Origin of the sequence: Pseudomonas sp. NFACC32-1 (genome assembly GCF_900101215.1) — a bacterium.
Taxonomy (GTDB): Bacteria; Pseudomonadota; Gammaproteobacteria; order Pseudomonadales; family Pseudomonadaceae; genus Aquipseudomonas.
Genome location: NZ_FMUL01000001.1, coordinates 345,530 through 403,200, shown reverse-complemented (window position 1 = coordinate 403,200; position 57,671 = coordinate 345,530). Strand labels below are relative to the sequence as shown.

Annotated in this window: 49 protein-coding genes (2 of these 49 running past the window's edge); 29 read left to right on the top strand and 20 right to left on the bottom strand. The window is 62.2% G+C overall.

Annotation, left to right across the window (positions count from 1 at the left end; genetic code table 11):
• Window positions 1–655, bottom strand: partial view of a lipoprotein-releasing ABC transporter permease subunit gene (locus BLP99_RS01730; protein ID WP_072388976.1) — the 5' portion only. 596 nt of this gene lie to the left of the window's left edge; the window shows 655 of its 1,251 coding nt (coding positions 1–655); its start codon is at window positions 653–655; the stop codon falls past the left edge of the window.
• Between the two features lie 94 nt (window positions 656–749).
• Here BLP99_RS01730 and BLP99_RS01725 point away from each other — a divergent pair, with 94 nt between their 5' ends.
• Window positions 750–1,346, top strand: a complete 597-nt coding sequence (locus tag BLP99_RS01725; protein ID WP_072388978.1) for a PilZ domain-containing protein — start codon at window positions 750–752, stop codon at window positions 1,344–1,346.
• Window positions 1,343–2,065, top strand: coding sequence for a glycerophosphodiester phosphodiesterase (locus BLP99_RS01720; RefSeq protein ID WP_072388980.1), 723 nt, complete (start codon window positions 1,343–1,345; stop codon window positions 2,063–2,065). The genes BLP99_RS01725 and BLP99_RS01720 overlap by 4 nt, the downstream gene beginning before the upstream one ends.
• Before the next feature lie 42 nt (window positions 2,066–2,107).
• On the opposite strand, the gene sthA is transcribed toward BLP99_RS01720, so the two are convergent.
• Together sthA and BLP99_RS01710 are read right to left on the bottom strand one after the other, a co-directional pair.
• Window positions 2,108–3,502, bottom strand: coding sequence for a Si-specific NAD(P)(+) transhydrogenase (gene sthA, locus BLP99_RS01715; protein WP_053158653.1), 1,395 nt, complete (start codon window positions 3,500–3,502; stop codon window positions 2,108–2,110).
• A 218-nt stretch (window positions 3,503–3,720) separates the two neighbouring features.
• Window positions 3,721–4,719 carry an FAD:protein FMN transferase gene (locus tag BLP99_RS01710; protein ID WP_256327589.1) on the bottom strand — a complete coding sequence of 333 codons (999 nt, stop codon included), beginning with the start codon at window positions 4,717–4,719 and terminating at the stop codon, window positions 3,721–3,723.
• A gap of 215 nt (window positions 4,720–4,934) precedes the next feature.
• Here BLP99_RS01710 and BLP99_RS01705 point away from each other — a divergent pair, with 215 nt between their 5' ends.
• Window positions 4,935–6,236 (top strand): MFS transporter, encoded by a 1,302-nt coding sequence (locus BLP99_RS01705; protein ID WP_072430359.1) that lies wholly within the window; start codon window positions 4,935–4,937, stop codon window positions 6,234–6,236.
• A 90-nt stretch (window positions 6,237–6,326) separates the two neighbouring features.
• On the opposite strand, the gene BLP99_RS01700 is transcribed toward BLP99_RS01705, so the two are convergent.
• Entirely contained in the window at window positions 6,327–7,790 is a 1,464-nt protein-coding gene (locus BLP99_RS01700) for a glyceraldehyde-3-phosphate dehydrogenase (protein ID WP_072388986.1), read from the bottom strand.
• Window positions 7,791–7,959: 169 nt separating this feature from the next.
• Between BLP99_RS01700 and mfd the strand changes: the two genes are divergently transcribed.
• The 3 genes from mfd to BLP99_RS01685 are packed head-to-tail and all read left to right on the top strand — an operon-like array spanning window position 7,960 to window position 14,691.
• Window positions 7,960–11,409, top strand: a complete 3,450-nt coding sequence (gene mfd, locus BLP99_RS01695; protein WP_092179566.1) for a transcription-repair coupling factor — start codon at window positions 7,960–7,962, stop codon at window positions 11,407–11,409.
• Window positions 11,410–11,419: 10 nt separating this feature from the next.
• On the top strand, window positions 11,420–11,986 hold the full coding sequence (locus BLP99_RS01690) for a CsiV family protein (protein WP_072388990.1): 567 nt from the start codon (window positions 11,420–11,422) through the stop codon (window positions 11,984–11,986).
• Window positions 11,987–11,997: 11 nt separating this feature from the next.
• Entirely contained in the window at window positions 11,998–14,691 is a 2,694-nt protein-coding gene (locus tag BLP99_RS01685) for a DEAD/DEAH box helicase (protein WP_072430357.1), read from the top strand.
• A 62-nt stretch (window positions 14,692–14,753) separates the two neighbouring features.
• Here BLP99_RS01685 and BLP99_RS01680 read toward each other — a convergent pair whose 3' ends face one another.
• From BLP99_RS01680 to BLP99_RS01670, 3 genes are all read right to left on the bottom strand, one after another.
• Window positions 14,754–15,494, bottom strand: a complete 741-nt coding sequence (locus tag BLP99_RS01680) for an S-methyl-5'-thioinosine phosphorylase (RefSeq protein WP_072388994.1) — start codon at window positions 15,492–15,494, stop codon at window positions 14,754–14,756.
• A gap of 10 nt (window positions 15,495–15,504) precedes the next feature.
• Window positions 15,505–16,503, bottom strand: coding sequence for a beta-N-acetylhexosaminidase (gene nagZ, locus BLP99_RS01675; RefSeq protein ID WP_176776489.1), 999 nt, complete (start codon window positions 16,501–16,503; stop codon window positions 15,505–15,507).
• A gap of 187 nt (window positions 16,504–16,690) precedes the next feature.
• Complete coding sequence (locus tag BLP99_RS01670) at window positions 16,691–17,398, bottom strand: TetR/AcrR family transcriptional regulator (protein WP_072388997.1); 708 nt, start codon at window positions 17,396–17,398, stop codon at window positions 16,691–16,693.
• Window positions 17,399–17,638: 240 nt separating this feature from the next.
• On the opposite strand from BLP99_RS01670, the gene lexA reads away from it, so the two are divergent.
• Both lexA and sulA read left to right on the top strand, forming a co-directional pair.
• Window positions 17,639–18,247, top strand: coding sequence for a transcriptional repressor LexA (gene lexA, locus BLP99_RS01665; protein ID WP_072388999.1), 609 nt, complete (start codon window positions 17,639–17,641; stop codon window positions 18,245–18,247).
• A gap of 10 nt (window positions 18,248–18,257) precedes the next feature.
• A complete protein-coding gene (gene sulA, locus BLP99_RS01660; RefSeq protein ID WP_072389001.1) occupies window positions 18,258–18,731 on the top strand; it encodes an SOS-induced cell division inhibitor SulA in 474 nt (157 codons plus the stop codon).
• 72 nt (window positions 18,732–18,803) lie between these two features.
• Here the strand turns inward: sulA and BLP99_RS01655 are convergent, their stop codons facing one another.
• The 7 genes from BLP99_RS01655 to BLP99_RS01625 form a co-directional block, all read right to left on the bottom strand.
• Window positions 18,804–19,037, bottom strand: coding sequence for a hypothetical protein (locus BLP99_RS01655; protein WP_072389598.1), 234 nt, complete (start codon window positions 19,035–19,037; stop codon window positions 18,804–18,806).
• 106 nt (window positions 19,038–19,143) lie between these two features.
• On the bottom strand, window positions 19,144–19,668 hold the full coding sequence (locus BLP99_RS01650; RefSeq protein WP_072389003.1) for a DUF6586 family protein: 525 nt from the start codon (window positions 19,666–19,668) through the stop codon (window positions 19,144–19,146).
• Between the two features lie 190 nt (window positions 19,669–19,858).
• Entirely contained in the window at window positions 19,859–22,471 is a 2,613-nt protein-coding gene (gene topA / locus BLP99_RS01645; protein WP_072389005.1) for a type I DNA topoisomerase, read from the bottom strand.
• A gap of 115 nt (window positions 22,472–22,586) precedes the next feature.
• Window positions 22,587–22,823, bottom strand: a complete 237-nt coding sequence (locus BLP99_RS01640) for a DUF1653 domain-containing protein (RefSeq protein WP_072389007.1) — start codon at window positions 22,821–22,823, stop codon at window positions 22,587–22,589.
• A 98-nt stretch (window positions 22,824–22,921) separates the two neighbouring features.
• Window positions 22,922–24,097, bottom strand: coding sequence for an acetyl-CoA C-acyltransferase FadA (fadA, locus tag BLP99_RS01635; protein WP_053158700.1), 1,176 nt, complete (start codon window positions 24,095–24,097; stop codon window positions 22,922–22,924).
• Between the two features lie 30 nt (window positions 24,098–24,127).
• On the bottom strand, window positions 24,128–26,275 hold the full coding sequence (gene fadB, locus BLP99_RS01630) for a fatty acid oxidation complex subunit alpha FadB (protein WP_072389009.1): 2,148 nt from the start codon (window positions 26,273–26,275) through the stop codon (window positions 24,128–24,130).
• Window positions 26,276–26,801: 526 nt separating this feature from the next.
• On the bottom strand, window positions 26,802–27,239 hold the full coding sequence (locus BLP99_RS01625; protein ID WP_072389011.1) for a hypothetical protein: 438 nt from the start codon (window positions 27,237–27,239) through the stop codon (window positions 26,802–26,804).
• 102 nt (window positions 27,240–27,341) lie between these two features.
• Here BLP99_RS01625 and BLP99_RS01620 point away from each other — a divergent pair, with 102 nt between their 5' ends.
• The gene (locus BLP99_RS01620; protein ID WP_092179564.1) at window positions 27,342–27,782 is read left to right on the top strand and encodes a universal stress protein; all 441 of its coding nucleotides are present in this window, start codon (window positions 27,342–27,344) and stop codon (window positions 27,780–27,782) included.
• 99 nt (window positions 27,783–27,881) lie between these two features.
• Here the strand turns inward: BLP99_RS01620 and BLP99_RS01615 are convergent, their stop codons facing one another.
• Window positions 27,882–29,801, bottom strand: coding sequence for an ATP-binding cassette domain-containing protein (locus BLP99_RS01615; protein ID WP_072389015.1), 1,920 nt, complete (start codon window positions 29,799–29,801; stop codon window positions 27,882–27,884).
• Window positions 29,802–30,025: 224 nt separating this feature from the next.
• Here BLP99_RS01615 and BLP99_RS01610 point away from each other — a divergent pair, with 224 nt between their 5' ends.
• Window positions 30,026–31,954: a transglycosylase SLT domain-containing protein gene (locus BLP99_RS01610; protein ID WP_092179562.1), complete on the top strand. Its 1,929-nt coding sequence runs from the start codon at window positions 30,026–30,028 to the stop codon at window positions 31,952–31,954.
• A 111-nt stretch (window positions 31,955–32,065) separates the two neighbouring features.
• Here BLP99_RS01610 and BLP99_RS01605 read toward each other — a convergent pair whose 3' ends face one another.
• A complete protein-coding gene (locus BLP99_RS01605; RefSeq protein ID WP_092179560.1) occupies window positions 32,066–33,838 on the bottom strand; it encodes an ABC transporter transmembrane domain-containing protein in 1,773 nt (590 codons plus the stop codon).
• A 259-nt stretch (window positions 33,839–34,097) separates the two neighbouring features.
• Between BLP99_RS01605 and BLP99_RS01600 the strand changes: the two genes are divergently transcribed.
• Window positions 34,098–34,277 (top strand): PA1571 family protein, encoded by a 180-nt coding sequence (locus BLP99_RS01600; protein WP_003199629.1) that lies wholly within the window; start codon window positions 34,098–34,100, stop codon window positions 34,275–34,277.
• Window positions 34,278–34,383: 106 nt separating this feature from the next.
• Here the strand turns inward: BLP99_RS01600 and pdxB are convergent, their stop codons facing one another.
• Window positions 34,384–35,526, bottom strand: coding sequence for a 4-phosphoerythronate dehydrogenase PdxB (gene pdxB / locus BLP99_RS01595; RefSeq protein ID WP_072430351.1), 1,143 nt, complete (start codon window positions 35,524–35,526; stop codon window positions 34,384–34,386).
• Between the two features lie 162 nt (window positions 35,527–35,688).
• Between pdxB and BLP99_RS01590 the strand changes: the two genes are divergently transcribed.
• Window positions 35,689–37,092 carry an MATE family efflux transporter gene (locus BLP99_RS01590; protein WP_092179558.1) on the top strand — a complete coding sequence of 468 codons (1,404 nt, stop codon included), beginning with the start codon at window positions 35,689–35,691 and terminating at the stop codon, window positions 37,090–37,092.
• Here the strand turns inward: BLP99_RS01590 and tusA are convergent.
• Both tusA and rlmM read right to left on the bottom strand, forming a co-directional pair.
• On the bottom strand, window positions 37,089–37,340 hold the full coding sequence (tusA, locus tag BLP99_RS01585) for a sulfurtransferase TusA (protein ID WP_072389025.1): 252 nt from the start codon (window positions 37,338–37,340) through the stop codon (window positions 37,089–37,091). The two genes, BLP99_RS01590 and tusA, sit on opposite strands and share 4 nt — an antisense overlap.
• 182 nt (window positions 37,341–37,522) lie before the next feature.
• Window positions 37,523–38,596 carry a 23S rRNA (cytidine(2498)-2'-O)-methyltransferase RlmM gene (gene rlmM / locus BLP99_RS01580; protein WP_072389027.1) on the bottom strand — a complete coding sequence of 358 codons (1,074 nt, stop codon included), beginning with the start codon at window positions 38,594–38,596 and terminating at the stop codon, window positions 37,523–37,525.
• A gap of 171 nt (window positions 38,597–38,767) precedes the next feature.
• On the opposite strand from rlmM, the gene acnA reads away from it, so the two are divergent.
• The 3 genes from acnA (at window position 38,768) to BLP99_RS01565 (ending at window position 44,047) form a co-directional block, all read left to right on the top strand.
• Window positions 38,768–41,509 carry an aconitate hydratase AcnA gene (acnA, locus tag BLP99_RS01575; RefSeq protein WP_072389029.1) on the top strand — a complete coding sequence of 914 codons (2,742 nt, stop codon included), beginning with the start codon at window positions 38,768–38,770 and terminating at the stop codon, window positions 41,507–41,509.
• A gap of 107 nt (window positions 41,510–41,616) precedes the next feature.
• Window positions 41,617–42,405: a CPBP family intramembrane glutamic endopeptidase gene (locus tag BLP99_RS01570; protein WP_092179556.1), complete on the top strand. Its 789-nt coding sequence runs from the start codon at window positions 41,617–41,619 to the stop codon at window positions 42,403–42,405.
• Window positions 42,406–42,481: 76 nt separating this feature from the next.
• The gene (locus BLP99_RS01565; RefSeq protein ID WP_072389033.1) at window positions 42,482–44,047 is read left to right on the top strand and encodes a methyl-accepting chemotaxis protein; all 1,566 of its coding nucleotides are present in this window, start codon (window positions 42,482–42,484) and stop codon (window positions 44,045–44,047) included.
• 143 nt (window positions 44,048–44,190) lie between these two features.
• Here the strand turns inward: BLP99_RS01565 and BLP99_RS01560 are convergent, their stop codons facing one another.
• Complete coding sequence (locus BLP99_RS01560; protein ID WP_072389036.1) at window positions 44,191–44,889, bottom strand: alpha/beta family hydrolase; 699 nt, start codon at window positions 44,887–44,889, stop codon at window positions 44,191–44,193.
• Window positions 44,890–44,984: 95 nt separating this feature from the next.
• On the opposite strand from BLP99_RS01560, the gene ccoN (BLP99_RS01555) reads away from it, so the two are divergent.
• The 14 genes from ccoN (BLP99_RS01555) to ccoS all read left to right on the top strand — a co-directional run.
• A complete protein-coding gene (ccoN, locus tag BLP99_RS01555; RefSeq protein ID WP_072389038.1) occupies window positions 44,985–46,409 on the top strand; it encodes a cytochrome-c oxidase, cbb3-type subunit I in 1,425 nt (474 codons plus the stop codon).
• A 10-nt stretch (window positions 46,410–46,419) separates the two neighbouring features.
• Window positions 46,420–47,028 carry a cytochrome-c oxidase, cbb3-type subunit II gene (gene ccoO / locus BLP99_RS01550; RefSeq protein WP_072389040.1) on the top strand — a complete coding sequence of 203 codons (609 nt, stop codon included), beginning with the start codon at window positions 46,420–46,422 and terminating at the stop codon, window positions 47,026–47,028.
• Window positions 47,029–47,033: 5 nt separating this feature from the next.
• Window positions 47,034–47,237 (top strand): cbb3-type cytochrome oxidase subunit 3, encoded by a 204-nt coding sequence (locus tag BLP99_RS01545; RefSeq protein WP_072389042.1) that lies wholly within the window; start codon window positions 47,034–47,036, stop codon window positions 47,235–47,237.
• On the top strand, window positions 47,234–48,187 hold the full coding sequence (ccoP, locus tag BLP99_RS01540; RefSeq protein WP_072389044.1) for a cytochrome-c oxidase, cbb3-type subunit III: 954 nt from the start codon (window positions 47,234–47,236) through the stop codon (window positions 48,185–48,187). The genes BLP99_RS01545 and ccoP (BLP99_RS01540) overlap by 4 nt, the downstream gene beginning before the upstream one ends.
• 479 nt (window positions 48,188–48,666) lie before the next feature.
• On the top strand, window positions 48,667–50,109 hold the full coding sequence (ccoN, locus tag BLP99_RS01535; protein ID WP_053158760.1) for a cytochrome-c oxidase, cbb3-type subunit I: 1,443 nt from the start codon (window positions 48,667–48,669) through the stop codon (window positions 50,107–50,109).
• A complete protein-coding gene (gene ccoO / locus BLP99_RS01530; protein ID WP_053158763.1) occupies window positions 50,109–50,717 on the top strand; it encodes a cytochrome-c oxidase, cbb3-type subunit II in 609 nt (202 codons plus the stop codon). Before ccoN (BLP99_RS01535) ends, ccoO (BLP99_RS01530) begins: the two co-directional genes overlap by 1 nt.
• Window positions 50,718–50,722: 5 nt before the next feature.
• Window positions 50,723–50,908 carry a CcoQ/FixQ family Cbb3-type cytochrome c oxidase assembly chaperone gene (locus tag BLP99_RS01525; protein WP_003183474.1) on the top strand — a complete coding sequence of 62 codons (186 nt, stop codon included), beginning with the start codon at window positions 50,723–50,725 and terminating at the stop codon, window positions 50,906–50,908.
• Window positions 50,905–51,888, top strand: coding sequence for a cytochrome-c oxidase, cbb3-type subunit III (ccoP, locus tag BLP99_RS01520; RefSeq protein ID WP_053158766.1), 984 nt, complete (start codon window positions 50,905–50,907; stop codon window positions 51,886–51,888). The genes BLP99_RS01525 and ccoP (BLP99_RS01520) overlap by 4 nt, the downstream gene beginning before the upstream one ends.
• A 149-nt stretch (window positions 51,889–52,037) precedes the next feature.
• A complete protein-coding gene (locus BLP99_RS01515) occupies window positions 52,038–52,292 on the top strand; it encodes a type II toxin-antitoxin system Phd/YefM family antitoxin (RefSeq protein ID WP_072430349.1) in 255 nt (84 codons plus the stop codon).
• Window positions 52,292–52,714 carry a type II toxin-antitoxin system VapC family toxin gene (locus BLP99_RS01510; RefSeq protein ID WP_072430348.1) on the top strand — a complete coding sequence of 141 codons (423 nt, stop codon included), beginning with the start codon at window positions 52,292–52,294 and terminating at the stop codon, window positions 52,712–52,714. The genes BLP99_RS01515 and BLP99_RS01510 overlap by 1 nt, the downstream gene beginning before the upstream one ends.
• Window positions 52,715–52,919: 205 nt before the next feature.
• Window positions 52,920–54,335, top strand: coding sequence for a cytochrome c oxidase accessory protein CcoG (gene ccoG, locus BLP99_RS01505; protein WP_072430347.1), 1,416 nt, complete (start codon window positions 52,920–52,922; stop codon window positions 54,333–54,335).
• A gap of 10 nt (window positions 54,336–54,345) precedes the next feature.
• Entirely contained in the window at window positions 54,346–54,885 is a 540-nt protein-coding gene (locus BLP99_RS01500; RefSeq protein ID WP_072389052.1) for a FixH family protein, read from the top strand.
• A 161-nt stretch (window positions 54,886–55,046) separates the two neighbouring features.
• Window positions 55,047–57,497 (top strand): heavy metal translocating P-type ATPase, encoded by a 2,451-nt coding sequence (locus BLP99_RS01495; RefSeq protein ID WP_072389055.1) that lies wholly within the window; start codon window positions 55,047–55,049, stop codon window positions 57,495–57,497.
• 25 nt (window positions 57,498–57,522) lie between these two features.
• Window positions 57,523–57,671, top strand: the 5' portion of a protein-coding gene (gene ccoS / locus BLP99_RS01490; RefSeq protein ID WP_053158784.1) for a cbb3-type cytochrome oxidase assembly protein CcoS. The gene runs 70 nt beyond the window's last position; 149 of the gene's 219 nt are visible here — the first part of the coding sequence; its start codon is at window positions 57,523–57,525; its stop codon lies beyond the right edge, outside the window.

Genomic DNA, 57,671 nt, shown 5'->3' with positions numbered 1-57,671 from the left:
GTTTCCAACGATGCAGGCGCGCCAGGTCCTGGAGGTTGGTGACCCCCAGGTAGCCGTCCAGCTCGCCGGCACCGACATGGAAAATGCCGACCACGGTAAAACGCTTCATGCGTGGGAACATGCCGCCGGGGGTCACGGTGACCTCCGGTGCGACGAACGTCAGCTTGTCGCCGATGGCGACGCCGAGCTTGGTCGCGGCCTTGTCGCCGATGACGATGCCGAAGCTGCCCGGCGCCAGGTCGTCCAGCCGGCCCTGCCGCATGAAGTTGTCGATGATCGACACCTGCCGTTCGAGCCCGGGGTCGATGCCGTTGAGCAACACCTTGGACACCTTGCCGTCGTTGGTCAGCAGCCCCTGCATCTGGGTGAAAGGCGCCACGGCCAGCACCTGCGGATTGTGCTTGACCTGGGCGGCCAGGCTCGGCCAGTCGCTGATGGCCTCGCCGGATTCGACGGTGGCATGGGGCACCATGCCCAGTACACGGGTGCGCATTTCATGATCGAAGCCGTTCATCACCGACAGCACGACAATCATCACGACCACGCCAAGGGCCAGGCCGATGATGGACGTCAGGGAAATGAACGATACGAAATGGTTGCGGCGTTTTGCACGGGTATAACGCGTGCCGATAAATACGAAGAGAGGTCTGAACATGTCGGGGCTTGTTCGGAGGGAAAAGGAACGTCCTTGTGGCGGGGGTCACAAACCAGCTTTACACTCAGACCACCGCCGCTACCATGGGTTCGCCATGTCGACATTAGATGAAGAAGATCGCCGCGAATACTACCGTATCGAGGACACGATCGCACTGGAAATTCAGCCCCTGTCGATTCCTGAAGCCGCCAGCCAGGAACTGTTGCAGGATGCTTCTCCATTATTCAATCTGCTCAGCGAACTGCACCTGAGCGAATTCGAGTCACAACACCTGCTGCGCCAGATCAGCGAGCGCGAACGCAGCATCGCGGCGTACCTCAAGGTGATGAACAAACGCATCGACCTGCTCAGCCAGGTGATTGCCCTGACGGTGCTGGGGGAGATCGGCGAGCCACAACCGGTGATCATTTCCGAAGGCGGCATCGACTTCCAATACCCCACGCCCATTGCCGTCGGCGCGCACCTGTCCATCAAACTGGTGCTGATGCCCCAGGCCCTGGGCCTGTTGCTGCGGGCGCGTGTCACCCACTGCGATCCCAAGGGCGATGGCTATGATGTCGGTACCGAGTTCGAACACCCGACCGACGGCCAGCGCCAGTTGCTGGCCCGCTACATCCTGCAGAAACAGGCGCAAGAACGTCGCCTGGCGCGAGAACTGAACGAATCAGGTACCCATAAGGAACAACCGTGACCCTCATCTATGGCCACCGCGGCGCCAAGGGCGAAGCACCGGAAAACACCCTGACCGGTTTTCAGGAATGTCTCAAGCACGGCGTGCGCCGTTGCGAACTGGACCTGCACCTCTCCATGGACGGCGAGTTGATGGTGATCCATGACCCGACCCTCAAGCGCACCACGGATCGCCGGGGCAAGGTGGTGGAACATACCGCCGCCGAGCTGGTGACCTACGATGCGCGCAAAGGTGGCCCGGGCTGGATCACGCCATGCCCGATCCCGCGCCTCGAAGAGCTGTTCGAGAAGTGTGATTTCGAGCATTGGCAACTGGAAGTCAAAAGCGCGTCACGCACCCGGGCGGCGGCGACGGTGCTGGGCATTCGCGAAATGGCCCAGCGCTTCGGGCTGCTGGACAAGGTCACCATCACGTCCAGTTCCCGGGAGGTGCTCAAGGCTGCCCTGGAGCTGACCCCGGACATTTCCCGTGGCCTGGTGGCGGAATACGCCTGGCTCGACCCGTTGAAGGTCGCGCAGAGCTATGGCTGTGAGATTCTGGCGCTGAACTGGACCCTGTGCACGCCGGAACGCCTGATCAAGGCGCAGCGTCAGGGCCTGCATGTGTCGGTGTGGACCGTCAACGAGCCCGCGCTCATGCGCAGGCTCGCCGACTTTGGCGCTGACAGCCTGATTACAGACTTTCCCGGTTTGGCCACTGCCACGCTCGAGAATTGCTGAAATCGGTCTCCCCGGCCGGCTCAGGCCACCGGCCGGAGCCGCTCAAAAAAGCCGGTTGAGCCCGTCGTAGGCCGCTACCCGATAGGCTTCGGCCATGGTCGGGTAGTTGAACGTGGTGTTGACGAAGTACTTCAGCGTGTTCAGCTCGCCAGGCTGGTTCATGATCGCCTGGCCGATGTGGACGATCTCCGAGGCCTGGTAGCCGAAGCAGTGCACGCCCAGCACTTCCAGCGTCTCGCGGTGGAACAGGATCTTGAGCATGCCTTGCGGCTCGCCGGCGATCTGTGCCCGCGCCATGCTCTTGAAGAAAGCCTTGCCCACTTCGTACGGCACCTTGGCCTGGGTCAGCTCCTGCTCGTTCTTGCCAATGGAGCTGATCTCCGGAATGGTGTAGATACCGGTCGGAACGTCGTTGACGAAGCGCCAGCTGCCATTGTCGACGATGCTGCCGGCGGCCGAACGACCCTGGTCGTGGGCGGCACTGGCCAGGCTCGGCCAACCGATCACGTCACCGGCGCCATAGATGTTCGGCACGCAGGTGCGATAGTTTTCATCGACTTCGATCTGGCCACGGCTGTTGACCTTCACGCCGATGTTTTCCAGGCCCAGGGCGTCGGTGTTGCCGGTGCGGCCATTGCACCATAGCAAGGCGTCGGCCTTGATCTTCTTGCCGGACTTGAGGTGCAGGATCACGCCGTTGTCCACACCCTCGACGCGGTCGTACTCTTCGTTGTGGCGCACGGTGATGTTGTTGTTGCTGAAGTGATAGCTCAGGGCCTGGGAGATTTCCGAATCCAGGAAACTCAACAGCTGGCCACGGTTGTCCACCAGTTCCACTAGTACCCCAAGGCCACTGAAGATCGAGGCATATTCACAACCGATCACGCCGGCGCCATAGACGATCAGCTTACGCGGGGTATGGCCCAGGCTCAGGATGGTGTCGCTGTCGTAGATCCGCGCATGGTTGAAGTCGATATCGGCCGGGCGATACGGGCGCGAACCAGTGGCGATGATGATGTGCTTGGCCACCAGCTTTTCCACGACGCCGTTGCCACAGACCACTTCGACGGTCTGCTCGTCGGCGAAGCTGCCGGTGCCGAAGAACACATCCACGCGATTGCGAGCGTAGTAGCCGGTACGCGAGGCCACTTGCTTGGAAATGACTTTCTCGGCGCTCTTGAGCACGTCCGGGAAGGAAAACCAGCGCGGCTCGCCGATCGCCCGGAACATCGGATTGGTGTTGAATTGCATGATCTGCCGGACCGAGTGACGCAAGGCCTTGGACGGGATGGTGCCCAGGTGGGTGCAGTTGCCGCCGACCTGCCGACGGCTGTCGACCATCGCCACCTTGCGCCCTGCCTTGGCGGCGTTCATAGCCGCGCCTTCCCCCGCCGGGCCGGAACCCAGTACCACCACGTCGTAGTTGTAGACAGCCATGCGTACTCCTCAGAACAGGCCGCGGCGCCGGACTTGGCGACCACGGCTAAATCACGCCGTTTGCGGCATGAAGGAACAATTTGGGGCCGGTTCACGAGCCCGGCCACAGTCTATAGAAGCGTCAACGCCGCGCACATTACCCCTTGGTCGCGTCCTAGGCTAGGGGGCACCCCCTTTTGCCTGCGCCATTTCGCCACACCAACCCTCTCACCAGCCTGTCATCGTTGGGCTTTGTCGGTGCTAAACCGTTCAAATGCATCATTGGTGCGGATGACGAAGCGCCCCTGCTCCCGCACCACGAAAAATACCCCGATGCCGTGTTTTTCGGCATAGTCCCAGCCCCTTTCCGGGCCGAGAATCAGCAACAGCGTCGATAGTCCATCGGCCATCAACGCCGAAGGATGAATCACAGTCACTGACGCCAGGTTGTGTCGGACCGGCGAACCGGTGCGTGCGTCGAGCGTGTGGGAATAACGCGTTCCGTCCTGTTCGAAATAATGACGGTAGTCACCGGACGTCGAAACCCCATAACCATCGACCTCGATGACACGCTCGGCCACCTGCCGGTCGTCCCGGGGTTCTTCCAGGGCGACTCGCCAGGGCGCGCCATCGGGCTTGTGTCCGGCAGCCTTGAGCTCTCCCGTGGCTTCCACCAGGTAGCTGTCGATGCCCAGGGCCTGGAGCCTGGCGGCGATCCGGTCCACGGCATGGCCCGCGGCGACGCTGTTGAAATCGACTTCCACCGCGGCGTCCTTGCACAACCGCTCACCGTCGATACGCAGGAGCCCGTAGCCGACACGCTGCCGCGCCTGGGCCAGGGCTTGCGCGGTTGGCACCTTTTCTTCCCGGGACTGGGGGCCGAATCCCCACAGGTTCAACAACGGCTGCACCGTCAGGTCGAAAGCCCCCTCGCTGTCCAGGGACAACCGTTCCCCCACTCGTATCAGTTCCAGGACCGGCCCGGGCATGACCTTGCAACTGTTGGCCGGCAACCCGTTGAAAAGCTCGATCTCGGAATCGCTGCGATAGGTCGAGAACTGCCGGTCCACTTCGGCGAGGATGCTTTCCACCTCGCCCTGCAGCGCTTTCGGGCCAGGGGCGGCGGAATGCCTGACGTATTGGACAGAATAACGACTACCCATGGTGGGCCCGTCGAATCGCTCGAGGGTGTCGCCGTTGCCGCAGCCGGACAAGGCAGCAACCAGGACCACAAGCATCTCCCTGCGTCCAATTAACAAATCTTCATCTCCCCTCAAAACCGCGCCCGCCATTATGGGCGTCAGCGCGTGCATGCGCGAATCTGTGGAAGCGAACCTGGTCGTGATAGTGGAGAGTCAGTCGCATGGGTGCTGATTGATCCGTCGCCACCGCCAGCAGGCTCGCTCCCACAGGTACTGCGATTCCTACAAGATTTGCCAGAGTGAGTACCGACATGTCTTCCAACACGAGCAGCGCCAAGGCGATCTTTCGCGTGGTCAGCGGCAATTTTCTCGAGATGTTCGACTTCATGGTCTACGGCTTCTACGCCACGGCCATCGCCAGGACGTTCTTTCCCACCGACAGTGCCTTCGCTTCGCTGATGCTGTCCCTGGCCACGTTCGGCGCCGGGTTTCTGATGCGTCCGCTGGGGGCGATCTTTCTCGGCGCCTATATTGACCGACACGGTCGCCGCAAGGGACTGATCATCACCCTGGCGATGATGGCCGCGGGCACCTTGCTGATCGCCTGTGTGCCAGGTTACGCCACCCTGGGCGTGATGGCCCCGCTGCTGGTGCTGCTGGGGCGGTTGCTGCAGGGCTTTTCCGCCGGTGTGGAATTGGGCGGTGTGTCGGTGTACCTGGCGGAAATCTCCACGCCGGGACGCAAGGGTTTCTTTGTCAGTTGGCAGTCCGCCAGCCAACAGGCCGCCGTGGTGTTTGCCGGGCTGCTGGGGGTGGCCCTCAATCATTGGCTGAGCCCCCAGGAAATGGGCGAATGGGGTTGGCGCGTACCTTTCCTGGTGGGCTGCATGATCGTGCCGGCCATTTTCGTGATCCGTCGCTCTCTGGAGGAAACCCCTGAGTTCCAAGCAAGAAAACACCGCCCAACCCTGTCGGAAATCATCCGCTCCATCGGTCAGAACTTTGGCATCGTCCTGGCCGGCATGGCGATGGTGGTCATGACCACGGTGTCGTTCTACCTGATCACCGCCTATACCCCGACCTTCGGCAAGGCCGAATTGAACCTGTCGGATCTGGATGCCTTGCTGGTCACGGTATGCATCGGCCTGTCGAACTTCTTCTGGTTACCGGTGATGGGTGCGTTTTCCGACAAGATCGGACGCAAGCCCTTGCTGCTGGGAGCGACAATCCTGGCGATCCTAACGGCATATCCAGCGCTGTCATGGCTGGTGACGAACCCTAGCTTCAGCCACCTGCTGATGGTCGAACTGTGGTTCTCGTTCCTGTACGGATCCTACAACGGCGCCATGGTGGTGGCCTTGACGGAAATCATGCCGGTTGAGGTGCGCACCACCGGCTTTTCCCTGGCCTACAGCCTTGCCACCGCCACCTTCGGCGGCTTTACCCCGGCGGCCTGTACTTATCTGATCCATGAGCTGGGGAACAAGGCGGCTCCCGGCATATGGCTCAGTGGCGCGGCGGTGTTGGGGCTGGTGGCGACCCTGGTGCTGTTCAGGGGCAATCGTCATGAATTGCGCACTGCACAGGCTTCGATGGCGGGCGGCGCCAGATAAGTCCTGGCGCGAGCAGGCCTTGCGCAGGACATAAAGCCCAGACAAAAAAACGCCCCGACAAGTCGGGGCGTTTTCATGGGCGGCCTGGGCTTAGCGCGGGAACGCTGGCGGGTTTACACCGGCCATGTCTTCCATTACGCGAACCACCTGGCAGCTGTAACCGAACTCGTTGTCGTACCACACATACAGGACAACGCGGTTGTCGTTGCAGATGGTGGCTTCGGCATCGACTACGCCGGCGTGGCGCGAGCCTACGAAGTCGGTGGAGACCACTTCCTGCGAATTGACGAAATCGATCTGCTTGTGCAGTTCCGAATGCAGCGCCACATAGCGCAGGTACTCGTTCATCTCTTCGCGGCTGGTGGCTTTCTCCAGGTTCAGGTTGAGAATAGCCATCGACACGTTTGGCGTCGGCACACGGATCGCGTTGCCGGTCAGCTTGCCGGCCAGCTCAGGCAGGGCCTTGGCAGCGGCGGTGGCGGCACCGGTTTCGGTGATGACCATGTTCAACGCGGCGCTGCGGCCACGGCGATCGCCCTTGTGGAAGTTGTCGATCAGGTTCTGGTCGTTGGTATACGAGTGCACGGTTTCAACGTGACCGTTGACGATGCCGAACTTGTCGTTGACCGCCTTGAGCACCGGCACAATGGCGTTGGTGGTGCAGGACGCGGCGGAGACGATCTTGTCCTCGGCCGTGATATCGCCATGGTTGATACCGTGAACGATGTTCTTCAGCTTGCCCTTGCCAGGCGCGGTCAGCACGACCCGGTCGATGCCCGGGCAGGCCAGATGCTGGCCCAGGCCATCGGCATCACGCCATACGCCGGTGTTGTCCACCAGCAGGGCGTCCTTGATGCCGTACTGGGTGTAGTCCACCTCGGTGGGGTTCTTCGCGTAGATCACCTGGATCAGGTTACCGTTGGCGCAGATGGTGTTGTTTTCTTCATCGATGATGATGGTGCCGTTGAACGAACCGTGGACCGAATCGCGGCGCAGCAGGCTGGCACGCTTGGTCAGGTCGTTCTCGGCGCCCTTGCGCACCACGATGGCCCGCAGGCGCAGGCCGTCGCCGCCACCGGTCTTCTCGATCAGGATGCGCGCCAGCAGACGGCCGATACGACCGAAGCCGTACAGCACCACGTCGGTACCTTTACGGGCCGAAGCGTTCTGTTGACCCACCACATCGGCCAGCTCTTCGCGAACGAACTGCTCGGCGCTGCGGCCATTGCCCTGGGCCTTGAACTTGACGGCCAGCTTGCCCAGGTCCACCGAGGCGGCACCGAGCTTGAGCTCGCTCATGGCCTTGAGCAGAGGGAAAGTTTCGTGGACGGACAATTCGCTGTCGTCAGACTGACGGTGGCGAGCAAAGCGGTGAGCCTTGAGAATCGCGATGACAGACTGGTTGATCAGGCTGCGGCCATAGATCGAGCTCACCACGTTGTTATTGCGGTAGAGCTGACCGATGAGAGGGATCATCGCTTCGGCGAGTGCTTCACGGTCGATCCATTCACCAAGACACTGGTCGGGCTTCTGAGTCACGGGAACCTTCCACATGTAGGGGCTGAAAAAAGGGGCTACATTATGCCGCCGAGTCCACGGCTGAGCAATGCGCGCCTGTCGCGCCGTGGTTTTCCCCTTCGCCAGGGTAGTCTACGACTGACAGCCCCCCCTTTACCCCGCTACAATTGTCGACTTTGTCGCAACGCTTGGAGCTCAACCTTCCGTGCCCGTTCTGCGTCTCCCGCATCTCCCTGCCTGTGCAGGTAAACAGCACTGGGGCAACCTGCCCGGTGCCGCCCTGAGCCTGGCCATCGCCGAGGCCGCCAGCGCTGCAAAGCGCTTCACCCTGCTGCTGACCGCCGACAGCCAGAGCGCCGAGCGGTTGGAACAGGAGCTGAGTTTCTTCGCCCCGGATTTGCCAGTGCTGCATTTCCCGGATTGGGAAACCCTGCCCTACGACCTGTTTTCCCCGCACCAGGACATCATTTCCCAGCGAATCGCCAGCCTCTACCGGTTGCCCGAGCTCAGTCATGGCGTTTTGGTAGTGCCGATCACCACGGCCCTACATCGCCTGGCACCGACCCAGTTCCTGCTCGGTAGCAGCCTGGTGCTGGACATCGGCCAGAAACTCGACGTCGAGCAGATGCGCAGCCGCCTGGAAGCCAGCGGCTATCGTTGCGTCGATACCGTCTACGAGCACGGCGAGTTCGCCGTACGCGGGGCATTGATCGATCTGTTCCCGATGGGCAGCAAGCTGCCTTATCGCATCGACCTGTTCGATGACGAAATCGAGACACTGCGCACCTTCGACCCGGAAAACCAGCGATCCATCGACAAGGTCCAGTCGGTCCGCCTGCTGCCCGCCAAGGAGTTCCCGCTGCAGAAGGAAGCCGTGACCCGTTTCAAGGCACGCTTTCGCGAACGCTTCGATGTGGATTTCCGCCGCTGCCCGATCTTCCAGGACCTGAGCAGCGGGATCACCCCGGCCGGGATCGAGTACTACCTGCCATTGTTCTTCGAAGACACGTCCACGCTGTTCGACTATCTGCCACAGGACACCCAGGTGTTTTCCCTGCCCGGCATCGAACAGGCGGCGGAAAACTTCTGGAACGACGTGCGCAACCGTTACGAAGAGCGCCGCGTCGACCCGGCCCGCCCGCTATTGCCGCCGGCCGAGCTGTTCCTGCCGGTGGAAGACTGCTTTGCCCGCCTCAAGAGCTGGCCCCGCGTGGTGGCCAGCCAGCAGGACGTGGAGCCCGGTGTCGGCCGCGAACGTTTCCCCGCCAAGCCCCTGCCCGACCTGGCCATCGAAGCCAAGGCCACCCAACCGTTGTGGGCCCTGGCGGGCTTTCTCGACGAATTTCCCGGCCGCGTCCTGTTCACCGCCGAGTCCGCCGGACGGCGAGAAGTCCTGCTGGAACTGCTCGAGCGCCTGAAGCTGCGACCCAAGACCGTGGACAGCTGGCCGGACTTCGTCGCCGGCACGGATCGACTGGCGATCACCATCGCGCCGCTGGACGAAGGGCTGGTGCTCGACGATCCGGCCCTTGCACTGGTCGCCGAAAGCCCGTTGTTCGGCCAGCGCGTGATGCAGCGCAGGCGCCGCGAGAAACGGGCCGACGCCAGCAACGAAGCCGTCATCAAGAACCTCACCGAGCTGCGCGAGGGCGCCCCGGTGGTGCACATCGACCACGGTGTGGGCCGATACCTGGGCCTGGCCACCCTGGAAGTCGATAACCAGACGGCCGAATTCCTCACCCTGGAATACGCCGAGGGTGCCAAGCTCTACGTGCCGGTGGCGAACCTGCACCTGATCGCACGCTATACCGGCAGCGACGATGCCCTGGCCCCGTTGCACCGCCTGGGCTCGGAAACCTGGCAGAAGGCCAAGCGCAAGGCCGCCGAACAGGTGCGCGACGTCGCCGCCGAGCTGCTGGATATCTACGCCCGCCGGGCCGCGCGGGAAGGTTTCGCGTTCACCGACCCGAAAGCCGATTACGAGACCTTCAGCGCCGGCTTCCCGTTCGAAGAGACCGTCGACCAGCAGACCACCATCGAAGCCGTGCGCGCCGACATGCTCGCGCCCAAGCCGATGGACCGGCTGGTGTGCGGCGATGTCGGCTTCGGCAAGACCGAAGTGGCGATGCGCGCCGCGTTCATTGCCGTGCACAGCGGCAAGCAGGTGGCGATCCTGGTGCCGACCACCCTGCTCGCCCAGCAGCACTACAACAGTTTCCGCGACCGCTTCGCCGACTGGCCGGTGACAGTGGAAGTGATGAGCCGCTTCAAATCCGCCAAGGAAGTGAACGCTGCGGTTAAGGATCTGGCCGAGGGCAAGATCGACATCGTCATCGGCACGCATAAATTGCTGCAGGACGATGTGAAGATCAAAAACCTCGGACTGGTGATCATCGACGAAGAGCACCGCTTCGGTGTGCGCCAGAAAGAACAGCTCAAGGCCCTGCGCAGCGAAGTCGACATCCTGACCCTCACCGCCACGCCGATCCCGCGCACGCTGAACATGGCGGTGTCGGGCATGCGCGACCTGTCGATCATCGCCACGCCGCCGGCCCGTCGCCTGTCGGTGCGCACGTTCGTCATGGAACAGAACAAGAGCACGGTCAAGGAAGCCCTGCTGCGGGAGTTGCTGCGTGGCGGCCAGGTCTATTACCTGCACAACGACGTCAAGACCATCGAGAAATGCGCCGCCGACCTGGCCGAGCTGGTACCGGAAGCCCGGATCGGCATCGGCCATGGACAGATGCGCGAACGTGAACTCGAGCAGGTGATGAGCGATTTCTACCACAAGCGCTTCAACGTGCTGATCGCCTCGACCATCATCGAAACCGGCATCGACGTGCCCAGCGCCAACACCATCATCATCGAGCGCGCCGACAAGTTCGGCCTGGCCCAGTTGCATCAGTTGCGCGGTCGGGTCGGACGCAGCCATCATCAGGCCTATGCCTACCTGCTGACACCGCCACGCCAGCAGATCACCCCGGATGCTGAGAAACGCCTGGAGGCCATCGCCAACACCCAGGACCTCGGCGCGGGCTTCGTACTGGCGACCAACGACCTGGAAATCCGCGGCGCCGGTGAGCTGCTGGGCGATGGCCAGAGTGGCCAGATTCAGGCCGTCGGCTTCACCCTGTACATGGAAATGCTCGAACGGGCCGTCAAGTCGATCCGCAAGGGCGAACAGCCGAACCTCGACCAGCCCCTGGGTGGCGGGCCGGAAATCAACCTCCGGGTACCGGCGCTGATTCCCGAGGACTATCTGCCGGACGTGCATGCGCGGCTGATTCTCTACAAACGCATCGCCTCGGCCAGCGATGAAGAAGGCCTCAAGGACCTGCAAGTGGAGATGATCGACCGCTTCGGCCTGCTGCCGGAGCCGACCAAGAACCTGGTACGTACCACGCTGCTCAAGCTCAAGGCCGAGCAATTGGGCATCAAGAAAGTCGACGGCGGGCCCAACGGCGGCCGTATCGAGTTCGAGGCCCAGACCCCGGTCGATCCGCTGGTGCTGATCAAGCTGATCCAGGGCCAGCCCAAACGCTACAAGTTCGAGGGTGCCACGATGTTCAAGTTCATGGTGCCCATGGAACGCCCGGAAGAGCGTTTCAATACCGTAGAAGCGCTGTTCGAGCGCCTCACCCCGACCACTGCTTGAAGGACGCCCCATGCGCCTGTTTCGCTCACTGACCTTGTTGATGACCCTGGTCGCTCCCCTGGCGTTCGCCGACGACCTGTATCAGGTTGAAATGATCCTGGTACGCCAGAATGCCGAGCCGGCAATCATCAGTCGCGCCGCACCGGAGGACTGGGATGCCGGCGCGCAACGCCTGGCCGCGGACAGCCAGCGCGCGCCAGCCATGGGCAACATCGTGGAGAAACTCAACGCAAGCGGCCAGTACACGGTGCTGATGCACAAAGCCTGGCAACAGACCCTGGGCGAACAGGGCAGCAAGGTCGCCATCAGCGACGGCACCGAACAGTTCGGTCAATTCCCTATCGAAGGCACCCTGGAACTGAAACTGGGACGCTTCACCGACGTGGATGCCGACTTCTGGGTCAACCAGATCGATGGCAATGGCCTGGTCACCGCCAGCGAACGCCTGAAACAGAAAAGCCACACCAAGAATGGCCAGCTCAATTACCTGGACAACGGTCATCTTGCCTTGCTGATCAAGATCACCTCCATGACCACGCCCGCCCCACGGCAGGCGCCTGACGTCATTCCCGACTGACCGGCGCGCCTATGCCCTCGCCCCTGAGCAAACCCCTGGCACCTTCCTGGGTCAATCGATTCAAGGAGCAGAGCCTGGAACGCGGGCGCCGCTACGCGCAGGAAAACCGCATCAGGATCGTCGAGGCCGGTGAAAGCACCATTACCGCCAGTTGCGAAGGCTCTGGCGGCAACGTTTACCGTCAGACCATTCGCCTGAAAGAGTCAGCCAAAGGGACACTGCTGTTGCTTGAAGCGGCGTGCTCCTGCCCGGTACGCATCAACTGCAAGCACTGTGCGGCGGTGCTGCTGCAAGTCCAGGAAACCCTGGCCTACCCGGCCGCCGAAAAAGACGCGCAACTGCTGGAAAAACTTCAGGCGGTGCTGGACAACCGCAGCCCCAAGGCCCCGCCGCAAGTGCTTGTGGACAACGTCCAGCCAGTGCCGCGCCTCTGGCTGGCCAGCATCGAGTTCAGTGCCTTCGAGCCGCGCAATGGCAAGATGCAACGCTATATCCAGCATCGTGCCGCCCTGTCGTTCAGCTACCTGGACGAGTACGTCAGCGGCCAGCGCAATACCGACGTACTGATTCGCCAGGAAACCCAAACGCTGCGGATCAAACGCCAGACCGATGTGGAACAGTCCTATCGCGAACAGCTAAGGATCCTCGGCTTCAAGGTGGCGACCCGACAAAGCAAGGCCCTGCCGGAAAGCGCCGGTGAACTGTACGAAATGGTCAACGACAGCGCCTGGCTGACATTCACGCTCAATGACCTGCCGAAACTGCGTAGCCAGGGCTGGGAATTGCAGATCGACGAGGATTTCGGCTTCGACCTCACCGCCGTGGATGACTGGTACGCCACCGTCGAGCAAACGCCGGAGCGGGACTGGTTCGACCTGGAGCTGGGGATCATCGTCAATGGCGAGCGGCTGAGCCTGCTGCCGATCCTGCTGAACCTGATGCGCTCGCACATCGAGCTGTTCAACCCGGAACGCCTGGCGAGACGGCGCGACGACGAACTGATTCTGGTCAACCTGCCGAACCGCCCGAATTCGCAGTTTGGCCCGCAACAAGTGGCCCTGCCCTATGGCCGACTGAAACCGGTACTGGCGACCCTGGGCGAGTTTTACCTGCAGGAACCGGGCACTACCAAGCTACGCCTGAACAACGCGGACGCCTTGCGCCTCAACCCGTTGCAGGACATGCCCTTGCGTTGGGAAGGCGGCGAGCATATCCGCAGCCTTGCCCAGCGCCTTCGAGACATCAAGGACTACACGGCCACCGCGCCAGAGGGACTGAACGCGACATTGCGGCCTTATCAGCTCGAAGGCTTGAGCTGGATGCAATCGCTGCGGCAGCTGGAAGTCGGCGGCATCCTCGCGGACGACATGGGCCTGGGCAAGACCCTACAGACACTGGCGCATATTCTCAGCGAAAAAAATGCCGGCCGCCTGGACCGGCCCTGCATGGTGGTAATGCCCACCAGCCTGATTCCCAACTGGCTCGACGAAGCAGCCCACTTCACACCGCAACTGAAGGTGCTGGCCCTGTATGGCGCCGGACGCAAGAAGCACTTCGATCGGCTGGCCGATTACGACCTGGTACTGACCACCTACGCGCTGCTACCCAAGGATGTCGAGCGCCTAGCGGCGCAATCGCTGCATGTACTGATCCTCGACGAAGCCCAGTACATCAAGAACCCCACCAGCAAAGCCGCCCAGGCCGCCCGAGAACTCAATGCCCGGCAGCGCCTGTGCCTGTCCGGCACGCCCCTGGAGAATCACTTGGGCGAGCTGTGGTCCCTGTTTCATTTCCTTCTGCCGGGGTGGCTGGGCGACGTCAAGAGCTTCAACCGCGATTACCGCGTGCCGATTGAAAAACGCGGCAGCGACGCGAGGCTCAAGCACCTCAATGGTCGGGTGAAACCCTTCCTGCTGCGCAGGACCAAAGAACAAGTGGCGACGGAACTGCCGCCCAAGACCGAGATCGTCCATTGGGTTGAACTCAGCGATGCCCAGCGGGACGTCTACGAAACCATGCGCCTGGCCATGGACAAGAAAGTCCGCGACGAGATCACCCGAAAAGGCGTGGCTCGCAGCCAGATCATCATCCTCGAGGCGTTGCTCAAGCTGCGCCAGGTGTGTTGCGATTTGCGCCTGATCAACGACGCCAACCTGCCCAGCAAGGGCAGCACCTCGGGCAAACTCGACAGCCTGATGGAAATGCTCGAAGAGTTGTTCGAAGAAGGCCGCCGGGTGCTGCTGTTTTCCCAGTTCACCTCGATGCTGGCGCTGATCGAGAGCGAGCTGAAAAAACGCGGGATCGATTACGCCATCCTGACCGGCCAGACCCGGGATCGGCGCACGCCCGTCAAGGAGTTCCAGAGCGGTAAGCGCCAGATCTTCCTGATCAGCCTGAAGGCTGGAGGCGTGGGCCTGAACCTGACCGAGGCCGATACCGTGATCCACTACGATCCGTGGTGGAACCCCGCCACCGAAAACCAGGCAACTGATCGCGCCTACCGCATCGGCCAGGAAAAACCGGTGTTCGTCTACAAGCTGATTGCCCGAGGCACAGTGGAAGAAAAGATACAGCTGCTGCAAAAAGAAAAATCCGACCTCGCTGCGGGCGTGCTGGACGGCCGCGTGGCAGGAGACTGGCAATTGCAGAGCGACGATATCGAGGCGCTGTTTGCCCCGCTGCCGGATAAGCTGGAAAAGCGCTGACGTCGGCGAAGCCCCTGTCCACGCCCTTCCCCAGTGAGAGCGCACAGACCCGCAATAGCCGGCTATCCCGCCGCCAGCACCCGGGCCAGCACTGACTTCACTGTTCCCATCCCGTCACGCAACGCCTGCTCGATTTCTGCCATGCTGATGACCGTCGCGGATTTCCCGGCGGCCGGGTTCACCACCAGGGCCAGGCAGGCGTAGTCCAGTTCCAGTTCACGGGCCAGTGCCGCTTCCGGCATGCCGGTCATGCCGACGATGTCGCAACCATCGCGCTCCAGCCGTACGATCTCGGCGGCCGTCTCCAGGCGCGGCCCCTGGGTACAGCCATGGACGCCTCGATCGCTGTAGTCGCAGCCCTCGGCGGCCAGGGCAGCGATCAGCCGCTGGCGCAGCAGCTCGCTGTAGGGATAGCTGAAGTCGATATGGGTGACCGCTTCCAGGTCATCGGCGAAATAGGTGTGCTGACGACCGCTGGTGTAATCGATCAACTGATGGGGCACGCAAAGATGTCCGGTCCCCATGGCCGCATGAATCCCACCCACGGCGTTGACGGCCAGGATCGCCTCTGCACCGGCCTGCTTCAGGGCCCAGAGATTGGCGCGATAGTTCACCTGATGGGGCGGGAAGCGATGAGGATGACCATGACGAGCCAGGAACAGGACTTCACGCCCGGCGAATTCGCCAATGTGCACCTGGGAGGACGGTGCGCCATAGGGTGTCTCAACCGTCAGGGACTGGCGAATGGCCAGGCCCTCCAGTTGGGCCAGGCCGGTACCGCCGATGATTGCGTGAACGGCCATCGATGATGTCCTAGTCGATCAGTTGGGCAGCCTTCAAGGCGCCGATCGCCGTCAGCCAGCGTGGGTCCTGGCGATACTCGGTGGTGGCGAACGCCTGGCCACGCATGCGGGCGATCCGTGCCGACGGCTTGACCTTCAACCGCTGTGCAGCACTCAAGGCCAGCTCAGCGGCTGCGCGGTCGTTGCACACCAGGCCCATGTCGCATCCGGCCGATAGCGCGGCCTCGATGCGACTGGCAGCATCGCCAACCACGTGGGCGCCAGCCATCGACAGGTCATCACTGAAGATCACGCCGTCGAACTGCAGCTCGCCTCGCAGGATGTCCTGCAGCCAGCGTCGGGAAAAGCCTGCCGGGTTGGCATCGACCTGGGGATAGATGACATGGGCGGGCATCACTGCGGCCAACTGCTTGCTCAATCTGGCGAAGGGCACCAGGTCATTGGCGCGGATCTGCTCCAGGCTGCGCTCATCATTGGGGATGGCCACGTGAGAGTCGGCCTCGGCCCAGCCATGACCGGGAAAATGCTTGCCGGTGGCCGCCATGCCGGCGGCCTTCATGCCACGAATGAACGCACCTGCCAGCGATGCCACGCGCTCGGGATCACCTTCGAAAGAACGACTACCAACCACGGCGCTGCGCTGGTAATCGAGATCCAGCACCGGCGCGAAGCTCAGGTCGAGACCGACAGCCAGCACCTCGGTGGCCATGATCCAGCCGCACTGCTCGGCCAGGTATTCGGCATTCGGATTGTCGGCAATGGCCCGCATGGCCGGCAAACGGACGAACCCCTGACGCAGGCGCTGAACGCGCCCCCCCTCCTGGTCCACCGCCAGCAGAAGGTCTGGACGAATGGCCCGTATCGACGCGCTCAACTCGCGAACCTGCCGTGGATGCTCGATATTTCGAGCGAAAATGATCAGGCCGCCCACTTCCGGCTGACGCAACAGGTGGCGGTCCTCGGCCGTCAGCCAGGTACCGGCGACGTCCACCATCAACGAGCCTTGCAGGCCAGCAGTCATAATAGTTCCTTGATAATGATGAATCCGCACGGCGGCTGCGCGACCGCACCCTCAGGCGCCTGGCCCGGCAGAACGCGGTCACGCAATGGGAGATGGGGCGGATTCGAAACGAGAGTGTGCATGGGCGGCTAGCTTAGCGGATGTAGGCCGCCGCGCCCACCCATGCACCGGGCACTCAGGCCTTGGCGAGCGCCGGTGTCGATTTGCTGCGCGGACGCAATTGCGCGGCCGCCATGGCGTCGTCGGTGACGCCGCTCTCGGCGCGCATGCCGGCCGCCAGGAACGGCACCATCAGGCGCATCACCTGCTCGATGGACGTGTTCACGCCGAAATCGGTTTCGGCGATGGCCCTCAAGGCCTTGATACCGGACATGCTGAACGCAGCGGCACCGAGCATGAAATGCACGCGCCAGAACAGCTCGATGGGCGGGATACGGGGTGCGGCTTCGTTGACCAGAAGCATGTAGCGGCGGAACACCTTGCCGTACATGTCTTCGAGGTAACGCCGCAGGTGCCCCTGGCTCTGGCTGAAGGCCAGGCCCAGGAGGCGCATGAAAATGGACAGGTCGTTGCCACTGCGTGGTTGCACGGCAAGCGCCTGCTCGACCAGCATCTCCAGCAGTTCTTCGAGGGTGGGCTTGACGTCGGGCTTGGCCTGGCGGCGTTCCAGCTCGCGGTCGAGGCTGAGGCAGAAAGGCCCGAGGAAGCGCGAGAAGACCGCCTGGATCAGCGCCTTCTTCGAGCCGAAATGATAGTTCACCGCCGCCAGGTTCACCCCGGCCTTGCTGGTAATCAGACGCAACGAGGTTTCGGCAAAACCTTTTTCCGCGAACAACTGCTCGGCAGCATCGAGAATGCGTTCAACGGTTTCCGACTGGGCCATGGCTACTCCGCCTGACAAACACTTGTTTGAAACATACGTTTCAGCCCCCGCGTTGTCAAGCCTGGCGGGACGTTTTGCGAACGGGCGGTCAGCTATTTAACCATACCTTTGACAGGCTGTAGCCATGGCGCATCCAGCAGCTCCTTCTACCGTCCGGCGGCCCGAGAAAAAAGGAGGATTGCCAAGCGGCCGCCACTGTATATAATCCCAGTCACTGTATAAAAAGACAGAGCGATCAATATGCTAAAGCTGACGCCACGCCAAGCAGAGATTCTGGCCTTCATCAAACGCTGCCTAGAAGACAACGGCTACCCGCCGACCCGCGCGGAAATCGCTCAGGAACTGGGTTTCAAGTCGCCCAACGCGGCGGAAGAACATCTCAAGGCCCTCGCTCGCAAAGGCGCGATCGAAATGACGCCCGGCGCGTCCCGCGGGATCCGCATCCCCGGCTTCGAAGCCAAGGCCGACGAAACCACCCTGCCGATCATTGGCCGCGTGGCGGCAGGCGCTCCGATCCTTGCTGAACAACACGTCGAAGAATCCTGCAACATCAACCCTTCTTTCTTCCATCCCCGGGCCGATTATCTTCTTCGCGTCCACGGCATGAGCATGAAGGACATCGGCATTTTCGATGGCGACCTGCTGGCGGTGCACACCACTCGCGAAGCCCGCAATGGCCAGATCGTCGTGGCGCGTATCGGTGACGAAGTGACCGTCAAGCGCTTCAAGCGCGATGGCAGCAAGGTCTGGCTGATCGCCGAAAACCCCGAATTCGCCCCCATCGAAGTGAACCTGAAAGAACAGGATCTCGTCATCGAAGGCTTGAGCGTCGGCGTCATTCGCCGCTAAAGGAGGCTTTATGCATTTCCCTCACACACCACAGCACACGCAACTGCCGCTGTTCGAGGCATTCATGGCCCAGCCTTTGGCTCCAGTCCTGAAAGATGTGATCGAATCACCCTGGGGCGTCGAGCCCGAGGCCTTCAGTGAATTGTCGTTACGTGGTGCGGCCGGGAACTGCCTGAACCTGCTGGCCCCGATCCTGCGGGAGTTGAGCCAGGACCAGGACGCTCGCTGGTTGACGCTGATCGCGCCTCCGGCGAGCGTTACCCAAGCCTGGCTGCGAGATGCCGGCCTCAATCGCGAGCGTATCCTGCTGCTGCAGCCCCGAGGCACTCAGAGCGCCCTACAGTTGACGTGCGAAGCACTGCGCCTGGGCCGTAGCCATACGGTGGTCAGCTGGCTCAACCCGCTATCCCCTGCCGCGCGGCAACAGTTGATCAGCGCCGCTCGCGTCGGAGACGCACAAAGCCTGAATATTCGTTTGGGCTAGGACAACCACGAGGCTTCTCCAGGACAGAGAAGCCGGTCAGCAAATCATCTTTCAAAAACCGACAAACGGGTATCAATGAAGAACCCGTGGTCCTTCTTCCTTGCTGAACTCACCTTCAACCAGGCGCCCTGCCATTTGGACACCCACGCTCAACATCGCCTTGGCGACTTCGACGTGCTGCCCCTGAAGGAACGCCTTGGCGTCTTCGGAGAAACTCAGGGTAACCAGGGAACCCTCGTCCTCAGCCCTGCGCAGCTCGATGCGGCCGTCAGGAAGTTCGACAATTTCTAGAAAGGACGTAGGCATAAAAGTCTGTTCTCCACGAAAGGCGAGGATTATATCGCCATCGGCCAGGATTCGCTCGGGATCTTGACCAAGCGTTGTCAATGAACGTTACGGTCCGAAAAGACCATCAGCATTCGTTCAACCCTTCACGGAAACGAATCGCCAGGCTTTTGAGATTCTGGCGCCAGCTCTCCAGCTCCTCCCGACTCAATTCGTCCTCAGGCTCCGGTTCGTCCAGGTTGACCGCCACAATCAACGGCTGGGTTACATCGCCCTTGGGCTTGTGCGGTGCCCGCGGCGGCTGGAACAGCGCCCCATGGGCCGCCAGCAATCTGGCCAGCCAGGTTTCAGGGTTCTGAGCCAGTTCGAGCATTTCCGCCAGCTCGGGGATGGCGATGTCCTGGAGGACCTCGCGGGTCAACAGCAGCTCTGCACGCGGAGCATTGGCCTGAGGCAAGCGATAGAAGCCTGCGATTTCATGACACAACCCCAATAACGCACCGTACAGGTGAAACAAGGCGGACTCACGCCCAGCCTGGATCAGTGCAGGGGAGTTCATTGCTCGCCCATCCTCGGCCCTGGCGAGCGCCTCGAGCGACAGGCCGGCGAAATAGATTTTCTGGTTGGTGCGGGTATAGAGCTCGTGGGCCATGGCGGCATCCTCCCAACGACATGAAAGCTTCACGCAAGAGCGACAGTGTCATGGATCAACCGAGGCGACTGCAAGCCAAAAACAGAAAAGGCCCCATGACGGGGCCTTTTCTGTTCAACAACGGTGCTGTGGGAGCTGCCCGGTCATTCTGCGCACGCAAGCACTTTCATTCCCAAGCCATTGCCGACAATCAGCGCTTGTCTTCAACGGTCCACTTGCCGCCGTCGTAGTACGCCTTCCAGCCGGTGGGCTTGCCGTCGACCTCAGTCTGGACGTACTGCTCCTTGGTCTTGCGACTGTAGCGAATCACCGCCGGGCGACCGTCCGGATCCTTCTGCGGCGCTTCGCAAAGGAAATGGTACTTGGGATCGATCTCGTCCTTGTGCGGCAGCAGCTCTATCACCAGCGGTGCCCGGGTTTCACGGTTTTTCGGGAACTGGCTGGCGGCCAGGAACAGGCCGGACGCACCGTCACGCAGGATGTAGGTGTCGTTGACCTTCTCGCACTTGAGCTCAGGCATCTTCACCGGATCCATCTTCGGCGGTGCGGCGTCACCACTGCGCAGCAGTTTGCGGGTGTTCTTGCAGGTCGGGTTGGTGCAACCGAAAAACTTGCCGAAACGGCCGGTCTTGAGCTGCATCTCGCTACCGCACTTGTCGCACTCCAGGCTCGGGCCTTCATACCCCTTGATGCGATAGCTGCCCTCTTCGATCTCGTAGCCCGCACAATCCGGATTGTTACCGCAGATGTGCAGCTTGCGCTTCTCATCCAGCAGGTAGGCATCCATCGCCGTGCTGCAGATCGGGCAGCGATGCTTGCCACGCAACACCAGGGATTCCGACTCCCCCTCGTCGTCCGCTGCGATTTCATCCCCCGGAACCAGGTTGACCGTGGCCTTGCAGCGCTCCTTGGGTGGCAGGCTGTAGCCCGAGCAACCCAGGAAGACGCCGGTCGAAGCCGTGCGGATCTGCATTGGACGACCGCAGGTCTGGCATGGAATATCGGTCATGACCGGCTGGTTGGCCCGCATGCCGTTGTCCGGGCTCTCCGCCACTTCGAGTTTTTTCTTGAAGTCGCCGTAGAACTCATCCAGGACGTTTTTCCAGTCCCGCTCGCCCTGGGCCACATCGTCGAGATTCTCTTCCATATCGGCGGTAAAGCCGTAGTCCATCAGGTTCGAGAAGCTCTCGGACAGGCGCTCGGTCACGATATCGCCCATCTTTTCCGAGTAGAACCGACGATTATGCAGCGCTACATAGCCACGATCCTGGATGGTGGAAATGATCGCTGCATAAGTCGAAGGACGACCGATACCACGCTTTTCCATCTCCTTGACCAGGCTGGCTTCCGAGTAGCGTGCCGGTGGCTTGGTGAAATGCTGCGTCGGATCGAGCTTGATGAGTTTCAGCACGTCGCCCTGGGCCATGTCCGGCAGGACATCGTCATCCCCAGGCTTGGTGATCTGCGGCATGACCCGGGTGTAGCCGTCGAACTTGAGGATGCGGCCCTTGGCGCGCAGCTCGAAGTCCCCGGCACCGACGCTGACGGTGGTGGACAGGTACTGGGCAGGCAGCATCTGGCATGCCAGGAACTGACGCCAGATCAGCTCGTACAGGCGCTCGGCATCACGCTCCATGCCCGACAGCTTGCTCGGCTCGGTATTGGCATCGGAGGGACGAATCGCTTCGTGAGCCTCCTGTGCGCCTTCCTTGCTGCTATAGACATTTGGCGTGTCCGGCAGGTACTTCTTGCCGAATTCGCTTTCGATGTAGGTGCGCGCCATCGCCACGGCATCGGCCGAAAGGTTGGTCGAGTCGGTACGCATGTAAGTGATGTAGCCCGCTTCGTACAGACGCTGGGCCATCATCATGGTTTTCTTCACGCCGAAGCCCAGGCGGTTGCTCGCGGCCTGCTGCAGCGTGGAGGTAATGAACGGCGCCGATGGCTTGCTGCTGGTCGGCTTGTCTTCACGCTTGACGATGCTGTAGCTGGAAGCCTTGAGCTTCTCCAGCGCAGCCATGGCCTGGGCTTCGTTGAGCGGCTTGAAGGCTTCGCCCTTCTCGCGGGCGACTTCGAAGCGCACGGTCGCGCCCTTGGTCGTGCCGAGGTCCGCATGCACTTCCCAATACTCTTCGGGAATGAACGCACGAATTTCCCGCTCGCGCTCCACCACCAGCTTCACTGCTACCGACTGCACACGACCGGCCGACAGGCCGCGGGCGATCTTGGCCCACAGCAGGGGCGAAACCATGTAGCCCACCACCCGGTCGAGGAAACGACGCGCCTGCTGGGCGTTGACCCGATCGATGTCCAGCTCGCCCGGCTCGGAGAACGCTTCCTGGATGGCCTTCTTGGTGATCTCGTTGAACACCACGCGCTTGTAGCGGCTGTCATCCCCCCCGATGGCTTCGCGCAGGTGCCAGGCGATGGCTTCCCCTTCGCGGTCCAAGTCCGTCGCCAGGTAGATGGTGTCGGCGTCCTTGGCGAGCCGACGCAATTCTTCGATGACCTTTTCCTTGCCCGGGAGGATCTCGTACTTGGCCTTCCAGCCATGCTCCGGATCGACTCCCATGCGCGAGACCAGCTGCTTGCGCGCCTTTTCCTTCGGCGACAGCGCCGGCGCTTCGCCCGCAGTGGCCTTGCCGCGCTTGGCGGCTGGCTCCTTGCTGGCGCTAGCCGAACCGCTGGTGGGCAGGTCACGGATATGGCCGATACTCGACTTCACCACGTATTGGTTACCCAGATACTTGTTGATGGTCTTGGCCTTAGCCGGGGATTCCACAATGACCAGCGATTTGCCCATGGATCAGAAAATTCCTGAATTCTAAAAAGTGAAAGGCGGTTGGCGCCTGACGCGGCACCGCTATATATAGTGGCTGTAAGGTGAGGTCAAGCGCAGGGGGTCCCGCACGAAGGCCTCATGGCCTGGAAAAAATGCTCTCTTCGGCCTGCACCAAAGCAAAGCGCGGCACCTGTTCGCCGTCAACCTCGACGGACTCCTGGAACATGCTCAAGGGACGCACCCAAAAGCCGTAATCGCCATACAGGGCCTGGTAGAAGACCACTTCTTCCTCGGTCTCGGAATGCCGCGCGATGCTGAATACGCGGTACTGCGGACCTTTGTAATGTTGGTAGAGCCCTGGTTGTATCGGCATGCTTCGGCCCTCGCTCAAGTCCTTTCAAAATAAAAACAAAATAAATCCGGAAAAACAAAAACCGGGGCACTCGGCCCCGGCTTCCATCGACGCAACGCTTAGACGCGTTCGAAGACAGTGGCGATGCCTTGGCCAAGGCCAATGCACATGGTGGACACCCCGAAAGTGCCGCCGTTCTGTTTCATGACGTTCAGCAACGTACCGGAGATACGCGCACCGGAGCAACCGAACGGGTGTCCCAGGGCGATCGCGCCGCCGTGCAGGTTAACCTTCTCGTCCATCTTGTCGAGCACTTTCAGATCTTTCAGCACCGGCAGGGCCTGTGCAGCGAAAGCTTCGTTGAGCTCGATGAAGTCGATATCGGCCATGCTCAGGCCGGCACGCTTCAGGGCTTTCTGGGTAGCCGGTACTGGACCATAGCCCATGATCGCCGGATCCACACCCGCTACCGCCATCGAACGAATCACGGCCATCGGCTGGATCCCCAGGTCCTGGGCACGCTGGGCGGACATCACGATCATGCACGAAGCACCATCGGTGATCTGCGACGAAGTGCCGGCCGTCACGGTACCACCCTTCGGGTTGAAGGCCGGCTTGAGGGTCGCCAGGCTTTCCAGGGTGGTTTCCGGACGGATGGTTTCGTCGTAGTCGAACAACTTCAGGAAGCCGTTCTCGTCGTAACCCTGCATCGGGATGATCTCGTCCTTGAACTTGCCTTCCACGGTCGCCTTGTGGGCGAGCTGGTGGGAGCGCACGCCAAAGGCGTCCTGCTGTTCGCGGGTGATGCCGTGCATCTTGCCGAGCATTTCCGCGGTCAGGCCCATCATGCCAGAGGCCTTTGCCGCATACAGCGACATATGCGGGTTCGGATCGACGCCGTGCATCATGCTCACGTGGCCCATGTGCTCGACACCACCGACGACGAACACGTCACCGTTGCCAGTCATGATCGCCTGGGCGGCGGTGTGCAGCGCGCTCATGGAGGAACCGCACAGGCGGCTGACGGTCTGGCCGGCCGACGTGTGGGGAATCTGGGTCATCAGCGAAGCCATGCGGGCGATGTTCCAGCCCTGCTCCAGGGTCTGGTTCACACAGCCCCAGATCACGTCTTCGACTTCATTGGGGTCGACCTTGACGTTGCGCTCCAGCAGCTTGCTGATCAGGTGCGCCGACATGTCCTCGGCACGGGTGTTGCGGTGCATGCCGCCCTTGGAGCGGCCCATCGGCGTACGACCGAAGTCGACGATCACGACGTCTCTAGGATTCAAGCTCATAAATGTTCTCTCGCTCTAGTCGTTGGGCGCTTAACCGAAGAAGCTCTGGCCGTTCTTGGCCATTTCACGCAGCTTCGCGGTGGGGTGGTACAGCGCGCCCAGATCAGCGTACTGGTCAGCCAGGGCAACGAACTGTGCAACACCGATCGAATCGATGTAGCGCAGCGCACCGCCACGGAATGGAGGGAAACCGATACCGTAGACCAGACCCATGTCGGCTTCGGCGGCGGTTTCGACAATGCCGTCTTCCAGGCAACGCACGGTCTCCAGGCAAAGCGGGATCATCATCCAGTTGATGATGTCCTCGTCGGTGACTTCGCGCTGCTCATAGACGATCGGCTTGAGCACTTCCAGCACCGACGGGTCGGCCACTTTCTTCTGCTTGCCGCGCTTGTCGGTTTCGTAGGCATAGAAGCCCTTGCCGTTCTTCTGGCCCAGGCGCTTGGCTTCATAGAGCACGTCAACGGCGGAACGACGGTCGTCCTTCATGCGGTCCGGGAAACCTTCGGCCATGACGTCGCGGCCATGGTGACCGGTGTCGATGCCGACCACGTCCATCAGGTAGGCCGGGCCCATCGGCCAGCCGAATTTCTCCATGATCTTGTCGATGCGCACGAAGTCCACGCCGGCGCTGACCAGCTTGGCAAAACCGCCGAAGTACGGGAACAGCACGCGGTTGACCAAAAAGCCCGGGCAGTCGTTGACGACGATCGGGTTCTTGCCCATTTTCTTGGCATAGGCCACGGTGGTGGCGATAGCCTGTTCGCTGGACTTCTCGCCCCGGATCACTTCCACCAGCGGCATCATGTGCACCGGGTTGAAGAAGTGCATGCCCACGAAGTTCTCCGGGCGCTTGAGGGCCTTGGCCAGCAGCGAGATGGAAATGGTCGAAGTGTTCGAAGCAAGGATGGTGTCCTCCTTGACCTGGTCTTCGACTTCAGCCAATACCGCCTGCTTGACCTTCGGATTCTCGACAACCGCTTCGACCACCAGGTCGACATGGCCGAAGTCACCATAGGACAAGGTCGGGCGAATGCCGTTGAGCACTTCGGCCATCTTCGCGGCGGTCATGCGGCCTTTGTCGACGCGGCCCACCAGCAGTTTGGCGGCTTCGGCCAGGCCTTGCTCGATACCGTGCTCGTTGATGTCTTTCATCAGGATCGGCGTGCCCTTGGACGCCGACTGATAAGCGATACCACCGCCCATGATGCCGGCGCCCAGCACGGCAGCCTGCTTCACGTCACGCGCGATTTCGTCGTAGGCCTTGGCCTTTTTCTTCAGTTCCTGGTCATTGAGGAACAGACCGATCAGGCTTTGTGCAGCGGAGGTCTTGGCCAGTTTGACGAAGCCGGCGGCTTCGGCTTCCAGGGCCTTGTCGCGACCGAAGTTCGCGGCTTTCTGGATGGTCTTGATGGCTTCGACCGGCGCCGGGTAGTTCGGGCCAGCCTGGCCGGCCACGAAACCCTTGGCGGTTTCGAAAGCCATCATCTGTTCGATGGCGTTGAGCTTGAGCTTTTCCAGCTTCGGCTGGCGCTTGGCCTTGTAATCGAACTCACCGCTGATGGCACGCTTGACCAGCTCGAGGGCGGCCTCCTGGAGTTTGCCAGGCTCGACCACGGCATCCACGGCACCGACTTTCAGCGCGTCTTCGGCACGGTTTTCCTTGCCGGCGGCAATCCATTCGATGGCGTTGTCGACGCCGATCAGGCGGGGCAGGCGCACGGTGCCACCAAAGCCCGGATAGATGCCCAGCTTGACTTCCGGCAGGCCGATCTTGGCCGATGTGGACATGACGCGATAATCCGCCGCCAGGCACATTTCCAGGCCGCCACCCAGGGCGATACCGTTGATAGCCGCGACGGTCGGAACATTGAGGTCTTCGAAATCGCTGAAGATACGGTTGGCTTCGAGGTTGCCGGCGATCAGTTCGGCATCGGGCAGCTTGAAGTTGTCGACGAACTCGGTGATGTCGGCGCCGACGATGAAGACGTCCTTGCCACTGCTGACGATCACACCCTTGATCGAAGCATCTGCCTTGATAGTGTCCACGGCCTGACGCAATTCATTCAGGGTTAGACGGTTGAACTTGTTGACGGACTCACCCTTGAGGTCGAACTTGAGTTCGACGATGCCGCTTTCAAGAGCCTTAACCGTGATGGCTTTACCTTCGTAAATCATCAACTGATCTCCACGATATGGACGCTGAACAGTACACGTTGAACGCTGACCACTGGTTCGGCATTGACGTTACCGTCGATGCTACGCCAATCCGCCAGGCACACCCGCCAACGCGATAGTCGGGGTTCTGTAGGAGCATTCGGAAAATACAAACGCTCAATTCATACGCCCGTTTGATTTGGGTACGTCACCTTCACGGAAATTCCGACAATTGTCAATCGCCCTAAACAGGGCGCCGAGCGCGACTTGACAGTCATTTCCGTACCGTACGGATCCGCAACACGGCGCCGCATGCAAGGCCATTCATAAGATCAATAATTAGAAAAGTCGCCCTAATTCCAGGCACGCTGATTTCGACCGGCTATGCTGGCGTAAGTGCGTTTGAAAACGGTCGGCTGATGAGGTCGCGAACGAACGTCCGGACAAGAATTCTGTTTACCGGCCTGCCTGGCCAACCCGCCCGATGAAGCTGTCGGGCTTTTTTATGGGTGCGGACGGCGACGCCCCATGACCTTCCGCCGCCCCGTCAAGCCAATGCCTTGAGCACATCGGAAATGTCCTGCAATACAGTGGCCTCGCCTTTTTCGCCCCAGTACAACGCGATCATTTGCCGATCGGCTTGGATCTTGTAGACGTTGGCGGGCAGCTTCTCCAGATGGGCGAGCAGCGCCTCATCCTGGCAGGCTTCCCGCCACTGGTTGACCCAGACACCTGGCGCGCTTTGCCAGTAGCTCCAACTGGCCGGTTGCTTGCCGCGCCGGGGCCGGAGGTACTGGGCGCAAGGATTCGGTGGCTGCGGCTCGAGCCAGTGCGGCCACTCCTGGGGTGCCAGTTGCATGGCCAGGCCGAGGCGCCGCGCCTCCATGCGCAGGGCCATGCGACCGCTCTGTACACGGGACGGCCGCAACCATGCCAGGGGGCTCAACACCACCAGCAGGATTGACACCACTATCCAGACCGTCATATCTGTACTCCCGAATTCTGATGGGCCATTGACCGAGGTCGCCGTCAATGCGCTTGAAACCAGCCATACTTAACCGTATCGCAATTCTCTGGAGTGCTTTCCATGTACTACGAACACATCCTGGTCGCCGTCGACCTTACTGAAGAATGCGATCCCGTCGTCAAGCGTGCCCTCGCGCTTTGCGAAGGCCGAGACACCAAGCTTTCGCTGGTGCATATCGTCGAACCGATGGCCATGGCCTTCGGCGGCGACGTGCCAATGGACCTATCCCAGCTGCAACAACAGCAATTCGACCAGGCCAAGGAACGCCTTGACCGACTGATCGCGAAATATCCGGCCATGAAGAAGGAATTCAGCCACCTGACCTACGGCCAGCCGCGCCAGGAAATCCACCACCTGGCCAAGGAACAGGGTTGCGACCTGATCGTGGTCGGCAGCCACGGTCGCCATGGCCTGGCACTGCTGCTGGGCTCTACCGCCAATGATGTGCTGCACGGCGCGCCTTGCGATGTGCTGGCGGTGCACCTGATCAAGCGCACATGATCCATGGGGAGCGAGCCTGCTTGCTCCCCATGGAGAGCGTTTTCAAATGAAAATCCCGGTATTCATTGCTGAACGCCGGGATTTACTTGCAACGGTTGATCACGCGTCCAGTTCGGCCCAGCGCTCGACCAAGGCATCCAGCTCGGCCTGCAACTGCTCCAGCTGCGCGATCACCTTGGCGGTTTCGGCGGGAGGGCGCTGATAGAAACCGGCCTCCGCCATTTCAGCTTCCACCGCCGCGATCTGCGCTTCCTTGGCCTCGATATCGCCGGGCAAGGCTTCCAGCTCGCGCTGCAGCTTATAGCTGAGTTTTTTCCTGGCCGGTGCCGGGGCGGCAGCCGAGACAACCGGTGCAGGTTCGGCCTTGACCACGGCCGAGTTCAGGTCGGCCTTGCCGGACTTGCTCTCGGTCACGCCCAGGAGGCGCGGCGAGCCACCCTGGCGCAACCAGTCCTGATACCCGCCGACGTATTCGCGAACCTGTCCCTCGCCTTCGAACACCAGGGTGCTGGTAACCACGTTGTCGAGGAAGGCCCGGTCGTGACTGACCATCAGCACCGTGCCGCTGAAGGTCAGCAACACTTCTTCCAGCAACTCCAGGGTTTCCACGTCCAGGTCGTTGGTCGGTTCGTCGAGCACCAGCAGGTTCGCCGGCTTGCTGAACAGCTTCGCCAGCAAGAGACGGGCACGCTCACCGCCGGACAAGGCCTTGACCGGCGTACGCGCACGCTGGGGGCTGAACAGGAAGTCGCCCAGGTAGCTCAGTACGTGGCGGCTCTGGCCATCGATCTCGATGAAGTCGCGGCCCTCGGCGACGTTGTCGATCACCGTCTTTTCCAGATCCAGCTGATGGCGCAACTGGTCGAAGTAGGCGACATCGATCCTGGTGCCCTCTTCTACCTTGCCGCTGGTAGGCGTCAGGCCACCGAGCATCAGCTTGAGCAAGGTGGTCTTGCCGGTGCCGTTGGCACCCAGCAGGCCGATACGGTCGCCCCGCTGCAGGACCATGGAAAAGTCCTTGACCAGGAGCGGTCCGCCCGGATGGGCAAAGCTGACGTTCTCCAGCACCATCACCTGCTTGCCGGACTTCTCGGCGGTGTCGAGCTGGATATTGGCCTTGCCGGTACGCTCGCGACGCTCGCTGCGTTCGACACGCAGGGCCTTGAGGGCGCGTACGCGGCCTTCGTTGCGAGTACGCCGGGCCTTGATGCCCTGGCGAATCCAGACTTCTTCCTGGGCCAGGCGCTTGTCGAACAAGGCATTGGCGGTTTCTTCGGCCGCCAGCATGGCTTCCTTGTGCACCAGGAAACTGGCGTAGTCGCCGTTCCAGTCAATCAGGCCGCCGCGATCCAGCTCGAGGATGCGGGTCGCCAGGTTCTGCAGGAAAGAACGGTCGTGGGTGATGAACAGCACCGCCCCCTGGAAATCCTTCAAGGCCTCTTCGAGCCAGGCGATGGCGCCGATGTCCAGGTGGTTGGTCGGTTCGTCGAGCAGCAGCAGATCCGGCTCGGACACCAGGGCCTGGGCCAGCAGGACCCGGCGGCGCCAGCCACCGGACAGATCGGCCAGGGTCTTGTCGGCCGGCAATTGCAGGCGGCTCAGGGTGCTGTCGACCAGTTGCTGCAGGCGCCAGCCATCACGGGCCTCGAGGTCATGCTGCACGTGCATCAGCTTTTCCAGGTCGGCATCGGTGACGATGTTCTGGCTCAGGTGATGATACTCGGCCAGCAGCGCACCGACGCCGTCCAGGCCCTCGGCAACCACATCGAACACCGTCCGCTCGTCGGCCACCGGCAATTCCTGGGGCAATTCGCCGATCTTCAGGCCCGGGGCCCGCCAGACGGAGCCGTCGTCGGGCTTCTGGTCACCCTTGACCAGCTTCATCATGCTGGACTTGCCGGTACCGTTGCGGCCGATGATGCACACCCGCTCGCCACGGGCGATCTGCCAGGACACCTTGTCCAACAACGGCATGGCGCCGAACGCAAGGGACACATCGCTGAATTTGAGCAGGGTCATGAGCTTCTCCAAAAACCGGGCGCGCATTCTACCCGAGATAGGACCTTGCAGGGCCGCCTATTTCGTCACCCGAGGGCTCTTTACAGGTTCGGCGCGACAAAAACCGCGAACTTGCACCGATGGCCCCGCAAAGCTTTCGCCGCTTGCTGGCAAAAGGCTAAGCTACAGACAGTTACCCTGGGTTTTCCCTTGGGCTTGTCATGTTTTTTCTGCCCGGACGTATCATGCGCAGTCGCCTTTTTAGTGTCTTGTCCTGTTTTTTCGTGTGTGCCACTGCCATCCAGACCGCCCAGGCGGTGGATATCTCCACTCAACGCCAGTATTACGATGAGGCCAAGCGTGCCCTGGCCAAGGGCGACTCCGGCCCGTACTTGCGCTACAGCCAGGCCTTGCGCGACTATCCGCTGGAGCCGTACCTGGCCTATGACGAACTGACCGCGCGCCTCAAGAGCGCCAGCAACGCCGAAATCGAGAAGTTCCTCGCTGAACACGGTGACCTGCCCCAGGCCAACTGGATGAAGTTGCGCTGGCTGCGCTGGCTGAGCGAACGCGGCGACTGGCAGACCTTCGTCAAGTATTACGACCCCAAGCTCAACTTCACCGAACTGGACTGCCTCAATGCCCAATACCAGCTCACCCATGGCTTGAAGGCCGAAGGCTACGCCAACACCGAGAAACTCTGGCTCACCGGCAAGTCCCAGCCGCAGGCGTGCGACGCGCTGTTCGGCCTGTGGGCCTCCCAGGGCCAGTTGACGGAACAGAAACGCTGGGAGCGGGCCAAGCTGGCCGCCCAGGCCCGCAACTATCCGCTGGCCAACAGCCTGGTCAGCGGCCTGACCACCCTCGCCCCCCGAGGCAAATTGCTGGTGGACGTGGCGCAGAAACCCGAACTGCTCAACCAGCCGTCGCGCTTCAGCCCGGCGGACGAACCCATGTCCGATATCGTCAGCCTCGGCCTGCGCCGCCTCGCCCGCCAGGATCCTGACAAAGCCATGGCATTGCTGGACGGCTACGCCAGCACCATGCACTTTTCCCGCGACGAGAAGGTCGCCATCGCCCGGGAGATCGGCCTGACCCTGGCCAAGCGTTTCGACAGTCGTGCCCTGGACGTGATGACCAGATACGATCCGGAGCTGCGGGACGACACCGTGTCGGAATGGCGCCTGCGCCTGTTGCTGCGCCTGGGTCGCTGGAATGAGGCCTATGAATTGAGCCGGCGCCTGCCCGAGTCGCTGGCCACCACCAACCGCTGGCGCTACTGGCAGGCCCGTAGCCTGGAACTGGCGCAACCGCAGAACCCCGAGGCACAGGCGCTTTACAAGCACTTGGCGCGTGAGCGGGACTTCTACGGGTTCCTGGCCGCCGACCGCTCCCAGTCGCCCTACTCCCTGGTCAACAAACCGCTGGTGATGAGCCAGGCGCTGGTCAACAAGGTGCGCAATACCCCTGGCGTACGCCGGGCGCTGGAGTTTCATGCCCGCGGGCAGATCGTCGACGGTCGCCGCGAGTGGTACCACGTCAGCCGGCATTTCAGCCGGGAGGAAATGGTCGCCCAGGCGAAACTCGCCTATGACCTGAAATGGTATTTCCCGGCGATCCGCACCATCAGCCAGGCCAAGTACTGGGACGACCTGGACATCCGCTTCCCGATGGCCCACCGCGATACCCTGGTGCGCGAGGCCAAGGTTCGTGGCCTGCATTCGAGCTGGGTCTTCGCGATCACCCGCCAGGAAAGTGCCTTTATGGATGACGCCCGCTCCAGCGTCGGTGCCGCCGGCCTGATGCAACTGATGCCCGGCACCGCCAAGGAGACCGCGCGCAAGTTCAGCATCCCCCTGGCCTCGCCACAGCAGGTATTGAACCCCGACAAGAACATCCAGCTGGGCGCGGCCTACCTGAGCCAGGTGCACAGCCAGTTCAACGGCAACCGCGTACTGGCTTCGGCCGCCTACAATGCCGGCCCCGGGCGCGTACGCCAGTGGCTGCGTGGCGCCGATCACCTGAGCTTCGACGTCTGGGTCGAGAGCATCCCGTTCGATGAAACCCGCCAATACGTGCAGAACGTGTTGTCCTACTCGGTGATCTACGGCCAGAAACTCAACTCGCCGCAGCCGTTGGTGGATTGGCACGAGCGGTACTTCGATGATCAGTGAGGGTTAGCGTCGAGCTTCAAGCGGCAAGCGGTTCCTCAAAAGCAAAAAAATGCCCGTATAGAAAGCCACGGGCATTTTTTTGTCGGTTACCGGACCTTACGGCGGCAGTCCTCAGCCAGTTGCCGACTCCCGGCCAGCATCGAACTGCAACGCCGCCAACCGCGCATACAGCGCATTGCTGGCCACCAGCTCCTGATGAGTGCCCACGGCAACCACTTTGCCCTGGTCCATCACCGCGATCCGGTCGGCGTTCTTCACCGTCGCCAGGCGATGGGCGATGACCAGGGTGGTACGGTTCTTCATCAGACTGGGCAGGGCTTGCTGGATCAAGTGTTCGCTTTGCGCATCGAGGGCGCTGGTGGCCTCATCCAGCAGCAGGATCGGTGCATCCACCAGCAGCGCCCGCGCGATGGCCAGGCGTTGACGCTGGCCACCGGACAGCCCCAGGCCACCATCGCCCAGGTGGGTCTGGTAGCCATCGGGCATTTTTTCGATGAAGTCATGGGCGTGGGCGATCTGCGCCGCCTCGCGTACCTGCGCGGAGGTCGCCTGGGGATTGCCGTAGCGGAGGTTTTCTTCCACGGTGCCGAAAAACAGTGCCGGATTCTGCGACACCAGGGCGAAATGACGCCGCAGGTCCAGCGGATCGAGCCGGGTCAACGGTACGTCGTCGATCAGGATCCGGCCCTGCTGTGGGTCGTAGAATCGCAGCAACAAGTCATAAACGGTGGATTTGCCCGCCCCGGACGGCCCGACCAGGGCCAGGGTCTCACCAGCCCTGACGCTCAGGTCCAGGCCATCGACCGCGTAGCTTTCCGGCCGGGAGGGATAGGAAAAACGCACGCCCTCGAGACGCAGATCACCCCGCACCCGCGGGGGCAAGGTCACCAGGCCCGAGCTTGGAGGCTGGATGATGTTCTGCGAGCGCAGCAGTTCGGCGATGCGTTCCGCGGCACCGGCTGCCCGCTGCAGCTCGCCGATCACCTCGCTCAAGGTGCCGAAGGCACTGCCGACGATCAGGCTGTAGAACACGAAAGCAGCCAGTTCACCGCCGGAAATCCGTCCGGCGATCACGTCCATGCCGCCCACCCAGAGCATGACCCCTACCGCTCCCAGCACCAGCACGATCACCAGCGTGATCAGCCAGGCCCGCTGGGCGATGCGCTTGCGAGCCGTGTCGAAAGCCTGCTCCACCGTGACGGCGAAACGTCCCTCGTCCTGGACCTGATGATTGTAGGCCTGGACGGTCTTGATCTGGCCCAGGGTTTCGGCGACGTAGCTGCCGACATCGGCGATGCGGTCCTGGCTCTCGCGGGACAGGCTGCGCACCCGGCGCCCGAAAACCAGGATCGGCGCCAGCACCAGCGGCAAGGCAATCACCACGATGCTGGTGAGCTTGGGGTTGGTGACGAACAGCAGCACGATGCCGCCGACCACCATCAAGGCATTGCGCAGTAACAACGACAGCGAAGAACCGATCACCGATTGCAGCAAGGTGGTATCTGCGGTCAGGCGCGACTGGATTTCGGAACTGCGGTTGTTCTCGTAGAACCCCGGGTGCAAGTACACCAGGTGGTTGAACACCTGGCGGCGGATATCGGCCACCACCCGCTCGCCAATCCAGGACACCAGGTAGAAGCGGGCGAAGGTGCCGACCGCCAACCCCGCCACCAGCACCATGAACAACCCGATGGACTGGTTGAGCAGATGAGGGGAACGGGTCATGAAGCCCTGATCCACCAGTAACCGGATGCCCTGGCCCATGGACAAGGTTATGCCCGCCGTGACGATAAGGGCCAGCAAGGCACCGGCGACCTGCTTGCGGTAGGGGGCGATAAAACCACTGGCCAGACCAATGGCCCGGCGATGTCGAGAAGAAAGCATTCAGGAACGTCCGATAATGCAACGGGAACGGGATCGGCAACGGTGCCGAAAACACAGCGGAACCAAGTTGAATCAGAATGAGTCAGGTTAAATATGACCACAACGACTAGTGACTAGATGTTATCGGTCTAAAGTCTGGGTGGAAACGCAACGATGTTTCTGTTTGAGTGAAGGTGTCGCCATGAACCTACAAGGAGTGTCATGGCTCGGTCACCTGGCGACACTAAACTAGGCACACAACCTGATGAGGAGACAGGCCATGTCCTTGCAACACAGCAGCGACGACAAGATTCAAGTGATCCGCACGCAACCGGACCAGTCCCTGGGCTGCTCGTTCATCGACGCCCAAGGGCGCGAAGTCCCGATCACCGAAGACATGATCCAGAAAGCCTGCAGCGAGCTGGAGAAACGACTGGTCAAGCCTGCCGAACAAAAGTGATACAGCCCGTCTTCAACTGAACCCGACCTCGACGTCGGGTTTTTTCTGCCTGCCTGGATAGGCAACTTATCTGTCATCCCAGCCCCATCGCGCCACGTAAACGGCCCTATTCCGCGGTGGCCCCCAGCGCGGTCACGATCTGCTGCAATGCCGGGGAGTGCCCTTCGATGTGCACCTTCAGGCTGTCGATCTCCCGGCGTGGCGGGTAATGCTTGCGCAAGGCATCGAAAGCGCGGCGCTGTTCGTCTACCGTGCCGACGAGACTGCGACGAAAATCTGCATCGTCGCGACGTGGGTCGTAGACGCTGCGGCACAGCGCCGCCAAGGCCCAGGCCGGGTCCGTCGCGGCATCCAGGGTGATGCCACCCAGCCATGGCCTGGGCAGCAGGTCGGCAAGGCTGACTTGCGCCGGGCGCTCCAGGAAATCGCACAAGGCCGCGTAGATCTGCGCCGTGCCGCGCTGGCGACCGTCAAGGCTATAACCGGCAATGTGTGGCGTGGCGATCACGCACAGGTCGGCCAGGTCCACATCCACCGTCGGCTCCTGCTCCCAGACGTCCAGCACCGCTTGCAGGTCTTCGCGCTCCAGCAGCACGCTGCGCAGCGCGACGTTGTCGATGACCGGCCCACGCGCGGCGTTGATCAACCAGGTGCCAGGCTTGAGCATGTTCAGGCGTGCTTCGTCGAACAGATGCCAGGTCGGCTGCCCGCCATCGCGGGTCAATGGCGTGTGCAGGCTGATCACGTCGCACTGCTCGATGATCTGCTCCAGGCTGACATAGTCCCCGCCCTCGGCGGCCTGGCGAGGTGGATCGCAGACTTTCACCGTCCAGCCCAGCCCCCTGAGCACTTGGATCAAGCGCCCGCCCACCTGGCCCGCGCCGACCACGCCGAAGGTGCGCTGACGCAAATCCGCGCCTTCGATCTCGGCCAGGGTCATCAGGCTGCCCAGCACATAGTCCACCACGCCACGGGCATTGCAACCCGGCGCGCTGGCCCAGCGGATACCGGCCTCGGCGAAGTAGGCCAGGTCCAGGTGATCGGTACCGATGGTGCAGGTACCGACGAAGCGCACCTTGCTGCCTTCCAGCAGCGCCCGGTTGACCTGGCTGACCGAACGCACCAGCAGAATATCGGCCTGGGCGACCAGCGCCCGGTCGATGCCCCGCCCCGGTACCCGGCGAATCTCGCCGAAACCTTGAAAGAATGCATCGAGCAGGGGGATGTTTTCGTCGGCGACGATCAGCATGGCAGAGCTCCTTTGGCGGGATGGGCAGTGTAGGCGTTCCGCTCAGCCCGTGCATTCACAAGTCGAGCAGGCGATTACAAATCCACAACACAGGTTTTTTCCTGACCGCCGTGTCAAGGCGTAGAATCCGCCGTTTCATGCTATTTCTCGGACGCTTCGCCTGTGAATCCTGTAATCGACACCGCCGTCACCCTCTCCCGCCCGGCCCGGGTCCGCCTGGAGCTCAAGACGCTGCTGGCCCTGGCATTGCCGATCATGGTGGCGCAGCTGGCGACCACCGCCATGGGCTTTGTCGATGCGGTGATGGCCGGCCGTGTCGGTCCACGGGACCTGGCGGCGCTAGCACTGGGCAACTCCATCTGGGTGCCGGTGTTCCTGTTGATGACCGGGACATTGCTGGCCACCACGCCCAAAGTTGCCCAGCGCTTCGGCGCCGGGACCTTCGACGAGATCGGACCGCTGGTGCGCCAGGCGCTGTGGCTGGCATTGGCAGTGGGATTGCTGGCGACACTGGCGCTGTACAGCGCCGAACCGATCCTGCACCTCATGAAGGTGGACCCCGAACTGGTCGGACCGTGCATGGAATACCTGCGGGGCATCGGTTCCGGCCTGCCGGCGGTGGCGCTGTACCACGTACTGCGCTGCTTCAGCGACGGCCTGGGCCGCACTCGACCCGCGATGGTGTTGGGGTTGTGCGGGCTGGCACTGAACATCCCGCTCAATTACATCTTCATCTATGGGCACCTGGGCGTGCCGGCCATGGGGGGCGTCGGTTGTGGCTGGGCCACGGCCATCGTCATGTGGGTCATGGCCCTGGGCATGGCCGGTTGGGCGCGCTGGGCACCGGCCTATCGATCGAGCCGTCTGTTCAGCCGTTTCGACTGGCCGCAGTGGACGGTCATCAAGCGCCTGCTGGGCATCGGCCTGCCCATTGGCATCGCCGTGTTCGCCGAGTCGAGCATCTTTGCGGTGATCGCCCTGCTGATCGGCAGCCTGGGCGCTACGGTGGTGGCCGGGCACCAGATCGCCCTGAACTTCAGCTCCCTGGTGTTCATGATCCCCTATTCCCTGGGCATGGCCGTGACGGTGCGGGTCGGCCAGGCCCTGGGGCGACGCCAGCCTCGGGAAGCACGCTTTGCCGCCGGCGTCGGCATGGGGGCCGCCCTGGCGTACGCCTGCCTGTCGGCCAGCCTGATGTTCGGCTTGCGTGGCCCCATCGCCTCGATCTATACCGCCGACCCCGTGGTGATCGAAGTGGCGTCGATGCTGATCGTCTACGCGGCGCTGTTTCAGTTTTCCGATGGCATCCAGGTGACGGCGGCGGGTGCCTTGCGCGGCTACCAGGATACTCGGGTGACGATGATCCTGACGCTGTTCGCCTATTGGGGCATCGGCCTGCCGGTGGGTTACGCCCTGGGGCTGACCGATTGGCTGGGGGCGGCCAGCGGCCCGAGCGGGCTGTGGCAGGGGTTGATCGTTGGCTTGAGCTGCGCGGCGCTGATGCTGTCGATCCGCCTGGCCCGCAGCGCACGCAAGCAGATCCGCATCAGCCGCTCGGCGGGTTAAGCGAGCTTCTTGCGGATCCAGTAGCGGTAGGTGCCGTTCTCTTCGTCCTGGGCCACCAATTGGTGGTCGAGGAACACGCAGAACTTGGGAATATCACGGCGGGTCGAGGGATCGGTGGCAATCACCATCAACAGCCCGCCCGGCACCAGGTCGCGGATGTGCTGGTGCAGCATCATCACCGGCTCAGGGCAATTGAGACCGCTGGCATCCAGGGTGCCGTCGACCGGCGTATCGTTCATCTGACTCATCTTTCACTCCTGAAACTGGCAGGCATTGTCGCGCAATGTCGGCGCTCGGTCACCCCTGGCTTCACACTGCCGCCTGTGGGAGCGAGCTTGCTCGCGACAGCGGTGGGTCAGCTTGCATCCATGTTGAATGTACCGACGTCATCGAGACTCGCTCCCACAAGGAACTGCATCAATTCCGAGGGCTAGCGGGACTTCGGCTTCTTCGTGTCCAACCGCCGTAAATGGCACGTCACCTCCTCACGGTCGTGATACAGCTGCTTGCAGCCGATCTGCACCTTGACGCCTCGCGCCTTGAAACCATCGGCGATGCGTTCGAGCAGACGTTTGACTTCGGCATAACGCTGCTTCATTGGCAGCTTGAGATTGACCACCGCCTCGCGGCAGTGACCCTCGCCGATCCACTCCTCCAGCATCGCCGCGTTGCGCGCCGGCTTCTCGACGATGTCGCACACCATCCAGTCCACCGGTTGTTTCGGCTTGAAGGTAAAGCCATCCGCCATCAGGTGTTGCACCAGGCCGGTTTCCATCAGGCTCTCGGCCATCGGACCGTTATCGATGGCGGTCACCAGCATGCCGCGATTGACCAGCTGCCAGGTCCAGCCACCCGGCGCGGCGCCCAGGTCGACACCGGTCATGTCGCTGTGCAGCCGCTCGTCCCACTGGTCCCGGGGTATGAAGTGGTGCCAGGCCTCTTCAAGCTTGAGCGTGGAGCGGCTCGGCGCCTCCCGCGGAAACTTCAGGCGCGGGATGCCCATGGGCCACATTGCCGAGTTGTCGGCTTCCGCCAGCCCGAGAAACACTTCACGGCCGCTCTTGAAGGTCAACAGCAGACGCGGCCGGGCGTCATCGTCGATCAGTTTGCCGGCCCCGATCAGCGCCTTGCGCAAGGGCCCCTCGAATTTCTTGCAGAAGTTCGAAAGCTCCTTGCCATCGTTGGTGTCCAGCACCTCCAGCCACAGGCTGCCGCAGGTGGGGAATGCGCTCATGTGGGACAGGATGACACTGATGCGGTCGGTTTCCGGCAGCTCGATGAAGGTGCCGCGGGCCCATTGGCGAGGGAAGATCAGATCGGCAAAACGCTGGCCGCGCATCAATCGCTCGGCACCCTCGTCTTGCGTACAGACGAATTCTGCGCAAGCACTGGCCGGCTTGGCCTTGGCATAGCCGGCCACGTTCAGGCGCGCGGCGTGTTCGGCGATTTCGGAGCAGACTTCTCCCTCGAAACCCGGCCGGCAATGCATGAAAAGCGTGTTCATTGAAACTCCGTAGCAAAGCCTGTCACGAAACCGGCGCATCATAGCGGAGTTCGGAACCCCAAACCTGCCCGCGGTGTCCTGTGATTAGTCATTACTTGAAATCAGGGCTAGGTTAAAGGCTCTGTCTGTTCCGTCAGTCCGTAGCCGTGCGGACTCAAAGGAGTGATCTCAATGCCCTCCCTCGATAGCCTGAAAACCCTCAAGACGCTGCAAGTCGACGCCAGGACCTACCATTATTTCAGCCTGCCGGATGCTGCCCGAAGCCTGGGCGACCTGGACAGGCTGCCCATGTCTCTCAAGGTCCTGCTGGAGAACCTACTGCGCTGGGAAGATGAAAAGACCGTCACCGGGGCCGACCTCAAGGCCCTGGCCGGATGGCTTAAAGAACGACGTTCCGACCGCGAGATCCAGTATCGCCCGGCCCGGGTGCTGATGCAGGACTTCACCGGCGTCCCGGCCGTCGTCGACCTGGCCGCCATGCGCGCCGCCGTGGAAAAGGCCGGCGGCGATCCCCAGCGGATCAATCCACTGTCGCCGGTGGACCTGGTGATCGACCACTCGGTAATGGTGGACAAGTTCGCCAGCCAACAGGCGTTCGAGCAGAACGTCGATATCGAAATGCAGCGCAATGGCGAACGCTACGCCTTCCTGCGCTGGGGCCAGAGCGCCTTCGACAACTTCAGCGTGGTCCCGCCGGGCACTGGCATCTGCCACCAGGTCAATCTCGAATATCTGGGACGCACTGTGTGGACCCGTGAAGAAGAAGGACGCACCTACGCCTTTCCCGACACACTGGTGGGCACCGACTCCCACACCACCATGATCAATGGCCTCGGTGTCCTGGGCTGGGGCGTCGGCGGGATCGAGGCCGAGGCCGCCATGCTCGGCCAGCCGGTGTCGATGCTGATTCCCGAGGTCATCGGTTTCAAACTCACCGGCAAGCTGCGCGAGGGCATTACCGCCACCGACCTGGTGCTGACCGTCACGCAGATGCTGCGCAAGAAAGGCGTGGTGGGTAAATTCGTCGAGTTCTATGGCGACGGCCTCGCCGATCTGCCCCTGGCCGACCGCGCCACCATCGCCAACATGGCCCCCGAGTACGGCGCCACCTGCGGATTTTTCCCGGTGGACGACGTGACCCTGGACTACTTGCGCCTGTCCGGGCGACCGGCGGACACCGTGAAACTGGTGGAAGCCTACTGCAAGGCCCAGGGCCTGTGGCGGCTGCCTGGCCAGGAACCGGTGTTCACCGACACCCTGGAGCTGGACATGGGCAGCGTCGACGCCAGCCTGGCAGGGCCCAAACGGCCTCAGGACAGGGTCTCGCTGGCCAACGTCGGCCAGGCGTTCGACGACTTCCTGGGGTTGCAGGTCAAACCCACCAGCAAGGAAGAAGGCCGCCTGGAAAGCGAAGGCGGTGGCGGCGTCGCGGTGGGCAATGCCGATCAGGTGGGGGAAGCCGAGTATGAATTCGAAGGCCAGACCCATCGCCTGAAGAACGGCGCGGTGGTGATCGCCGCCATCACCTCCTGCACCAACACCTCCAACCCCAGCGTGATGATGGCCGCCGGGCTGCTGGCGAAGAAAGCCGTGGAGAAAGGCCTGACCCGCAAACCCTGGGTCAAGAGTTCCCTGGCGCCCGGCTCCAAGGTGGTCACCGATTACTACCGGGCCGCCGGGTTGACCGAGTATCTGGACCAATTGGGTTTCGCCCTGGTGGGCTATGGCTGCACGACCTGCATCGGTAATTCCGGACCATTGCCCGAGCCGATCGAAAAGGCCATCCAGAAGGCCGACCTGACGGTAGCCTCGGTCCTGTCGGGCAACCGCAACTTCGAAGGCCGCGTGCATCCGCTGGTCAAGACCAACTGGCTGGCCTCGCCGCCCCTGGTGGTGGCCTATGCCCTGGCGGGCACGGTGCGCATCGATATCGGCAGCGAACCCCTGGGCAACGACCGGGACGGCAAACCCGTGTACCTGCGGGACATCTGGCCCAGCAGCCAGGAAGTGGCCGAAGCCGTGGCCAAGGTGGATACCAGCATGTTCCACAAGGAATATGCCGCCGTGTTCGCCGGCGACGAGCAATGGCAGGCCATCGAGGTGCCGCAGGCAGCCACCTACGTCTGGCAGTCGGACTCGACCTATATCCAGCATCCGCCGTTCTTCGACGGCATCGGCGGGCCACCGCCGGTCATCCAAAACGTCGAGGGCGCCCGGGTCCTGGCCCTGCTCGGGGACTCGGTCACCACCGACCATATTTCCCCGGCCGGCAATATCAAGGCCGACAGCCCGGCTGGCCGTTATCTGCGCGAACAGGGCGTGGAACCGCGGGACTTCAACTCCTATGGCTCAAGGCGCGGTAATCACGAGGTGATGATGCGCGGTACCTTCGCCAATATCCGGATCCGCAACGAGATGCTGGGCGGTGAGGAAGGCGGCAATACGATCTATATTCCCAACGGCGAGAAAATGCCGATCTACGATGCCGCGATGCTGTACCAGGCCACAGGCACGCCGCTGGTGGTCATCGCCGGCCAGGAATATGGCACCGGATCGAGTCGTGACTGGGCGGCCAAGGGCACCAATCTACTGGGGGTCAAGGCGGTAATCGCCGAAAGCTTCGAGCGCATCCACCGCTCCAACCTGGTGGGCATGGGCGTGCTGCCACTGCAGTTCAAGCTGGACCAGAATCGCAAGAGCCTGAACCTGACCGGCAAGGAAACCCTGGATATCCTTGGGCTGAGCGACGTCGAACTGACACCACGGATGAACCTGCCCCTGGTCATTACTCGCGAGGATGGTCGCCAGGAGCGGATCGAAGTGCTGTGCCGCATCGATACCTTGAATGAAGTGGAATATTTCAAGGCCGGCGGTATCCTGCACTATGTCCTACGGCAACTGATCGCAGCCTGAAAAGACCCCTCCTACAGAAACACCGCCTCTTTCAGGCGGTGTTTTTGTATTGGGGCTGCCTATAATTCCGCCGTCTTGCCGCTCTCGCTTCGATTCAAGGATGTCCTATGCCCGCCCTACCCTGGCCTTACCTGGCCCTCCTGTCCGCCGGCTACTGCCTGGCCGTGGCCTATGGCCAACTGGCCTGGACCGCCCTGATCTCGGTCGCCCTGCTGCTGTTCGCCGGGTACGCGGTCCGCCAGCAGCAGACCCCTGTCGGCCGCTTCCTCGGCCACGCCCTGTTCCTGGTGATGGCCCTGGCCCTGGCGTTGCACTGGATGCCGGGCTTCTTCAACGGACGGGCCATCCCGGCACAACGCCTGACCGCGGATGCCGCGCCATTCGCCATGTATTTCAATCAGGACAAGCCACTGATCGGCTTCTGGCTGTTGCTGGCATGCCCCTGGATCGTCGGTCGGCGCGGGTTTCGCCTGTCGGTCCATGCGACGCCCCTGGGGCTGGCGCTGAGCGCGATCCTGGCCTTGGGTGGGGCCATGTTGCTGGGCATGATCCAATGGGCGCCGAAATGGCCGGACCATGCGTGGCTGTGGGTTCTCAACAATCTTTTATTGGTGACGCTGGTGGAGGAAGCGCTGTTTCGTGGCTACATTCAGGGGGGCCTGAGCCGGCGCTTCAAGCACCTGGCCCATGGCGACAACCTGGCGTTGCTCCTGGCCTCGCTGCTGTTCGGCCTGGTACACGCCGGTGCTGGTTGGGAATGGGTGCTGCTGTCGGGCCTCGCGGGGCTCGGCTACGGCCTGGCGTATCGCTTCGGCGGCCTGGGGGCTGCGATCGCCACGCACTTCGGCCTGAACCTGATTCATTTCACTTTGTTTACATACCCGATGCTGGCGTGAAACCGATGGGGAAAATAACTTCAATAAATACCTGACGTGGCCGACAACCTTTCAAAGCCTTGCGGATCTACACACCATGCGTAACAACCAACCTGTCACCCAACGCGAAAGGACCTTCCCGGCCCAACAACGACTGATTTCCACCACCAATGCCAAGGGAGTGATCACCTACTGCAACGACGCATTCGTCGAGATCAGTGGGTTTTCCAAGGAAGAACTGATCGGTTCGCCTCACAATCTGGTGCGCCACCCCGACGTCCCGTCGGCCGTGTTCGCCCATATGTGGAATACCCTGAAACAAGGCTTGCCATGGATGGGCATCGTCAAGAATCGCTGCAAGAGCGGAGACCATTATTGGGTCAACGCCTACGTCACGCCCATATTCGAGGGTAACCAGGTGATCGGCTACGAGTCGGTGCGCGTCAAGCCCACCGCCGAGCAGGTCTCCCGGGCCGAAGCGCTCTACCGACGCATCAACCAGGGCAAGCCGGCCGTCCCGCGGAGCGACAAGTGGCTCCCGATACTGCAGGATTGGCTGCCGTTCATCCTGGTGAGCCAGTTGAGCTTCATCGTAGGCGCCTTCCTCAACTCCTCCTGGGGCTTCGCCCTGGCCGCCCTGCTGTCGGTGCCCCTGGGCCTGATGGGCCTGCAATGGCAGCAACGGGGCATCAAGCGCCTGCTGCGCCTGGCCGAGCAGACCACCTCCGACCCGCTGATCGCCCAGATGTACACCGACAGCCGTGGGGTCCAGGCACGCCTGGAAATGTCCATCCTCAGCCAGGAAGCGCGCCTGAAGACCTGCCTGACCCGCCTGCAGGATACCGCCGAGCACCTCAACGACCAGGCGCGACAGTCCAACGCGCTGGCCCACAACAGTTCCAGCGGCCTGGAACGCCAGCGAGTGGAGACCGAACAGGTGGCCACGGCGGTCAACCAGATGGCCGCCACCACCCAGGAAGTCGCCAGTCACGTGCAACGCACCGCCGACGCGACCCAGGAAGCCAACCGACTGACCGGTCGTGGCCGCGATATCGCCGGGGAAACCCGCGAAGCCATCGAGCGCCTGTCGGTGGTGGTGGGCGAGACCGGACAGACCGTGACCCAGCTGGCCAAGGACAGCGACGAGATCGGTGGCGTGGTGGATGTGATCAAGGGCATCGCCGACCAGACCAACCTCCTGGCCCTGAACGCCGCCATCGAAGCGGCCCGTGCCGGCGAAATGGGCCGCGGCTTTGCCGTTGTGGCCGATGAAGTGCGGCAACTGGCGCAACGCACCAGCGAATCCACGGGGCAGATCCATGCCCTGATCGCCAAGCTCCAGCAGACGGCCAACAATGCCGTGCAGACCATGGACGCCGGTCACCGCCAGGCCGAGGAAGGCGTGGCACGCGTCATGGAGGCCGACCAGGCGCTGGTGGGGATCAGCGAAGCGGTGGCCAACATCACCGACATGACCACCCAGATCGCGGCCGCCACCGAGGAACAAAGCTCTGTGGCCGAAGAGATCAGTCGCAACATCAGCAACATTTCGGAACTGGCCGACCAGACCTCGGACCAGGCCCACAACTCGGCGCTGCTCAGCGAAGAACTGACCCGTACGGCCAATACGCAGTACTCATTGGTGGAGCGGTTCAACCGCTGACAGATGCCTGTCTCAAAAAAACCGGACAGCGAAAGCTTCCGGTTTTTTATTGCCTCCCAGTCTCTTCCCACAAGGTCATGGATCGTCCGTCCAGGTGCATCGCAATTGTGGGGGCGAGCCTGCTCGGGATGAGGCCATGGTCGTCAACCAAACGTTGATTGGAGAAATGCTGCCACCTTGCTCGCCGCCGTCTCCAGATGCTGCTCATGGCTGAATCCAGAAGCCTTCAATGGCTTCAAGTCATGATCCCCCGCCACCAGCCACAGCACTTCGATATCCGGTGACAAGGTATAGCCCTGGACCGTTTCACGGTTGCCCAACGCATCGCGCTCGCCCTGGACGATCAAGGTGGCGGTCTTCAGTCCCGCCAGATGCTCGACCCGTGGCTTCTCCGGCTTGCCCGCCGCATAGAAGGGATACCCCAGGCACACCAACGCGTCAGCGCCCAGCTCATCGGCCAGCAAACTCGCCATCCGCCCGCCCATGGACTTGCCGCCAATGGCCAGCCGCCCAGCGACATAAGGCCGCACCGTGGCGTACACCTCACGCCAACACTCCAGCAGTTTCGGTGCCGGGTTCGGAGGACGCTTGCCACCGTCCTGGCGCCGTTGGGCCATGTAGGGAAACTCGAAGCGCAACACGTTGACCCCATGTGCGGCAAGGCGCGCGGCCATTTCGTCCATGAAACCACTGTCCATCGGCGCACCGGCTCCGTGGGCCAGGATCAGGGTTGGCGCCCCGGCATGCGAGGCCGGTTGCGCGGCGGTCCATAACCAGCCGTTTTGCGCCACGCACCGCGCCCATTGATCCCCGTCAATACTGGCCTTGTGCTGTTTGTCCATGCTTGCCTCGCTTTCAGTCTGCCTATAACTCCAGGCGAAGATGCCCCGCTGCCTTGCGCAGGCGCGCTCTTCGGCTGAACCGTGGATGGGGAACCATGAACACTTCTATCAGTACCGCCTACAACTACAAGGTGGTCCGCCAATTCGCCATTATGACGGTGGTGTGGGGCATCGTCGGCATGGGGCTCGGGGTTTTTCTCGCCGCCCAATTGGTCTGGCCACAGCTCAACTTCGATCTACCGTGGACCAGCTTCGGCCGCCTGCGCCCGCTGCACACCAACGCGGTGATCTTCGCCTTCGGTGGCTGCGCCCTGTTCGCCAGCTCGTTCTATTCGGTGCAGCGCACCTGCCAGACCCAGCTGTTTGCGCCAAAGCTCGCCGCATTCTGTTTCTGGGGCTGGCAACTGGTGATCCTGCTGGCGGCCATCAGCCTGCCGCTGGGCTACACCAGCTCCAAGGAATACGCCGAACTGGAATGGCCGATCGACATCCTGATCACCATCGTCTGGGTCGCCTACGCCATCGTGTTCTTCGGGACCGTGGCCAAGCGCAACACCAAGCACATCTACGTGGGCAACTGGTTCTTCGGTGGGTTCATCCTGACCGTGGCGATCCTGCACATCGTCAACAACCTGGAACTGCCGGTGAGCCTCACCAAGTCCTACTCGGTGTATGCCGGGGCCACGGACGCGATGGTGCAATGGTGGTACGGCCACAACGCCGTGGGCTTCTTCCTCACCGCAGGCTTCCTGGGGATGATGTACTACTTCGTGCCGAAACAGGCCGAGCGTCCGGTGTATTCCTATCGCCTGTCCATCGTGCACTTCTGGGCGCTGATCACCCTCTACATCTGGGCCGGTCCGCACCACCTGCACTACACCGCGCTGCCGGACTGGGCCCAATCCCTGGGCATGGTGATGTCGCTGATCCTGCTGGCACCGAGCTGGGGCGGCATGATCAACGGCATGATGACCCTCTCCGGCGCCTGGCATAAGCTGCGCAGCGACCCGATCCTGCGGTTCCTGGTGGTGTCCCTGGCGTTCTACGGCATGTCGACCTTCGAAGGTCCGATGATGGCGATCAAGACCGTCAACGCCCTCTCCCACTACACCGACTGGACCATCGGCCACGTACACGCCGGCGCCCTCGGCTGGGTGGCAATGATCTCCATCGGCGCGCTGTATCACATGATCCCGAAAGTCTTCGGCCGCACGCAGATGCACAGCATCGGCCTGATCAACGCGCACTTCTGGCTCGCGACCATCGGCACCGTGCTCTACATCGCCTCGATGTGGGTCAACGGCATCGCCCAGGGCCTGATGTGGCGCGCGGTGAACGAAGACGGGACCCTCACCTACTCCTTCGTCGAAACCCTGGTGGCCAGCCACCCCGGCTTCGTCGTGCGGCTGGCAGGCGGGGCGATCTTCCTCATCGGCATGCTGCTGATGGCCTACAACACCTGGCGCACCGTGCGGGCCTACCAGCCTGCCGAAGCCGCCGCTGCCGCGCAGATGGCCTGAGGAGTCCGCCATGAAACACGAAACAATCGAAAAAAACGTCGGCCTGCTGATGCTGCTGATGGTCCTGGCCGTGAGCATCGGTGGCCTGACCCAGATCGTCCCTCTGTTCTTCCAGGACGTGACCAACAAGCCGGTGGACGGCATGAAGCCCTACACCGCCCTGCAACTGGAAGGCCGCGACATCTATATCCGTGAAGGCTGCGTCGGTTGCCACTCGCAGATGATCCGTCCGTTCCGCGCCGAGACCGAACGCTACGGCCACTACTCGGTCGCCGGCGAAAGCGTCTGGGACCATCCGTTCCTGTGGGGTTCCAAGCGCACCGGTCCGGACCTGGCCCGGGTTGGCGCGCGCTACTCCGATGACTGGCACCGCGCCCACCTGTACAACCCGCGCAACGTCGTGCCCGAGTCGAAGATGCCGGCCTACCCGTGGCTGGTGACCAAGGCGGTGGACAGCAGCCATACCGAAGCCAAGCTGCGCACCATGCGCACCCTGGGCGTGCCGTACACCGACGATGACATCAGCGCCAGCGTGGCCTCGCTCCAGGGCAAGACCGAAATGGACGCGCTGGTGGCCTACCTGCAAGTGCTCGGCACTGCCATCAAGAGCAAGAGGTGAGCCCCATGTTTCTTGAAATGAGCACTGGAATGATCCGAGGGCTGGGCACGGTCGTGGTCTTCGTTGCCTTCGTCGGCCTGATCCTGTGGGTCTTCAGCAGCAAACGCGGCCCTGAATTCGCCCAGGCCCGCCTGCTGCCGTTCGCCGACGAGCCACCCGCCGACACCGCCAATCCCCAAGACCCTGCAACAAGGAGTACCCGGCCATGACCACCTTCTGGAGTACGTGGATCTGCGTACTGACCATCGGCAGCCTCATCGGCCTGACCTGGCTGCTGATCGGCACCCGCAAGGGCGAGACCAAGGGCAGCGTCGACCAGACCATGGGCCACAGCTTCGACGGCATCGAGGAGTACGACAACCCGCTGCCGCAGTGGTGGTTCCTGTTGTTCGCCGGCACCCTGGTGTTTTCCGTCGGCTACCTGGTCCTTTACCCGGGCCTGGGCAACTGGAAAGGCATCCTGCCCGGCTACGAGAATGGCTGGACCGGCGCCCATGAGTGGGAAAAGGAAATGGCCAAGGCCGACGCCAGGTTCGGACCGATCTTCGCCAAATTCGCCGCGATGCCGGTGGAAGAAGTCGCCAAGGACCCGCAGGCCCTGAAGATGGGCGGTCGCTTGTTCGCCTCCAACTGCTCGGTCTGCCACGGCTCCGACGCCAAGGGCGCGTTCGGCTTCCCGAACCTGGCCGACAGCAACTGGCGCTGGGGCGGCAATGCCGAAACCATCAAGGCCACGATCATGGGCGGTCGCATGGCGGCAATGCCGGCCTGGGGCGAGGTGCTGGGCGATGCCGGGGTCAAGAACGTAGCCGCCTACGTGCGTCATGACCTGGCCGGCCTGCCGTTGCCAGCGGACAGCGGCGCCGACCTGGAAGCCGGCAAGCAGGCCTTCAATACCACCTGTGTCGCCTGCCATGGCGCCACCGGCCAGGGCACCGAAGCCATGGGCGCGCCGAACCTGACGCAACCGGCTGGCTTCATCTACGGCACCAGCCTGGCACAGCTGCAGCAGACCATTCGCCATGGTCGCCAGGGTCATATGCCGGCCCAGAACGAACTGCTGGGCAATGACAAGGTGCAGTTGCTTGCAGCTTACGTCTACAGCCTGTCCCACCCTGCCGGTGCCGAGCGCCTGCAGGCTGAACACAAAAGCCAATAAATCCTGACCACACCAACAACCGCATTCACTCGAATGCGGTTGTTCGCCTCACTGCGCGACGCATTGTCGCACCCTCCCATGATCTTCCTTTCGGTTCACCGCAATCGGGTCTAAGCTCTCCTCTGCGTGTACTGGCGACTGCCGGTTTCAGGTCGACCCGACCCGATGTGTTCGACAATCGTTCGATAAAAATGCCGCAAAGACAGGCAGATACCGGCTATTTTCGAGATAGCTGCGTATCACCCGAACCCGTTGTGTGAACACACCCCGTTACAACCGACCCGACCCCCTCGCCTCTTTCCTTTGCCGCGGCTGTTTGCCGGGGCCGGATTTTGTCCCTACGCAATACATGGAAAGGCCGCAGAATCAGCGTTGGAAAGCATTGACCCAGGTCATGGCGCGTTGCAATGACCCCCTGCTTTCTCCATACTGCGGCCGATTTTTATCCTAATAAAACACCCAAACCGTGGAACCTTAGAATGAGCACAGCAATCAGTCCGACTGCTTATAACTATAAGGTAGTCCGCCAGTTCGCCATCATGACGGTGGTCTGGGGGATCCTTGGCATGGGGCTCGGTGTCTTCATCGCCTCGCAACTGGTCTGGCCGGAGTTGAACTTCGATCTGCCATGGACGACGTTTGGACGCCTGCGCCCACTGCACACCAACCTGGTGATCTTCGCCTTCGGTGGTTGTGCATTGTTTGCCACTTCCTACTACGTCGTGCAGCGAACCTGCCAAACGCGACTGATTTCCGACAGCCTCGCCGCCTTCACCTTCTGGGGTTGGCAAGCGGTGATCGTCGGCGCGATCGTGACCCTGCCAATGGGTTTCACCACCACCAAGGAATACGCCGAACTGGAATGGCCCCTGGCTATCCTGCTGGCCATCGTCTGGGTGACCTACGGTCTGGTGTTCTTCGGCACCATCGTCAAGCGCAAGACCAAGCACATCTATGTGGGCAACTGGTTCTACGGTGCCTTCATCGTCGTGACGGCCATGCTGCACATCGTCAACCACATGTCGTTGCCGGTCAGCCTGTTCAAGTCGTACTCGGCCTACTCGGGCGCGACCGACGCGATGATCCAGTGGTGGTACGGCCACAACGCCGTGGGCTTCTTCCTGACCACCGGCTTCTTGGGGATGATGTACTACTTCGTGCCGAAGCAGGCCGAGCGGCCGATCTACTCCTATCGCCTGTCCATCGTGCACTTCTGGGCGCTGATCACCCTGTACATCTGGGCCGGTCCGCACCACCTGCACTACACCGCGCTGCCGGACTGGGCCCAGTCCCTGGGCATGGCGATGTCGATCATCCTGCTGGCACCAAGCTGGGGCGGCATGATCAACGGCATGATGACCCTCTCCGGCGCCTGGCATAAGCTGCGTACCGACCCGATCCTGCGGTTCCTGGTGGTGTCCCTGGCGTTCTACGGCATGTCGACCTTCGAAGGCCCGATGATGGCGATCAAGACCGTCAACTCCCTCTCCCACTACACCGACTGGACCATCGGCCACGTACACGCCGGCGCCCTCGGCTGGGTAGCGATGATCTCCATCGGCGCCATCTACCACATGATCCCGAAACTGTTCGGTCGTGCGCAGATGCACAGCACCGGCCTGATCAACGCGCATTTCTGGCTCGCGACCATCGGTACCGTGCTCTACATCGCCTCGATGTGGGTCAACGGCATCACCCAGGGCCTGATGTGGCGTGCAATCAACGATGACGGCACCCTGACCTACTCGTTCGTCGAGGCGCTGCAAGCCAGTCACCCTGGTTTCATCGTGCGTGCCCTGGGCGGCGCGTTCTTCGCCAGCGGCATGCTGCTCATGGCCTACAACGTGTACCGCACCGTTCGTGCTTCTGACCCGGCTGAAGCTGAAGCCGCCGCCAAGATCGCCGTAGTTGGAGCTCACTGATGAAGCACGAAGCAGTAGAGAAGAATATCGGCCTGCTGGCCTTCTTCATGGTCATCGCCGTCAGCGTCGGCGGCCTGACCCAGATCGTTCCGCTGTTTTTCCAGGACGTGACCAACAAGCCGGTCGAAGGCATGAAGCCGCGCACCGCCCTTGAACTGGAAGGCCGCGACGTCTATATAGCCAACGGCTGTGTCGGCTGCCATTCGCAGATGATCCGTCCGTTCCGCGCCGAGACCGAACGCTACGGCCACTACTCGGTCGCCGGCGAAAGCGTCTGGGACCACCCGTTCCTGTGGGGCTCCAAGCGCACCGGTCCGGACCTGGCCCGTGTTGGCGGTCGCTACTCCGACGATTGGCAGCGTGCGCACCTGTACAACCCGCGCAACGTGGTGCCGGAGTCGAAAATGCCGGCCTACCCGTTCCTCGTAGAAAACAAGCTCGACGGCAAAGACACCGCGAAAAAAATGGAAGTCCTGCGCAGCCTGGGCGTTCCTTACACCGACGAAGACATCGCCGGTGCCAGGGATGCCGTGAAGGGCAAGACTGAAATGGACGCGCTGGTGGCCTATCTGCAAGGCCTGGGCACCATCATCAAAAGCAAACGGTGATTTAGATGGATATCGGGATGATTCGTGGCCTGGGCACCGTCGTCGTGATGGTGGCCTTTATCGGTCTGGCCCTGTGGGTGTTCAGCCCCAAGCGCAAGTCGGAGTTTGACGACGCGACCTTGCTGCCGTTCGCGGATGATCCCGAAGCCATCAAGCACGTCGAGCAAGCTTCTAGGAGTAACAAAGAATGACTACGTTCTGGAGTCTGTACGTCACAGTCCTCAGTCTGGGAACCATCTTCTCCCTGACCTGGCTGCTGCTGTCGACCCGCAAGGGCCAGCGCGCCGAACAAACGGACGAGACCGTTGGCCACTCGTTCGATGGCATCGAGGAATATGACAACCCTCTGCCAAAGTGGTGGTTCATGCTGTTCGTGGGCACCATCGTGTTCGCCCTCGGTTACCTGGTGCTCTACCCGGGCCTGGGCAACTGGAAAGGCCTGCTGCCGGGCTATAACTACCTGGACACCGAAAAGCAGACCCCTTTCGCCAATGGCCAGACCGGCTGGACCGGCGTGCACGAATGGGAAAAGGAAATGGCTCGTTCGGACGCCAAGTTCGGTCCGATCTTCGCCAAATTCGCATCCATGCCCATCGAAGAAGTCGCCAAGGACCCGCAAGCCCTGAAGATGGGTGGCCGCCTGTTCGCCTCCAACTGCTCGGTCTGCCACGGCTCCGACGCCAAGGGCGCCTATGGCTTCCCCAACCTGACCGACGCCGACTGGCGCTGGGGCGGTGAACCGGAAACCATCAAGACCACCATCATGGGCGGTCGTCACGCGGTCATGCCGGGTTGGGCTGCCGTGGTGGGCGAGCAAGGCGTAGCCGACGTGGCCTCCTACGTAGTGACCAGCCTGCACGGTCGCAAGCTGCCGGAAGGTGCCAAGGCCGATCCGGCCAACGGCCAGAAACTGTTCGCGGCCAACTGCGTGGCCTGTCACGGCCCGGCCGGCAAAGGCACGCCTGCCATGGGCGCGCCTGACCTGACGCATCCAGCCGGCTTCATCTACGGTTCGAGTTTCGCCCAGCTGCAGCAGACCATCCGTTACGGCCGCCAGGGCCAGATGCCGGCCCAGGCCGACCTGCAAGGCAACGACAAGGTCCACTTGCTGGCTGCCTATGTCTACAGCCTGTCTCACGGCGAGAAAGCACCTGCGGCCGACGCCCAGTAAAGCTAACGCCTGATGTACCGAAGGCCCCGTCAACCAGCGTTGACGGGGCCTTTTTGTTTGCCGGTGCGACAGGACGAAATGGTTTTATCTTGCCCGCAATCAGCAGCGGTAGTAACGTGCCTACATTCAGTTCTATTGAGGACGCCGCCATGTCCATCACCACTATTTCCAGCCGCGAATTCAACCACGACACAAGTGGTGCCAAAAAAGCCACCCGCCAGGGGCCGGTCATCATCACCGACCGTGGCAAGCCGGCCCACGTGCTGCTAAGCATTGAGGAGTACCAGAAACTGACCGGCGTTGGCACCAGCATTGTCGAGTTGCTGGTCATGCCCGACACACCGGATATCGATTTCGATACCGAACGTGCCGTCATCTCTCCTCGACCGGTGGACCTGTCCTGATGTATCTGCTCGACACTAACGTCATCTCGGAACTGCGCAAGCCTCAAGCCGATAAGAACGTACAGGCCTGGGCGCGTGGCGTGCCCGCCCCTAGCCTTTACCTCTCGGCGATTACCGTATTGGAATTGGAAACCGGCGTGTTGCGCTTCGAACGCAGGGACCCGGTACAAGGCAGCCGCCTGCGCGAATGGCTGGACAACCATGTCATGCCCGCATTCGCCGGAAGAATCCTGGCGGTCGACCGCGCTGTCGCGCTGCGCTGCGCTCGCCTGCACGTTCCGGATCGCAGCAATGAATGCGATGCACTGATTGCTGCCACTGCATTGGTCCACGGGCTGACCTTAGTCACCCGCAACGTGAGTGATTTTCATAACAGCGGCGTGGCGGTGCTCAACCCATGGTCATCCAGTCCAGCCGCTTGAGACGGCAGCTCCTACAATAGTCAATTGATCTGGGTCATGACTTGTTACATCCGCTACACCATTCTATGCAGACGCCCAACGCGACCAAAGGTCGCACCCGTGGCCTGAAGCGACAGGCGTATCATTGCGCCATTGCAACGCCCTTTCTGACCGTGGTCGGCACGTACTGGCCTCGGCACTTTTCCACTGCCGTGGGATGCATTCGATGAGTAACCAGATTCCGGTACATGACGTCACCCCGCCTGCCAAGGACGCGAACAAAACCGTCGACCTTTATGCCTCTCGGGAAAAGATCTACACGCGTGCCTTCACCGGCCTGTTCCGCAACCTGCGGATGGTCGGCGGCGCATTACTGTTCCTGCTGTATTTCGGTACGGTCTGGCTGAACTGGGGTGGCCACCAGGCCGTCTGGTGGAACCTGCCGGAACGCAAGTTCTTCATCTTCGGCGCGACCTTCTGGCCCCAGGACTTCATCCTGCTGTCGGGACTGCTGATCATCGCGGCCTTCGGCCTGTTCTTCATCACGGTCTATGCAGGGCGGATCTGGTGTGGCTATACCTGTCCGCAGAGCGTGTGGACCTGGATCTTCATGTGGTGTGAAAAAGTCACCGAAGGCGACCGCAACCAGCGCATCAAGCTGGACAAGGCGCCCATGAGCGCCAACAAATTCCTGCGCAAGTTCGCCAAGCACAGCCTGTGGCTGCTGATCGGCTTCGTCACCGGCATGACCTTCGTCGGCTACTTCACCCCCATTCGCGAACTGGTCTTCGAATTCTTCACCGGCCAGGCCGACGGCTGGTCGTATTTCTGGGTCGGCTTCTTCACCCTCGCCACCTATGGCAACGCCGGTTGGCTGCGCGAGCAGGTGTGCATCTACATGTGCCCCTATGCCCGCTTCCAGAGCGTGATGTTCGACAAGGACACCCTGATCGTGTCCTACGATCCGCGTCGCGGCGAAAGCCGTGGCCCGCGCAAGAAAGGCATCGACTACAAGGCCCTTGGACTGGGGGACTGCATCGACTGCACCATGTGCGTCCAGGTCTGCCCCACCGGTATCGATATCCGCGACGGCCTGCAGATCGAGTGCATCGGCTGTGCCGCCTGCATCGACGCCTGCGACAACATCATGGACAAGATGGACTACCCCCGCGGCCTGATCAGCTACACCACCGAACACAACCTGTCGGGGCAGAAAACCCATAAACTGCGTCCGCGCCTGATCGGCTATGCCCTGGTCCTGCTGACCATGATCAGCCTGCTGGTAACCGCGTTCTTCATGCGTTCGCTGGTGGGCTTCGACGTCAGCAAGGACCGCGTGCTGTACCGCGAGAACGCCGAAGGCCGGATCGAAAACGTCTACAGCCTGAAAATCATGAACAAGGACCAGCGCGATCACACCTATGTGCTGCAAGCCACCGGCCTGCCTGACCTCAAGCTTCAGGGCCGGCGGGAAATCAAGGTCGCGGCCGGCGACATCTTCAGCCAGCCGGTTGAACTGTCCAGCGCTCCGGATCAACTGCCGTCCAGCACCAATGAGGTGACTTTCATCCTCAAGGATGCCGATGACGACAGCGTTCATGTTGAAGCCAAGAGCCGGTTCATCGGCCCACAAACTCGTTGAGAGAAATGACATGCCTGCAGCAACTGCCTCCAGCCCTTGGTACAAGCACCTCTGGCCCTGGATCATCATCGGCATCCTGACCTGCTCGGTGGTGCTGAGCCTGTCCATGGTGACCATCGCGGTGAACAACCCGGACAACCTGGTGAACGACAACTACTACGAAGCCGGCAAGGGCATCAACCGCTCCCTGGAGCGCGAGCTGCTGGGCCAGACCCTGCAGTTGCATGCCAATGTGCAGCTCGATGACGTCACCGGCGAAGTGAACCTGCGCCTGAGCGGCAACAGCCGGCCCCAGACCCTGGAACTGAGCCTGATTTCGCCGACCCAGCCGGAGAAGGACCGCAAGGTCGTCCTGACCCGCAACGACAGCGAGCCTGGGCGGTATGTCGGACAGTTGACGGACAAGATCGAAGGCCGGCGCTTCGTGGAACTGCTGGGCATGGAGAACGGCAAGACCTGGCGCCTGTTCGAGGAAGAACAGATCAACCATGACCAGGACGTCTTGCTCGGTGACGAGCCGCTGCAAGGCGCTGAAGACTTGCACAAATAAGCCGCTTTTCCTGTGGCCAAGGAGTTGCTCCCATTGGGCCGCTAAGCGGCCCTGTGTTTGGTCCGGCGCCCCTTTCAGGCATATTGCGTTCTCTGACAACGGCGGCTCGTCGCCGAGCGGGAGCAAGCTCCCTCGCCACAAAAGGCTTTCATGCGACAACCATGACCACTCCACAGCCCTGCTACCACTGCGCCCTGCCCGTGCCTCCCGGCAGTCGCTTTACCGCCGTTGTCCTGGGTGAAACCCGCGAGCTGTGCTGCCCGGGCTGCCAGGCGGTGGCCCAGGCCATCGTGGCAGGCGGCCTGGAGAGTTATTATCAGCATCGCAGCGAGGCCTCGGCCAACCCCGAGACCCTGCCCACCCAGTTGACCGACGAACTGGCCCTGTATGACCGTCCCGATGTCCAGCAATCCTTTGTGCGCCACGAGGGCGAACTGGCGCAAGCCACCCTGCTGATGGAGGGCATCAGTTGCGCCGCCTGCGGCTGGCTGATCGAGAAACAGCTGCGCAGCCTGCCGGACGTGGCCGAGGCGCGCTTGAACCTCTCCAACCATCGCCTGCATGTACGCTGGGCCGACGCTCGCTTGCCCCTGAGCACGCTGCTCGCCGAATTGCGCCGCATCGGCTACGCCGCCCACCCGTACCACGCCGACCAGGCCAGCGAACAGCTCGCTGCACAGAACCGCCTGGCCCTGCGTCAGCTCGGCGTGGCCGGATTGCTGTGGTTCCAGGCCATGATGGCGACCATGGCCACCTGGCCGGAATTCAACATCGACCTGAGCCCCGAGATGCACACCATCCTGCGCTGGGTCGCGCTGTTCCTCACCACCCCGATCGTGTTCTACAGCTGCGCGCCTTTCTTCAAGGGCGCGATGCGTGACCTGCGCACCCGCCACCTGACCATGGACGTTTCCGTGTCCCTGGCCATCGGCAGTGCCTATGTCGCCGGAATCTGGACCTCCATCACCGGTACGGGAGAACTGTATTTCGACGCCGTGGGCATGTTCGCCCTGTTCCTGCTGGCCGGCCGATACCTGGAGCGCCGGGCCCGGGAACGTACCGCCGCCGCCACCGCGCAACTGGTCAACCTGTTGCCCGCGTCGTGCCTGCGCCTGGAAGACAACGGCCAGAGTGAACGCATCCTGCTCAGCGAGTTGCGCGTCGGCGACCGGGTACTGGTACAGCCCGGCGCGACCCTGCCGGCCGATGGCCGGATCCTCGACGGCCAGTCCAGTGTCGACGAGTCGCTGCTGACCGGCGAATACCTGCCCCAGCCTCGCCAGGCGGGCGATGCAGTCACTGCCGGCACGCTCAACGTCGAAGGAGCGCTGACGGTCGAAGTACTGGCCCTGGGACAAGACACTCGGTTGTCGGCCATCGTGCGCCTGCTGGAACGAGCCCAGGCCGAAAAACCGCGCCTGGCGGAAATCGCCGACCGCGCCGCCCAGTGGTTCCTGCTGTTTTCCCTGATCGCCGTGGCCGCCATCGGCCTGTTGTGGTGGCAACTGGATGCGTCCAGGGCATTCTGGATCGTCCTGGCGATGCTGGTCGCCACTTGCCCTTGCGCATTGTCCCTGGCGACCCCCACCGCCCTCACGGCCGCCACCGGCTCCCTGCACAAGCTCGGGCTGCTGTTGACCCGCGGGCATGTGCTGGAGGGATTGAATCAGATCGATACGGTGATTTTCGACAAGACCGGCACCCTCACCGAAGGTCGCCTGGCCTTGCGTGCCATTCGTCCGCTGGCCGCCCTGGACAGCGACCAGTGCCTGGGCTTGGCCGCAGCCCTGGAAAACCGCTCCGAGCATCCCATCGCCCGCGCCTTCGGGCGTGCGCCCCTGGCCGCCGAGCAAGTGCAAAGCACCCCGGGGCTGGGCCTGGAGGGATGGGTGGCCGAACGACGCCTGCGCATCGGCCACCCCGGCTTCGTTTGTGAGTTGAGCGGCGCCACCGTTCCATCGATGCCAGACGAACCCGGTCAATGGCTGCTGCTGGGCGATACCGACGGGCCGCAGGCGTGGTTTGTCCTGGACGATCGGCTACGCGCCGATGCCCCGGCACTGCTGGCGGCCTGCAAGGCGCGCGGCTGGCGTACGCTGCTGCTGTCGGGCGACAGCTCGCCGATGGTGGCCGGCGTGGCGGCCGAACTGGGCATCGACGAGGCCCGGGGTGGCCTGCGCCCGGACGACAAACTGGCGGTGCTGCAGCAGTTGCACCAGCAGGGTCACAAGGTACTGATGCTCGGCGACGGCGTGAACGACGTGCCGGTGCTGGCGGCCGCGGACATCAGCGTCGCCATGGGCTCGGCCACCGACCTGGCCAAGACCAGCGCCGACGCGGTGCTCCTGTCCAACCGCCTCGACGCCCTGGTCCACGCCTTCGCCCTGGCCCGCCGCACCCGCCGGGTGATTATCGAGAACCTGGCGTGGGCCGCGCTGTACAATGGCCTCATGCTGCCGTTCGCCGCCCTCGGCTGGATCACACCGGTTTGGGCGGCGGTCGGTATGTCCATCAGTTCGTTGACCGTGGTGTTGAATGCGCTGAGGCTGACTCGCCAGCCCCGGGCGCCCGTTTGCGCCACCACCCCCGACACCCGCCCGCTGCCGGCCTGAGCCGCGCGGGCATGGAGTTCCGACAATGCCAGCTCTGTATGTGATGATCCCGGCGGCACTGCTGATCGTCGCCATCGCCGTCTACATCTTCTTCTGGGCCGTGGACAGCGGGCAGTACGACGACCTCGACGGCCCGGCCCACAGCATCCTGTTCGACGACCAGGACCCGAACCA

Excerpts from the sequence above, each read along its gene's own strand:
- BLP99_RS01725 (WP_072388978.1), top strand. The coding sequence starts at position 750 with ATGTCGACATTAGATGAAGAAGATCGCCGCGAATACTACCGTATCGAG.
- sthA (WP_053158653.1), bottom strand. The coding sequence starts at position 3,502 with ATGGCTGTCTACAACTACGACGTGGTGGTACTGGGTTCCGGCCCGGCG.
- BLP99_RS01710 (WP_256327589.1), bottom strand. The coding sequence starts at position 4,719 with ATGCTTGTGGTCCTGGTTGCTGCCTTGTCCGGCTGCGGCAACGGCGAC.
- BLP99_RS01705 (WP_072430359.1), top strand. The coding sequence starts at position 4,935 with ATGTCTTCCAACACGAGCAGCGCCAAGGCGATCTTTCGCGTGGTCAGC.
- BLP99_RS01700 (WP_072388986.1), bottom strand. The coding sequence starts at position 7,790 with ATGTGGAAGGTTCCCGTGACTCAGAAGCCCGACCAGTGTCTTGGTGAA.
- BLP99_RS01690 (WP_072388990.1), top strand. The coding sequence starts at position 11,420 with ATGCGCCTGTTTCGCTCACTGACCTTGTTGATGACCCTGGTCGCTCCC.
- BLP99_RS01685 (WP_072430357.1), top strand. The coding sequence starts at position 11,998 with ATGCCCTCGCCCCTGAGCAAACCCCTGGCACCTTCCTGGGTCAATCGA.
- BLP99_RS01680 (WP_072388994.1), bottom strand. The coding sequence starts at position 15,494 with ATGGCCGTTCACGCAATCATCGGCGGTACCGGCCTGGCCCAACTGGAG.
- BLP99_RS01670 (WP_072388997.1), bottom strand. The coding sequence starts at position 17,398 with ATGGCCCAGTCGGAAACCGTTGAACGCATTCTCGATGCTGCCGAGCAG.
- lexA (WP_072388999.1), top strand. The coding sequence starts at position 17,639 with ATGCTAAAGCTGACGCCACGCCAAGCAGAGATTCTGGCCTTCATCAAA.
- sulA (WP_072389001.1), top strand. The coding sequence starts at position 18,258 with ATGCATTTCCCTCACACACCACAGCACACGCAACTGCCGCTGTTCGAG.
- BLP99_RS01655 (WP_072389598.1), bottom strand. The coding sequence starts at position 19,037 with ATGCCTACGTCCTTTCTAGAAATTGTCGAACTTCCTGACGGCCGCATC.
- BLP99_RS01650 (WP_072389003.1), bottom strand. The coding sequence starts at position 19,668 with ATGGCCCACGAGCTCTATACCCGCACCAACCAGAAAATCTATTTCGCC.
- topA (WP_072389005.1), bottom strand. The coding sequence starts at position 22,471 with ATGGGCAAATCGCTGGTCATTGTGGAATCCCCGGCTAAGGCCAAGACC.
- BLP99_RS01640 (WP_072389007.1), bottom strand. The coding sequence starts at position 22,823 with ATGCCGATACAACCAGGGCTCTACCAACATTACAAAGGTCCGCAGTAC.
- fadA (WP_053158700.1), bottom strand. The coding sequence starts at position 24,097 with ATGAGCTTGAATCCTAGAGACGTCGTGATCGTCGACTTCGGTCGTACG.
- fadB (WP_072389009.1), bottom strand. The coding sequence starts at position 26,275 with ATGATTTACGAAGGTAAAGCCATCACGGTTAAGGCTCTTGAAAGCGGC.
- BLP99_RS01625 (WP_072389011.1), bottom strand. The coding sequence starts at position 27,239 with ATGACGGTCTGGATAGTGGTGTCAATCCTGCTGGTGGTGTTGAGCCCC.
- BLP99_RS01620 (WP_092179564.1), top strand. The coding sequence starts at position 27,342 with ATGTACTACGAACACATCCTGGTCGCCGTCGACCTTACTGAAGAATGC.
- BLP99_RS01615 (WP_072389015.1), bottom strand. The coding sequence starts at position 29,801 with ATGACCCTGCTCAAATTCAGCGATGTGTCCCTTGCGTTCGGCGCCATG.
- BLP99_RS01610 (WP_092179562.1), top strand. The coding sequence starts at position 30,026 with ATGCGCAGTCGCCTTTTTAGTGTCTTGTCCTGTTTTTTCGTGTGTGCC.
- BLP99_RS01605 (WP_092179560.1), bottom strand. The coding sequence starts at position 33,838 with ATGCTTTCTTCTCGACATCGCCGGGCCATTGGTCTGGCCAGTGGTTTT.
- BLP99_RS01600 (WP_003199629.1), top strand. The coding sequence starts at position 34,098 with ATGTCCTTGCAACACAGCAGCGACGACAAGATTCAAGTGATCCGCACG.
- pdxB (WP_072430351.1), bottom strand. The coding sequence starts at position 35,526 with ATGCTGATCGTCGCCGACGAAAACATCCCCCTGCTCGATGCATTCTTT.
- tusA (WP_072389025.1), bottom strand. The coding sequence starts at position 37,340 with ATGAGTCAGATGAACGATACGCCGGTCGACGGCACCCTGGATGCCAGC.
- rlmM (WP_072389027.1), bottom strand. The coding sequence starts at position 38,596 with ATGAACACGCTTTTCATGCATTGCCGGCCGGGTTTCGAGGGAGAAGTC.
- acnA (WP_072389029.1), top strand. The coding sequence starts at position 38,768 with ATGCCCTCCCTCGATAGCCTGAAAACCCTCAAGACGCTGCAAGTCGAC.
- BLP99_RS01570 (WP_092179556.1), top strand. The coding sequence starts at position 41,617 with ATGCCCGCCCTACCCTGGCCTTACCTGGCCCTCCTGTCCGCCGGCTAC.
- BLP99_RS01565 (WP_072389033.1), top strand. The coding sequence starts at position 42,482 with ATGCGTAACAACCAACCTGTCACCCAACGCGAAAGGACCTTCCCGGCC.
- BLP99_RS01560 (WP_072389036.1), bottom strand. The coding sequence starts at position 44,889 with ATGGACAAACAGCACAAGGCCAGTATTGACGGGGATCAATGGGCGCGG.
- ccoN (WP_072389038.1), top strand. The coding sequence starts at position 44,985 with ATGAACACTTCTATCAGTACCGCCTACAACTACAAGGTGGTCCGCCAA.
- ccoO (WP_072389040.1), top strand. The coding sequence starts at position 46,420 with ATGAAACACGAAACAATCGAAAAAAACGTCGGCCTGCTGATGCTGCTG.
- BLP99_RS01545 (WP_072389042.1), top strand. The coding sequence starts at position 47,034 with ATGTTTCTTGAAATGAGCACTGGAATGATCCGAGGGCTGGGCACGGTC.
- ccoP (WP_072389044.1), top strand. The coding sequence starts at position 47,234 with ATGACCACCTTCTGGAGTACGTGGATCTGCGTACTGACCATCGGCAGC.
- ccoN (WP_053158760.1), top strand. The coding sequence starts at position 48,667 with ATGAGCACAGCAATCAGTCCGACTGCTTATAACTATAAGGTAGTCCGC.
- ccoO (WP_053158763.1), top strand. The coding sequence starts at position 50,109 with ATGAAGCACGAAGCAGTAGAGAAGAATATCGGCCTGCTGGCCTTCTTC.
- BLP99_RS01525 (WP_003183474.1), top strand. The coding sequence starts at position 50,723 with ATGGATATCGGGATGATTCGTGGCCTGGGCACCGTCGTCGTGATGGTG.
- ccoP (WP_053158766.1), top strand. The coding sequence starts at position 50,905 with ATGACTACGTTCTGGAGTCTGTACGTCACAGTCCTCAGTCTGGGAACC.
- BLP99_RS01515 (WP_072430349.1), top strand. The coding sequence starts at position 52,038 with ATGTCCATCACCACTATTTCCAGCCGCGAATTCAACCACGACACAAGT.
- BLP99_RS01510 (WP_072430348.1), top strand. The coding sequence starts at position 52,292 with ATGTATCTGCTCGACACTAACGTCATCTCGGAACTGCGCAAGCCTCAA.
- ccoG (WP_072430347.1), top strand. The coding sequence starts at position 52,920 with ATGAGTAACCAGATTCCGGTACATGACGTCACCCCGCCTGCCAAGGAC.
- BLP99_RS01500 (WP_072389052.1), top strand. The coding sequence starts at position 54,346 with ATGCCTGCAGCAACTGCCTCCAGCCCTTGGTACAAGCACCTCTGGCCC.
- BLP99_RS01495 (WP_072389055.1), top strand. The coding sequence starts at position 55,047 with ATGACCACTCCACAGCCCTGCTACCACTGCGCCCTGCCCGTGCCTCCC.